This window comes from Dorea sp. AM10-31 (assembly GCF_003435815.1).
Taxonomy (GTDB): Bacteria; Bacillota; Clostridia; order Lachnospirales; family Lachnospiraceae; genus Dorea_D; species Dorea_D hominis.
In genome coordinates this window covers 553,553-611,223 of the sequence record NZ_QTUV01000001.1, presented here as the reverse complement: position 1 = coordinate 611,223, position 57,671 = coordinate 553,553, and the positions used below count along the sequence as shown (strand labels likewise).

Sequence of the window (57,671 nt, the reverse complement as noted above, 5' to 3'; positions counted from 1 at the left end):
GCACAGATCAAAAAGGTTGATAAGATCGTTAAGAAATATGATAAATCAGGAATGGTGATTGGTGAAGCACCACTGATGAAAGACTTACAGGATGTTACAGATACAGACCTTGTAAGAGTAAATGCAATTTCCATTGCAGCCATTTTCATCATTATTATGGTGATTTTCAAATCCATTTCGTTGCCGATCATCCTGGTATCTGTTATTGAATTTGCAATTATGGTAAATATGGCGATTCCTTATTATCAGGGAATCAGTCTTCCGTTCGTTGCCAGCATCGTTATCGGAGCGATCCAGTTAGGAGCAACCGTTGATTACGCGATCCTGATGACAACCCGTTATCAGCGTGAACGACAGCACGGCAAGCAGAAGATGGAAGCAATCAGCATTGCGCACAAGACAAGTATGGAATCTATCATCAGTAGTGGACTGAGTTTCTTCGCAGCAACATTTGGTGTTGCATGTTACTCAAAGGTTGAGATGATCGGATCTATCTGTACACTGTTAGCGCGAGGCGCTATCATCAGTATGGTAGTCGTACTTTTTGTACTGCCGGCAATGTTTATGATTTTTGACAAAGTAATCTGCAAGACATCCATTGGTTTCCTTGATGATAAGAAAATGGTAGGAAATGATGTGTATGCCGCAGAGGCGAAGTAAGGTAGAAAGGAAGTAAGAAGCATGAATAGAAATAGTAAATTGATCAAACGTGGACTCACAACTTCTCTTGCTGTAGGAATGTCGGTTATGGTAGGTGCGATGCCGGTATATGCTGCAAGTTCTGATAAAAAAGATAATGATGACAAATTATATAAAGAAGAAACTGTGTATGTAAATGCAGATGCAGCCGGTAATACAGATGAAATTACTGTATCCAACTGGCTGAAAAATTCCGGTGATGTTTCCGGAAAACTTACAGACAAGAGTACACTGAATGACATTAAGAATGTCAAAGGTGATGAGAAATATACAGCAGACGGTGACAAAATTACATGGAATACAGATGGAAAAGACATTTATTATCAGGGAACAACCGACAAAGAACTTCCGGTATCCGTAAAACTCACTTATTACCTGGATGGCAAAGAGATTCAGCCGAACAAGTTGAAAGGTAAAAGCGGACATCTGAAAATTAAAGTAAACTATGAAAATAAATCCAAGAAGAATGTGGAAGTAAATGGCAAGACAGAAGACATGTATACAGTTTTCGTAATGATGACGGGTATGATTCTTCCAAATGACAACTTCACAAATGTTACGATCGATAACGGAAAAGTTATTTCTGATGGAAACAGAAGTATTGTTGTTGGATTTGGTATGCCGGGATTAAAAGAAAGCTTGAACATTGATGATATCAAAAATGCAGATGATCTTACAATTCCAGAGAGCCTGGAAGTAGAAGCAGATGTAACAGATTTTGAAATGTCATCCACATTTACAGTAGGCTTGAGCGACCTTACAAAGGACTTAGATCTTGATAACATTACAGATATGGATTCCCTTCAGGATGCACTCGACGAACTCGATGATGCAGCACTGGAGCTTGTAAGCGGATCGGACACACTTTCCGATGGAACAAAGACACTTGCAAACGGAGTGGACAGCTACACAGAAGGTGCAGATACGTTAAATGATGCGATCCAGAAATATTTAAGCAAAGACGGAGAATTAAGCGGCAGTGTTACAGAGTATGTAAATGGTGTCAACAAAGTTGTAAAAGGTGTCAATGACTACGCAAAAGGAACAACAACTCTTGCAAATGGAGTTACATCTTATGTAGGTGGCGAGAAGAAGCTTGCCAAAGGAGCAAAACAACTTACAACATTGAGCGATGGCCTTACAAAGATTCAGGGAGCGATCGACAAAATGAAAGCTTCTACAGACGGTAAGGGAGAGGCAAAAGAAGACTTAACGGTTGCTTCCGCACAGCTTGCAGCCGGAACAAAGCAGCTGAAAGAAACGCTTGGAAGCAAAGAAGTACAGACATTACTTACACAGGTTGACGGAATGGTAAAAACCGGTAAGGAGATGATCGCAGAGACAGAAAGCCTGCAGACAGCAATGAATACAGGAATTGCTGCACCGGTACAGCAGATCGGTACAGATCTTGAAAGCTTACAGAAAGAATTAGGTACAATCAATACGCAGCTTGGTAATTTACAGAAAGCCTGCGAAGCAAAAGTTACAGAATTAAATAAATCCATTACAGATTACAATGATGCGGTAGATAAAGCACAGACAGCTTCCGAGAAGAGCAAGAAGCAGATCGACAGCTCTGTTGCAGCATTAGAGAAACAGAAAGAAAATGCAACAGCCGCAGAGAAGAAAGAGCTGAATGAGTCCATCAATGCATTAAAAGATGCGAAAGACGCAACAAAAGATATCGATGCATTAAAGAAACAGGATAAAGTCAGCATTACAATGCCATCTGTAGATCCGACAAACATTCAGAAGATTGCAGCTGATATTCAGAAACAGGGTACAACATTTGAAAACACAGCTATGGCACTTCAGGTACAGCTTCCGGAGATGCAGAAAAAACTGGATGCTATCGCAAAAGGAAAAGATGCGCTTCCACAGGATGATGTGAAAGACCTTACAACAAAGATTGATGCATTGAATGCTGGAATGGAAGGATTAGACAAAGGTATCGTAGCTCTGGCAGGAGGAATCAATGAGTTAGATGGTAAGACTTCTGTCGCTTTCCCGAAAGCACAGCAGGGAATTGCTGCTTTGAACAAAGGATTTTCACAGCTCAGTTCTTATAATGATGCCCTCACAGGCGGTGCATTGAAATTAAAGAAAAATAGCCCGACACTCGTAGCCGGAGTAAGCACACTGCAGAGCGGAACAAACAAGCTTGCAAACGGTCTTAATACACTTGGCTCACAGTTAAGCGAAGGATCTGCAAAGCTTTCTTCTAACAGCGATGAGCTTCGCTCAGGAGCTGATAAGTTAAGCTCAGGAGCAGAGGAGCTTGCAAACGGAGCAGATAAATTCCAGAAAGAAGGAACAGGCAAGTTAAAGAGCACATTCGAGGATGAACTCGGTGATGTTCTGGATCGTTTCGATGCACTGACTTCTGACAAGTGTGCTTACAAGACATACAGCGGAAGAGACAAATCTATGGATGGAGCAGTAAAATTCGTCATCGAGACAGACGAGATCAAATAATCGCTACAGGAAATATATTTTATAGCAAAGACAATTCACTAATAATTGTATCATCTTATAAAGAGACAGAGAGCTTTGACCACAGTTCTCTGTCTCATTTTAATTACCATAGCTTATCGCAGTATCCGAAAAGGGATTAGGTTTAAATGGTGGCATAATTATAACAAGCAAAAACTGAAAAAGAAAGGATATTATAGGATAATAATTAAATAATATATGTAAAATCAAAGATAAAAATAGGAATTAGCGGTCAGCACTATTTTGAAAAGATTGAAAAATAAAGTCGATTCGGATACAATAAAAGAAAAAGGAAGGGGGAACCCGTATGATCTCAGACGAGGAGGCATATTGGCAATATCTGGATGGCATAGAACAAGGTGCCGACATTCTGGTAGACAGATACGGGGATGCGCTTACCTATTACATCCATGGATATATCCATGATATACATGAATCAGAAGATTTGATGATTGAAGCATTTTCTAAGATTTTTGCAAAGGAGCGTCCGATTAAGGGGAATGGAAGTTTTAGGGCTTATTTATATAAGACAGCAAGGAATCTGACAATCCGGCATAACCAGAAGCATAAACTGTGGTTTTTGCATCTGGATGATCTGACTTTTGATCTGCCGAGTGAGGAACTGGTAGATACAAAACTTCGACAGACGGAGAGAGAACGTCAGCTTTATGAAGCGATGGCAAAGTTAAAAACAGAGTATCGGGAAGCATTGTATCTTGTGAGTCTGGAAGGAATGAGTTACCGGGAAGCAGGAAAGATTCTCGGAAAGAGCGAACAGCAGATTACGAATCTGGTACATAGAGGCAAAAAAAGTCTGAAAATCATTCTGGAACAGGAGGGATTTGTATATGCGGACGAATAAAGAGCGTCAGCAGTTGATTCATAAAAGAACACAGGAGATTAAGATAGAAGAGCGTAAGAAAAGACAGTATATGATCAGTGGAATAAGTATTGCCGCATGTCTGATCGCTGTAGTCGGTCTGGGAATGTATCTTCCGAGTGTTATGAAGCAGAACGCTGCAGGTAAGATGAATTACAGTCCCGGAATGGCAAGCATGTTCGGACAGTATGATGCGCTCGGATATATATGTATGGGAATACTGGCATTTGCACTTGGTGTGTGTGTGACAGTGTTGTTATATCGGATGAAACGTGCAGAGGAGCATCGGCAGGAGAAGAAACAATATGAAAAGAGTGCGGAACAGGCGAAAAAGGATGAAGAGTAGAAGCAGGGAGCATACAGATGAATTTTGAGTTGATTGACAATTTTATGCAGGTCGGTGTAATGCTTGTGGCGGCAGTGGCAGATATTATTTTCTGGTTCCGGCAAAAAGACCGGATCTATATTATTCTGGCGCTGGAACATGGTTGTTTTATGATGGGGACTTTGTATTATGTGTTATACCTCTTCATTCGCGGTGACGTTCCGCAGATTTTTTATGTAGCAGAGATTTCATGGATTTCCAGCTATCTCTTTCTGCATACTTATCAGATTGTGCGCAGAGACGGGGAAAAATCCCGTTTTGCGCCTGTCCCTGCAGTCTGCGCGGCTGTGATTTTTATAGTCGCAATGAGAAGTGAGATATTCGGTCCGGCAATTCTGTCTACAGGAGCATTTGCAGTGACAGTCGGAGCAATCACGTATATAGCGGTATTTCATATGCAGTATGGAGACGACATCCGGTTGACAGATGTGTGGCCGCTGATCTGTGTGATCCTTCAGCTTGTTCTATACATAAGCTCGCATTTTTTCAATGATTATACAAAATTTAATCTGTATTTCCTGATTGATTTTGTACTGACTTTTTCAGTCGCCGGTCTGCTGCCGTGTACAGTTTCGGAGGTGAAGAAACATGATGTACATTGAAAATATTTTCATCTGTATTGCAGTACCGATGTTGTTGTCACTTCTGTTTATACCGGGTGAGGCGAGAAAATATACGTTTTTTGTTACAACCGGAATGGGGATGTGTATGCTGTCGGCATATGTGAACAGCTTTTTTATGAATTATTATGGAGCAGATGCAGTACAGGCGGCAATTGAGATTACGCCGGTCTGCGAAGAAGTGATGAAATTATTTCCGCTTCTGTTTTACATTCTGATTTTTGAACCGAAGAAAGAAGAAATACCAAGAACCGCGATTGCGCTTGCGGTTGGATTTGCAACATTTGAAAATATATGCTATCTGACAGAGAACGGAGCAGCAGATTTTGAGATCCTTGTAGTCCGTGGATTTGCTTCCGGTGCGTTGCATATCCTGTGTGGGATTCTTATGGGATTCGGGATTACTTATATTTTCCGGAGACGTACTCTTGCAATAACCGGAATGGTCGGACTTCTTGGAGCGTGCAGTGTATTTCATGCAATTTATAATCTTCTTGTTTCTGCAGAAGGGAACTGGAGAGCATTTGGATATCTGTTCCCGACAGTCATGATACTTGGGCTGTTTGCCGGATGGAAGAGCATAATAAAATTAAAAGAAGAAAAAAATTCTTTCACTTAGGAAAAATAAGTGAAAGGATTTTTTTTATTGTGTCTTTCGTATAGATAGAGAGTGAAAAAAGTATATAAAATCGAGAAAGGAGGTCGGAAAATGGATCAGAAGGAGATCAGAAAATGTAAGATCCGTCGCCGGAGTCTGTTTTTGCGCTGCCGGTATGACAGGCGGATTATTTCAGGATTAATAGCGATAGCTATTGTACTGGCTGTATGTATGGGGAGGATGTTTCGTATGACACACATATCTGGAGTTGCGACGGTAGCATCCGGCTACGGATCTGTTCTCCTGCGCAACGGAGCAGATATTTATGTACTGATCGGTCTTGTTGCTTTTGTGGCAGGTGTGGTTGTCACCGTTATCTGTATGCGGTTTCGGAAAAAGAAGGCAAACAATATTTACAGTGAATAAATAATCAATATAAATACAAGAGGTGCAGAGGATGAATTACAGAAAAAGAAAAATGTTGGCAGGGACCCTCGCAGTAGTACTGGCTATGTCGTCTGTACTCGGATTATCCGTTCCTTTGCCGGTGAAAGCGGCGTCTGACGCCAGTGTGACATATCGGTATAAAAACAATGCGGAAAGCGGCCCGGTAAAAGACCGGACAGGGATTCGTTCGGTGAATATAGATAACAAGATATATTATGATATCCATGATGGAGATCCGGAAAAGCGCTTGAATCTGGCAGATCAGAAGGCTTTATTTAAAGCGGTTCTGCAAAGTGGAAAAGATATGGATGGTGGCACAGATAGTGTGATCAGTCAGTGGTCGTCTCTTGCAGAGCAGATTTATGGAACGCATAGTAAAGTTGCGGCAAGAGTAAATGCAAACGGCGGATTTGAGAATAATTTTACTACAGAAAATACACGGAACAAAGCAGGATATGCAGATATTTCCGATGCGCTTGCACAGCCGGAAGAACATGTGAATGGAACAAAAGGAAAGGATTATACAAAGTGGAGTGGGCTTTCCTGTACGACCAGTCTGAAAGAGGTACGACAACTTGCTGCAGATGAAATCGCAGATGCGATTCATCATAAGATCAAAGGAAGTGATGTGCTACAAGAGACCGAGAGTGCAGAAAATACATTAAAACAGTTAAATGATGATACCGGACGGGATGTAGTATTTTCGCTTGTTACGTGTGTGGACCGCGCAGGCAGAACATTTAAGTATAACTATAATACATTTGGAATTGCATTTTATGATTTTAAGTTAGCGGTGCTTGCCGGAGACGGACTGGAATATATTACAAAAGCACAGGAGTATGAGTCGCTGCAGCAAGCGGCAGAAAATAATGCCGGCGGGGTATCTATTCAAACAAGTAGTAAGAAAGATCCGGAACTCAGTTATTATAAAAATGAATCAACAAAGGCAAAAAATGTGGGAATGGAGTTAAAACAATCTCATTCGCTTACAACGTCCAACACTTTAGAGGCAGGAAAGAAGTATTCTTACAGTGAGATGATCAACCCGGATATCGGACTTTCAACGGGGATTCCGCTTTTGGGCGAGATAGAAAAAAAGTCGGGACTGGAAGTTACATGCGGAGAGGCATTGCCTACCGCTTATTCCGGGGAGAAGGAGTATAGTCTGTTAAAGGAAAATAAAGTTTCCACCAATATAACGCTTCCGGCACAGACAGCAGCCGGAGTAGAATCTTCAGGCGTTGCAACGAATGTAAAATTAGGTTATGACTGTCCCGTGGCAGTGACATTTAAAACAGCAATTTTCTCGTTATCGGGCGTGGTGTATGATGATAACGATAAAGTGCAGATGTTCCATACATCTGGATATCGGCAGGGGCATTTCAGTACGATTTTTGGAACAGATTCAGAAAAAGGCGGCACGACAGCGATGGATAATCTGTATAATCGTGCAGTAAAATATGTAAACACACAAAATTACGAAGAGACTTATGGACAGACTGTTGGCTGGTCTGAGAAAAGAAATGATGAAAGACCGGCAGATAAAGTAAATAGCCTGGACTGGACAGGAATCTTAAACGGAACGATCAACGAGGATGAGGTCGGAACAGAGACGGCAGCAGTACGTGTGAACAGGATCCTTGTAAGTGACGACGGAGAAATCCAGAGTACATTTGAAGTAGAGGATCTGGAAGAAGAACGTCCGGTTTCTTATGAGACTGAGATGACAGCAAGCGGTATATATAAACTTAGAAATAAGACGTATTACTTATATGATAAAGTTGTGAAGGACAGCAACGGAGAAGAAGTTGAAAATGAATGGAGTTATGATGAAAATTCCGGAGTATACAGCAAATGGATACAGCCGATCGGAAAGGCAGACAAAGAAGCACTAGAGGCTGCAGGAATAGAGAATTATATGCTCCAATTGATTAACAGTGTGAATTTTTATTATACAGAAGATACCTCTATCTATGGAACACAGAGTACGGATGATAGTAAAAATATCGCGAAGAAGGCGAAAGAGAATGTCTCTTCCGGTACAATGACTCAGTCAGCAGGCAGTGAAAAAGTAACATTGAAAGATAAGGTAGCATGGCTGTCGTCCCATTGTCCGATGGCAGTAACCGGTGGTGTGCTCCGTTATGATGCAAATAGTACGCATTCGGATGTCAAAGGGCTCATCCCACTGTATCCTCTTAAAAAAGTGGTTGTTACAAATGGTGTGAAGACGTTGAACATGCGAAGTGGAGATCAATTTGCACTGGAAAAGATTACAGTAAAAGGAACAAATAAAAATGGCGTAGATTACTATGGATTTAATCAAGCCCATGGGCACTGGGCTCTTACAGACAGTAAAGGCAAAGAGCTGAAAAAAAGTAAAGTGGCATCTATAGAAAAAAATAAAGTGACAGAGAAAAAAGTATTGAAGGCAGGTAGTCTTAACAGTGATAAAAAAGAAACAGTTTACTTAAAATATATTATTGATGAAGACAAATATAAAAGTCTGAACAGTACTGTAACTGTGAAAAATTCAGAACTCGACGCCACAGCCATGATCAAAGTAAATGTAACAGGAAAGCGGAACATACGCAAAGGTGATGTTATTACGAAAGGGATATATCGTTATAGGGTGACAAATTCGAAAACAGACGGAACAGGAAAAGTGGAAGTTATCGGATTTGCCAAAAAATGCAGCAGTAAAAATGTGTCGATTCCAAAGAGCATTTCATGGAATTCGGTCAAATATAATGTAACAGCGATTGGAAAGCGTGCGTTTGAAGCAGATAAGAAAATCAAAACGATTGTACTTCCGGATTCTATCGAAAAAGTTGGATACAAAGCATTTTACAGGTGTTCGAATCTTAAGAAACTTACAGTTGGAAAGAATGTAACAAAAATGTTTGCACATGCGTTTTGTCAGAATAAGAAGTTGAAAAAGATTGTATTTAAAGGAACAAAACGGATGAGGTTGGAGAAGCCACATGTATTTATTAATGTGAAGAATGCAAAAGTATATGTGCCAAGGAGCAGATATACAACGTACAAAAAGCTGTTATGCGCTTACGGACTTAGGAAATGCAAGTTCGTAAAGCAATAACATAGAATGCCTTCTTGGCAGACTCTCTTTATATACCTTACGGGAAAATGGTGTCGGGATTTCCGGCACCATTTTTCTTTGCTGATCATATGCGGATATAGCGGTGAGAGAGATTTTATGTTAGAATCAAGAAAATACAAATGATTGCCGAGCATATGCGTTCGTGTAAATCATTGAGAATTTTATATATGTCATATTAAGCAAACAGAGAATTTGTAAAGAATGAAATCTGAGATAATTATAGGAAAATAATAACAGGAGAGACATGGAATGGTAAAAATAGATCTGATTACCGGATTTTTAGGCTCCGGGAAGACAACATTTATAAAAAAATATGCAGAGTATCTGATCGGACAGGGGATGAATATCGGGATTCTGGAAAATGATTATGGAGCTGTCAACGTTGATATGATGCTGCTTCAGGATCTGATGGGAGAAAAATGTGAACTGGAGATGGTTTCCGGTGGCTGCGATAAAGAGACGCACCGCAGACGGTTCCGCACAAAGTTAATTTCCATGGGAATGTGTGGATATGACCGGGTGATCGTGGAACCGTCGGGCATCTATGATGTAGATGAATTCTTTGATGTTTTGCGGGACGATCCCCTGGATCGTTGGTATGAGATCGGAAGTGTTATTGCAGTGGCAGATGCGACTCTGGAAGAACATTTATCAGCAGAAGCAGATTATCTGCTTGCGTCGGAGGTTTCCAGTGCCGGCTGTGTCATTTTAAGCAAGACAGATCTGGCGAATGAAGAAGATAAGAGAAATACGATCGCACATCTGAACCATGCGCTTGCCGGTATTGGGTGTAAGAGAGTGCTGGAGGGAGAAGAGATACTGGAAAAGACAGCGGACAGTATGACAGATGCGGACTTTGAGCGGATCATGGCAGTGGGATATAAACAGGCAAGTTACCGTAAGATGGATGCAACGGAAGAAGATTTCACGTCTTTGTATTTTCTGGAACTTCATAAAAATGTGCAGGAACTGGGTGAAGCTGCCAGACAGATTTTGGCAGATCCGGCATGCGGACATGTCTTCCGCATCAAAGGATTTGCAAAAGAAGACGGTTGGAAACAGATTAATGCAACGAGAGACCATATGCTGACAGCGGATGTCGCGGAAGGGCAGGAAGTGCTTATTGTGATCGGTGAGAATCTTCAGAAAGAAAGGATCGAAACATATTTGTTGTAAAGAAATTTTGTTTATATTTTGGAAAAAGCTGTATAATATAGATAGTATCGGAAATGAGGGAACGGCATTTCCGGACAAATATTTTAAGAGACGGAGGGTTTTAAAATGGGAAACAAATATGCAGGAACACAGACAGAAAAGAACTTGATGGAAGCATTTTCAGGTGAGTCACAGGCGAGAAATAAATACACATATTTCGCATCGAAAGCAAAGAAAGAAGGCTTTGAGCAGATTTCTTCCCTGTTTTTAAAAACAGCAGATAACGAAAAAGAACATGCAAAAATGTGGTTCAAAGAATTAGAAGGAATCGGAAATACAGCAGAGAATCTGGCAGCGGCTGCAGAAGGAGAAAACTACGAGTGGACAGATATGTATGATGGATTTGCCAAGACTGCAGAAGCAGAAGGATTTCCGGAGCTGGCTGAGAAATTCCGCATGGTTGCAGCGATCGAGAAGGCACATGAAGAGCGCTACCGTGCACTGCTTCATAATGTGGAAGCACAGGAAGTATTTGCAAAGAGCGAAGTAAAAGTATGGGAGTGTCGCAACTGTGGCCACATCGTAGTTGGCGAAAAGGCACCGGAAGTCTGTCCGGTATGTGCACATCCACAGGCATATTTTGAAGTACATGCAGAAAATTACTAAGATTCGATGAAGCAGAAAGAATAATCAAGAGAAAATTACTGAGATAAAAGGAGGATATCCCGTTGACAATTAAAGAAATAGCAAAACTGGCAGGCGTATCAAGTGCGGCCGTATCCAGATATCTGAACGGAGGCTATGTCAGTGAAGAGAAAAAAGAACAGATACGCAGTGTGATAGAAAAGACGGGATATCAGCCTTCTGCGCAGGCGAGAATCCTACGGACGAAAAAAGCAAGTCTTGTGGGGGTTGTCGTTCCAAAGATTAATTCGGAGTCGATCAGCCGTGCTACGGCAGGAATTGAGAAGATTTTATCAGAACGGAATTACCAGATGCTCCTCGCAGGAACAGACAATACGCCGTCAAAAGAAGTATCCTATATGCGTTTATTCGAGAATTATCCGGTGGATGGTATTATTCTTATAGGAACGGTGATCACAGCAGAACACCGGCGCTTTTTTAAAGAAGCACGAGTTCCGGTTGTTGTAGTCGGACAGTATACGAAGTATGCTAACTGTATTTATCATGACGACTATGGTGCCGGAAAGGCAATGGGGCATGCAGTTGCGTTAAGAAGCCGGGAACGGATCGGATACATCGGAGTAACGAGAGAAGATAAGTCGGCCGGAGCTGCGAGAGAAGACGGATTCATGGCAGGCATGAAAGCGGCAGGCAGGGAACCTGAAAGTGTGTACCGGAGGACGGCAAAATTTACAACGGAATCCGGATATGAGGAGAGTGTGAAATTATTAAAAGAAAAACATGATATCGATATCATATCATGCGCGACAGATACGATTGCTGCAGGAGCGATCCAGGCAGTGAAAAGTGTCTGCCCGGATAAAGAGATCCTTGTGACAGGGTTTGGTGATAACCAGTTGCTGAAAGCGGTTACAGGAGGAATTCCAACGGTGCATTTCGGCTATATGACAAGTGGCATAAGAGGTGCGGAACTGTTGCTTGACCGGATTGAACAGGATGAAAATGTATCCGTGGAAATGAAACTGGGATTCCGCCTGATCGGCCTGGATGAGCTGCCGGACGATAAGGAGTAGCTGTCAGGGGCAGGTTTTAAGGAAGGACTGGTTGCCAGAGACAGGTTTTATAGGTAGAAGTGTACAAAATTGAACCAGAAATATCAGTAAAAATGCCATCTTTACAAATGGCATTTTTTTTCTTATCATAAAACCATGAAATATGAAAACGATTTCACATTATAGGAATGAATGAGGAAGGAGAGCAAGAGATGGATTACAATAAGACGGCAAAAGAAATCTTAGAACATGTTGGCGGAAGTAAGAATATTGCATCTGCCGCACATTGTGCAACAAGACTTCGGCTTGTAATTGCCGATAACAGTAAGACGAACAAGGAAGCACTGGAGAATGTAGAAGGAGTAAAGGGGGTGTTTGAGGCATCCGGACAGCTTCAGATTATTCTCGGCACGGGAACCGTGAACAAAGTTTTTGATGAATTTATCAAAATTGCCGGGATTACTGCAAGCACAAAAGAAGAAGCAAAACAGGCAGCGACAGACAAGCAGAGCTGGTTTATGCGTGCGATTAAGTTATTAGGTGATATTTTCGTACCGATCATTCCTGCGATCGTAGCGAGTGGTTTCCTTATGGGAATCATGAACTCACTTGATTTTATGAACAGCAATGGCTTTCTGCATATTGATACACACAGTTCTATTTATGTATTTGCTAATTTATTCAGCAATATCGCTTATACATTTCTGCAGATCCTGATTGCGTTTTCGGCTGCGAAGGCATTTGGCGCCAATCAGTATCTTGGAGCGGTCATCGGTATGATCATGATCCATCCGTCTCTGCAGAATGCATATACAGTGGCAACAGAAGGTGTCAAGCAGACACAGAGCGTATTTGGTGGACTGTTCCATATTGATATGGTCGGCTATCAGGGACATGTCATTCCGGTAATTATTGCGGTATGGATCTTGTCCGTACTGGAGAAGAAGCTGCATAAGATAGTTCCGGAAATATTGGATCTCTTCGTGACGCCGCTTGTCAGTGTATTTGTGACCGGTTATTTAACACTTTCTATTGTAGGCCCGGTTTTCGTATGGGCAGAAAATGCAGTACTTGGACTCATCCAGTGGATGCTGACACTTCCTCTCGGACTTGGAAGTCTGCTCATGGGAAGTCTGTATGCACCGACAGTTGTTACCGGTATTCATCAGATGTATACCGCAATCGATATCGGACAGCTTGCAAAATATGGCGTAACTTACTGGCTTCCACTTGCAAGTGCAGCAAACGTTGCACAGGGTGCCGCAGCACTTGCAGTTGGTGTAAAATCCAAAGATAAGAAAATTAAATCTCTTGCACTTCCATCTTCACTTAGTGCGTTTATGGGAATTACAGAACCAGCGATTTTCGGTGTCAACTTAAGATTTTTCAAACCATTTATCGCAGGATGTATCGGTGGAGGATGTGGCGCTTTATATGCATCACTTGCACATCTTGGTGCGAAAGGAACAGGAGTGACCGGTATTTTCGGAATCCTGCTTTGCCTCAACCAGCCATTACAGTATCTGATAGAAATGATCATTTCTGTCGGTGTGGCATTTGTGATCTCATTTGTGATCTATACAGATAAGAAAGCGGAGACACAGACAACTGGTAATATAGAAGCAACAGCGATTGAAAATGCAGGCATAGCAGCAGACACAGCAAAAGCAGAAGACTCGATGGAAACAGAAAATTCAACAAACCAAGAAGTATCAGAAAATGCTGTGGATTCAGTTGCAGAAGAAGTATTATACAGTCCGGTAAAAGGAAGAGTAGTTCCACTTTCTGAAGTGGCAGACGAAACATTTGCAGGAGAGTTACTGGGAACAACGATTGCAGTAGAACCGGAGGATGGGAAAGTGACAGCACCGTGTGACGGCGAGATCACCAATATTTTTGAAACCGGACATGCTGTGTGCTTAACAACAAAAACCGGTGGTGAACTTCTGATTCATATTGGAATCGACACAGTGAAGATGGACGGAACCGGTTTTGTGAAAAAGGTTGCAGACGGAGATCAGGTAAAGACAGGAGACGTGCTGGTTGAAGTTGATCTGGATGCTGTGAAAGAAGCTGGCCATCCGGCAACGACAATGATGATCCTGACGAATGCAGATGATTTCAGCGAAGTTGAAAAAGCAGAACCGGGAGAAGTTACTTCTACAGATGAAGTATGCAGACTGGTTAAATAATAATTGAATGATTCGCAATCAGAGATAAAAGCGATCAGATTCAGACATAGATAAGATGGAGATAAACGTAGATGAACGCATTAACAAGAGATCTTATAAAATTAACAGATATCGCAGAAACACAGGGGGCTGAAAAGGAAGAAAAGCTTTTATTCCGGGAACATTTCCACCTGATGCCGCCAGTGGGCTGGCTTAATGATCCGAACGGACTCTGCCAGTTTGAAGGTGTGTACCATGCATTTTTCCAGTATTCGCCATTTGACGCAGAAGGCGGCGTGAAGATGTGGGGACATTACATAAGTGACAATATGTTGGACTGGAAATATCAGGGAGTTGCCTTGTATCCGGATCAGCCGTTCGACTGTCATGGAGTGTATTCTGGAAGTGCGCTTGTGGAAGACGGAAAAATGTATCTCTATTACACAGGTAATGTGAAACTGGAAGATGGTGAGTATGACTATATCCGAACCGGAAGAGAAGGAAATACAGTACTTGTATCAAGCGAGGACGGAATCCATTTCGGACATAAAAAGCAATTGATGAGAAATACAGATTATCCGGATGATCTGACCTGTCATGTGCGTGATCCAAAAGTCTGGAAAGAGCAGGACACTTACTATATGGTGCAGGGAGCGCGTACGAAAGAAGATGTAGGGCAGATACTCATTTTTACATCTAAAGATAAAGTAAACTGGAAGTTTAAGAGCAGAATTGAATCGAAGGAACCATTTGGATATATGTGGGAATGCCCGGATTATTTTACGATTGGAGATAAGAAAATCCTGTCTGCTTCTGTACAAGGCTTAGAAGGCGGTATTTGGGAAGAACGTAACGTATATCAGTCCGGATATTTTGAAGTAGAGGGAGATATTTTATCTTCTTATAAACTTGGAGAATATAAACTCTGGGATTATGGATTTGATTATTACGCACCGCAGAGTTTTGAGACAGAAGATGGAAGACGGATTCACATCAGCTGGATGGGAATGCCGGACTGCGAAGCGTATACAAACCTGACAATCGCAGATGGATGGCAGCATTGTTTTACTCTGCCGAGAGAGATTTATGTGAAAGATGGAAAAATCTGTCAAAGACCGGTCAGAGAGCTGGATTACAAAGAAACGATTACAAAGACTGCAGAAAATAAACTGCAGGCAGATTCCTGCAAGGCATATGATCTGAAAATAGATAAAATCCAGAACAACCAGTTCTGTATTGCATTGGCTGAAGAATTGCTTCTGGAATATACAGATGGCAGATTCAGGATGCGTTTTACAGACAATAGAAAGACTTGCGTTTCTGCCGGAAGAGACTGTCGGTATGTAGAAACTGATGAAGTGACGAATATCCGTGTTATTGCGGATGTCTCTTCCGTAGAAGTATTTGTAAATGACGGAGAATATGTATTTTCAACGAGATATTACCCGGATAAGTACAGCATTAATGTACAGGCAGAAGGAGCAGACATCTGTCTTGCAGAAATAAAATAAGGACGCTGGGCGAAAGCTTTCAACGATGACAGAGTTGAAAAGGAGCCACTGATAACAGATGAAAAGTTATCGGTGGCTTCTTTTGGGATATTTTCAGTTACCTGTTGTAAGCATATGACAGACGGAAAAATCCGAATGAAGATAAGCATCCTGAACAATAATGGAGCTTTCTGGAATATAAATATTAAGATTTCTTGAATGCTTTCTTAAGATACTTTGAGGTGTATTGTTTTCGCTTTTTTGATACAGTATTCTAAGTTCGTAAATGAAAATACAATCCCGAACAAAGAGCGAGGAGGAGAAGCGATGAAAAAGAGCAACGCATTCGTGAAGAGGCTTATGGCAGCAACAATGGCAGCAGCATTGTGCGCGACTATGACGGAGCTTCCGGTGGCAGCACAGGCAGGACAGAATGAAAAAGGCATAGAGAGTAACGCGGGTAATGATGCGGCAGATGGCACAGTGTCTGATGCGGATACAGAATCGAAAGATGCATTTGACATACAGAATATTTCAGGTCTTTACAATGAGCAGAAGATTACTTTGTCTAATCCGGAACAGGTAAAAGCCGCGTACAGCAGGGCAGCAGAAGGACTTCTTGTGTCCGGCAATTCGACGGATGTGGCAGACAACACATTTACATTTGCGGATGAATTTGATTTCTCTGGCGGAACGATCGGAAGAGTGGATGTTGATGCATTGTCAGTAAAAGGAACAAAAGCAAAACTGGAATTTTATCTGGATGACAACACAACTCCATTTGCAGAAGTAAGACCTGCAGAGCAGAAACGTGCAAAAAAATGGTACACCAAAATCGAGACAACAAGTGTATCCGAGCAGAAAATTACCGGAAAGCATAAAGTATCGTTTAAGATTGTTCCGGGTGAAAATGAGACAACAACCGGAATGGCACTGCGTGCGATTACATTTACGAAAAGTACGGTCCCGACCATATATTTTAATATCGATGAGACAAAAGGAAGCATTGATTCGATGAATGGCGACCAGCAGCATGATACAGAGTGCTACGGTGATATGAAGGTGGAGATCCCGAATGGATACACCTGCGAATATGCCAACGATAAAGGAAAGACGAACAATCTGAAGACTGAAACCTATTCAATGGAATATATCCGCGGACGTGGAAATTCCACATGGGGCACCGGGAAGAATCCATACAAGATCAAGCTGGATAAAAAAGCAAATCTGTTTAATATGGGTAAAAACAAGCACTGGGTTCTGTTAGCTGATTATTATGATCCGAGCCATATCCGTAATAAGATTACATACTGGATGGGCAAAAAACTTGGCATGGCTTACACACCGGAGTGTGTATATGTTGATGTTGTCATGAATGGACAATATTATGGAAGTTATCTGCTCTCTGAACAGGTACGCGTCGGAAACTCCCGTGTAGATATCGATGATCTGGAGGCAGATGACGAATCCAAAGCTGCAACAGATGAGCCGACGATCACAGGCGGATATCTGCTTTCAATGTCTCCATACAAAGATGAAGATGGAAAGATTATTCATACAAAACAAGGCACAGATTATCTGATCGAAAGACCTTCTTTCGAAGATTATGAAAATGAAGCGCAGTATAATTATATTTCTAAATATGTGCAGGATACAGAAGATGCGATATATGGAAAAGATTTCAAAAAGGACGGAAAATCTTACGCAGAATATATGGATGTCGCTGCAGCGATTGATTATTACTGGATGCAGGAATTCAGTATGAACGGTGATGCGTTTGGCAGTACAAGTACTTATTTATACAAACCACGGAATGGCAAATTATTCTGGGGACCGCTCTGGGATTTCGATTATGTAGCGTGGGGAAATAATGAATACAATGAATATAACTGTGAAGGCTGGGCAATGAAGGAGAATGTCTGGTTTGGACGGTTATTTAGGGATAAAGATTTTGCTGATAAAATGATCGCGCGTTGGACAGAGATCCGAAAAGTGATGGAAGAAGCCAGCAAAGACGGCGGTCAGATCGATCAGTATGCAGAAAAAATCCGCAATTCTATGAAATATAATGCTTATCAGTATGGCGACAACTATGATGTAGACGAAAAAGATAAAACTTTCCAGCAGAGTGTGGATCAGCTTAAAGGCTGGATTCAGGCGCGTATCAAATGGGTGAATGAAAATATAAATACCTTACAGACAAAATACCACCAGGTAAAATTCATGGATGGTAAAAAAGTTCTTTCCATACAGAATGTAGCAGATGGAGACAGTGCTGAGTTTCCTAAAACGGGAACAAAGAAAGGCTACGTTTTCAGTGGCTGGTACGCAAACGACGACGGAGAGACGTACCGCGTAGATAAGAAAATGGAAATTTACAATGATATGACAATCACAGCCAAATGGACACGTGCTGATAGAATAAAACCAGTCTCTAAGATTATACTTGGCTATGATAAGATCACACAAACGTATCAACAGACAGATTCAGATCATACAGATGATGATGAGACAGATACATTCTCTATTCCATATTATGTAATCGGAGGAAACGGTGAGAACGAGGAGCTTGTATGGAAGTGCTCTAATTCAAAAGTCGGTAAGATTTCCGGGGATGGCGAGATACAGATTCTTGGTGTTGGAGATACGGTAGTTACAGCATCTACAAAAAACGGTAAAGTAAAAGCAAGCTGTAAAGTACATATTATAGAGCCGGTTGATGATGAGATATATTGTAACGGATTTGATTTGAACAAAACGGATGTGAAAATGAAAAAAGGTGGATATACGGTATTAAATGCAATTCCATATCCGGATGATATTACAGAGAGCTTTGACGTAGAATATTATTGTGACGATCCGGCAGTAGAGCTGGAAACATTTGGAAATAAATGTATCGTAAAAGGTGTTAGGGACGGTGAGGCACAGATTACAGTTGTTTCTACTATACAGGAGAGCGGAACGGTTATCCGGGTTTGTAAAGTGAAGGTTGGAACTGCTACTCAGAAACAGGTGAAGCCGGGAATGAAAGTGGTATCCGGAGGAATCGCATACAAAGTCAGCAGCGTTACTGTAAAAGGCGGAACTGTGAAAGCAATCGGAATTTCAAATGCGAAGAAAACAAGCCTTAAGATTCCGTCAGCGATCAAGATCGCAAAGAAAAAATACACAGTTACAGCAGTAGCATCAAAAGCATTTAAATCCAACAAAAAACTGAAATCCGTTGTATTTGGTGCAAATGTGAAGTGGGTTGGAGATAAAGCTTTTTATGGTTGTAAGAATCTGAAAACTGTACAGTTTAAAGCCGGAAAAGCAAAATTCGGGAAACAGGCATTTGCCAAAACGGATTCCAAAATGAAGCTGAAAGCGAAAAAAGCAGATCAGAAAACCTATCAGAAGCGCCTGAAAAAAGCAGGAGCGAAAAATGTGACTGTTGTGAAATAAAATGTGACTAAGATGGAAACTACGTTGTAGATAGTCTATTTATATGATACTATGCATATAGATAAGATGTTGGTGGTGTGAAAGTGTAAGGCACGGAACATCCCGGCATCTTATTTTTATATAATGGGATATCCCATTATATAAAAAAGCTTTCGGCAGGATGCGCACTGCGGCGTACAATGATGATGTCGCAAGCGGTCTACGTTCCACTGCGGTCGTTGCTAAACGAGCGTCACAGGCGCTCAGCAACGCCGCAGGCGCCAGAATGTGCCAAGGCACATTCTATGTTCTACATTTTATTTATAACAACAGGGAAATGACACGAAAGGAGGCATACTATGAATGTGAGAAAGTAGGATATGTGTTTACAATGTTTGCGGTCAGTCTGCTGGCAATTTGCTTTTTCAGTATAAAAGCAAACGCCATGGAGATTAGTGAAAATGGGAAATATTCACTGGTTTTGTCAGTTCCGTGGGATGACTGGGATGCAGATATTGACGGAGAATACGAAAAACTCATCCGGTTTAATGTTGATCCGGGAGAAACAACCGTAGACATCACGGAGCTTACAAAAGGAATTACAGCATTTAACGGAAAGAACGTCTTTGAAGGCTGGAGAGAAAGTGACGGATCGGAGCTTGTAAAAAATATAAGTATAGATAAGTTTACGAAGTCAGGGGACATTAGTGGTGATGAAGAATATGAGAACGGATATACGCTTGTGGCGAAGTTCTCAGATCAGGAGCTTAAAGACACCGGAACCTATTATATTACACTGGATGGTTTTGCAGGTACGTTACAAGGAAAAAAGAAACTGCGACTTACTTATGACGCTGATCAGTTCAGTACGCTTGATCTGTCAGAATTTCAACCGGAGAGAAAAGAATGTAATTTTGTCGGCTGGGACTATAATGGAGAAGTGATTTCTTCTGTAGACAAATCGGTATTTAAGGATTCGGATGCCGTTAATATTACTGCTTTATATAAGAGTACAGAACCGCTGGATGAGGAATCCTATATACTTAATTTCGACGCCAATGGCGGAACTCTCGATGGGGAGAAAGTAAAGAAATGTAATTACCTTGGCGGCGCCGACAGCGGAACAAGTATGGCAATCTTTCCATATATTCCTGAAAGAGCAGGATATAAATTTATCGGATGGAATTCTAAGAAAGATGGAAGCGGAAATAATTATAAATACATATATTGGAGAGCATGGTCTGCCTGGAATGATGAGGAGTCCGAGTTTGAGCGGGACGGTCTGATCGAAGATAAGAACATGTACCGGAATCTCACATTGTATGCAAAATGGGAGAAGCTTCCGGAGACAGAGAAAAAAGTTGGAAAAGTCAGTCTTGCAAAAGCATCCTATACTTATGATGGAAAAGTAAAGAAACCATCTGTAATTGCAAAAGATAAGAACGGTAAGAAGATTGCAAATTCTTATTATAGCGTATCTTATCCATCCGGATGTAAGAAAGTCGGAAACTACAAGGTGAAGATTACGTTCAGGAAACCATACAGCGGAAGTTTTACAAAAACATTTACGATCATTCCAAAAGGAACATCTGTGAAATCTTTAAATGCAACAAAGAAAAAGCTGACTGTAAAATGGGCAAAGCAGACGAAGGAGACGACCGGTTATCAGATCCAGTATACAACGGATGCGAAGTTTAAGAAGAGCATCAAGACGAAAACGATTTCAAAGAACAAGATAACAAGCGCATCACTTGGTAATCTGAAATCAAAGAAGAAATATTATGTGCGTATCCGTACATATAAAAAAGCCGGAAATGCAAAATACTATTCTGCATGGTCAAAAATTAAGAAAGCGGTTGTGAAATAGTTGGAATATTGAAAGAGTGATGCCAGCGGTGGATAACTTCCTGCTCAGGCACTATCATAAAAAATGCTGTCTCGTTATGATATATTCAGAAAATTGGGAACATATCATTGTGAGGCAGCATTTATGCGTGTTGCTATTAGTTAGATTAAGCCATAGTGGCTCAAGGTCTTATTACGTTAGATGGCTCTTGTGTACTCTTTCAGCCATTCACGCTCATCGTCGTTCAGGTGCGGAGCAACAATCTCATAAACTTTCTTATGGTAGTCATTGAGCTGTTCTCTTTCCTGATCTGTCAGCATCTCAGGGATGATGGCATCCAGATCGATTGGAACGTAAGTGATTGGTTCAAAATATAAGAATTGACCATATTCGTTCTTCTCGCCTTCTCTTACAAGCAGTTCATTTTCAGTACGGACACCGTGGCTTCCTTCAATGTAAATACCCGGCTCGTCTGTGATTACAAGACCTGCCATCAGAGGTGCATGCTCTTTTTCACGGATTGCACAGCGGAATCCGCAGGATGCTTCGTGGATGTTCATTAGGTATCCGACATCATGTCCGGTTCCGTGGTTGAAGTTGATACCACGTCTCCAAGCAGGCATTCTTGCCAGAACATCCAGATTGTAACCGGTTGTTCCTTCCAGGAATACGGCATGTGCCAGATTGAAGTTACACTGAAGAACAGTTGTAAAATCTTCTTTCATACGTTGTGTCAGTTCACCAAATGCGAAAGTACGGCTGATATCTGTAGATCCTTCTAAATATCCGCCACCTGTATCTGTCAGGAATAATCCGTTCTCAGTAAGCGGGATATCTGTTTCCTGAGTCGGCTCATAATGCACGATCGCACCATGTTCGCCGGATGCGCAGATCGGCTCAAAACTCTGCCACAGATAACCTTCCTGCTCTTTACGGAAAGTTTCCAGTTTGGCAGCAGCGCTTAACTCTGTGATTTCAATCTTACCAATGTTAGTTTTCAGCCAGTACATGAACTTCGTCATGGCTACGGCATCTTTTTTATGTGCATTAATGATATTTTTGATCTCGACATCATTTTTCTTTGCTTTCATAGCAATTGTCGGATTTACCTGCTGTACAACTTTTGCTCCGTCCGGAATGTTGTTGAACAATGCATAGTTTAATCTGTTTGGATCAACAAGAACAGTAGAATCAGCGCTTAAGTTCTTGATATCCTCATAAATTGCATTGTACGGATGCAGTGTAATGTTATTCTTTGCAAGAGCCGCTTTCATATCATCATTCAGCTTGCGCTCGTCAATGTAAAGCTTCATCTCATCCATTGTTACAATGGCATAAGAAAGAAGCAGCGGGAAGAAATCTACGTCATCTCCACGCAGGTTTGTGATCCAGCATACATCATCAAGAGCTGCGATGATATGCACATCAGCGCCGGCTTTTTTCATAGCCTTGCGAACACGAGCAAGTTTGCTTTCTGTGCTCTCACCGGTGTATTCTTCGCCAAGAGCAAATGCCGGTTTTTCAGAAAGTGCCGGACGGTCTGTCCACACCTTATCTACCAGATCTTCAGAATAGTTGATCTTACCATTTTTAGCTGCAACGGCTGCTTCTAGTGCAGTACCTTCTTCGATAGCGATAACACGTCCGTCGAAGCCAAGTGTTCCATTCTCCGGAAGTACCGAAGCGATAAATTCTTCTTCTGTCGGTACACCAGGCTCGCCCATTTTATAAAGCTTCACACCTGTGCCGTCTAACTGCTGCTCAGCCTGCAGGAAATATCTTCCGTCAGTCCACAGACCAGCCTGATCTTTTGTGAAAATGGCAGTTCCGGCAGAGCCAGTGAAACCTGTCATGTATTCCCTTACTTTAAAATGATCGCCCACATATTCGCTCTGGTGAAAATCATCGGTTGGAATCATGTAAACGTCGTAACCACGTTCTTCCATTAATTTACGAAGAGCGGAGATTCTTTCTGGTATTGTCATAATAAAAACCTCCTTCATTTTTCTTATATAGAAATACCTTCCAAACAAAGATTGTAGCACAATCGTTAATAAATGAACAGGAAGAATATTGTCAAATTTTTGTGATCGCGTTAAGTTATATAAAAAATTCCATCCGCTACATATCTAATGCTTGTATAAATGGTAAGGATCTTTTCAAAAATGAAGATTACACATTAAGCTATGCAAAGGTAAGAAATATTACTCTGGAGGTTTTTATGACCTTTGGATAGTTGTATGAATGAGAGATATCCTTTATACTTATTGTAGATAATATACTAGGGGAGTAGAAGCAATCAACAGAAAGGAGACGCGTATGAAAAAGAAACATTGGAAACAACATGTAACTACAGTTATACTTTCTGCAACATTGTTCCTTGTATTGATATTCATGTCAGGAAAATTGGGGATGGTTGCATATGCATCAGACAAAATAAGTGGAGAAGTTGGAACATTAAAATGGTATTTGGAAGAACAAAAGGATGTAGTCGATGAAAAGGAACAGGTGGAGACTGCGCTTGTGATTTCCGGGAAAGGAGAGATTCCAGATTATAAAAATCCGGAAGACAGACCGTGGAATGGAATTGCGGATCAGATTGAGAAAGTGGAAATCAAATCAGTGAAAGGAAAGGATAATATAACAAAGATTGGAGCAAGAGCTTTTGAAAATTTGCCAAATTTAAGTCGGGTATGGATTCCATCATCTGTAAGAATAATTGAAAAATATGCATTTAAAAACTGCCCGAAACTGGATTTTGTAACCATCATGTCTTCTACGGGTGTGGATGAAGAAGCTTTTGATCCGGACGTAATACAGGATGTCATTTGCGATCATATGTATATGGGAAGAGTTTATGTTGCGGATGATATTGTAATGGCTACACTGAAAAAGGATGGAAAATGTAGTTATGAAATTTATTGCAGTGGTTGTGGAGATTACGTAGACAGTGCAGGAGATCAGAAAATTCCGTTTATAAAATCCATATATTTACAAAAGAAAAATTATGTGTATACCGGTAAAAAGATTACACCGGAAGTTATCGTAAAAGACAGAAAGAGAAAAGTACTTGAGAAAGACAGCGACTATAAATTAAAATATTCTGCAGGAAGACAGTATGTTGGTACTTATACGGTAAAAGTGAATGGATATAATAAGTACAGATTCACGAAGAAACTGTCCTTTATCATTAAGCCGCAAGGTACAAAGATTGTGAAAATATCTGCCGGAAAGAAAGCATTTACAGTGAAAGTGCAGAAACAAAGTATACAGACAACAGGGTATGAGATTGCATATAGCACAAATAAGAATTTCGCAAAAGGCACGGAGAAGAAACTGGTGATACCGAGTAATAAGACAACAAAAAAGAAAATTACCGGATTAAAAAAAGGCAGAAAATATTATGTGAAAGCCTGTACTTATAAAACAGTCAAAGGGAAAAAATATCATTCCAGATGGAGTGAAGTGAAAACTGTGAGAGTAAAATAACACTGCGAAATAATCAGCCGGGATCATAATAGCAGGGACTTTTCAAAAAAATATAACAGAAGAAAGGATTAACTATGATATACGCAAGTCACCTGATCGCAGATAATGAGATGCAAGAAATAATAGAACAGACAGGAATGGGCGTGGAGAGTATCGATTTTTCCATTGCAGATGTTCTGGATCACTGGGAAGAACATTTGCCGGAATATAAAGAGAGGCTTCACGTAATGGGAGCCGCACATCTTACGCTGCATGGTCCGTTTCTGGATCTGAATCCGGCGGCGTATGACAGCCAGATCCGTCAGGTGACAAGACTTCGCTTCGATCAGTCCTATGAAGCAGCAAGAGAACTGGGAGTAGAAAAGATTATATATCATAGTTGTTATTATCCACAGGTTTATTTTCTGGAAGGATGGGCAGAGCGTGTTGCAGAATTTATGAACCAGTTTCTGGAAGGACGTTCAGACATAGAAGTTGCATTGGAAAATGTATTAGATCCAAAATGGGAGTCGTTAAAAGCGGTTGCAGATCAGGTAGAGGCAGATAATTTTGGCTTGTGTCTGGATATCGGACATGCTAACTGCTATTCAGCCCAGCCGGTAGAAGAATGGGCACAGGGATTAAATCCTTATCTTACGCACATCCATGTACATGATAATCATGGTGATAGAGATGCGCATCTTGCACTCGGAGACGGTAATCTGAAGTGGGAGAAAATTCAGGAGATATTTATGCAGGAAGAAAAAAGGCGCAGAGAAACCGGCTGCCAGAAAGAGCTGACATATACAATCGAATGTGCGAAGAAAGAGTGGATTTTGCAATCCTGGGAAAAACTCTCATGTATGTAAAAATATTTATCGATTTTTAAAAAGGGGGATGTGAAAAAACTCAATCGAGTTTTTTCACATCCCCTTTCGATTGCCATAATTCAATAAAGACTTTGTGCCGTAGATATAAGTTTGCGGAAAACAGACCGTTTTCCCACTTGCTTGAAAGCATTGCAGTATGCCGGGTTTCATGTGGCAAGAACGAGGAAAAATAGAAATTCATATTTTTTGAGTAGAATATCAAATGTTCATATTTCCTTTCGAATGTTAAACTTTAGTCACATTAAAGATAAGTGCATGTAAAGAAAAGCACAAGAAGGAGATAAAGGGAATGGAGAACAACAACAGTAAAAGTAGTGTAGTTTACCAGGGTAAGATTCCTGGAAGAGTAAAATACTCCTTTGCGTTTGGGGCATTGGGTAAGGATTTGATTTATGGAATGATCGCAACATTTTCCATGATCTATTTTACAGATATTATTAAAGTAGCACCGGCATTCATCGGAACTATGTTTTTTGTAGCAAAGATCTGGGATGCGTTTAACGACTTATTCATGGGAATGATCGTTGATAACACAAGAAGCCGTTTCGGTAAATTCGTACCGTGGCTTGTAATCGGAACTCTGATCAATGCATTCGTATTTGTAATCGTATTTACAGACTTCCATTTATCAGGTGTAAGCCTTTGCGTATTCGCATCCGTTATTTACGTTCTGTGGGGAATGACTTATACAATCATGGATATTCCATACTGGTCAGTTATTCCGAACCTGACTTCTGATCCGCAGGAACGTGAGAAAGTATCCGTATTACCACGTATTTTCGCAAGTATCGGTCAGTCACTGATCATTGCAGGATTTGGTGTACAGATCATCAAAGGCCTTGGTGGAGATTACACAGGATACCACAGATTTGCATTAATCATTGCAGCAACATTTATCTTTACAATGGCAGTATGTGTACTGAATCTTCCAAAGATCCAGCATAATGTCGATAAGAAAGATAAGATGAAATTCAAAGATATTTTCACAGTCATTAAGAAAAATGACCAGTTAAGATGGGCAGTTCTCCTGATTCTCTTATATAACGTAGCAATTCAGGCTATCATGGGAGTTGCAACATACTATTTCAGTTATGTATGTAACGATGCAGGAATGTTATCTGCATTTATGATCAGTGCATCTGTTGCCGAGGTAGTAGGTCTTCTGATCTTCCCGAAAGTTACAAAAATTTTATCCAGAAAGAAAGCATTCTTAATGGCATGTGTACTTCCGCCGATCGGATTAATTCTTCTGTTAGTTGTTGGCTTTGTATGCCCGACAAATATTCCACTGACTGCAATTGCAGGTGTGATCGTTAAGACAGGAACTGGTCTGGAACTTGGATGTGCAACTGTATTCCTTGCTGACGTCGTAGATTATGGCGAGTATGTGCTCGGAAACAGAAATGAAGGAGTTGTATTCTCCCTGCAGACATTGATCGTTAAGCTGACGGCTGCATTTACATCACTGGCAATTGGATTTGTTCTGGAGCTTACAGGATATGTTCCGAATGCTGTTCAGTCATTTGCAACACAGAATTCCATCCGTATTTTAATGTGTGTTGTACCGACTATTGGAGTTATTCTTGCATATGTTGTATTTAAGAGTAAATACAAATTAAGTGATGAATTTATGAAAAAAGTCGTAGCAAAGATCACTGGTTCTGCGGTTGAAGAATAGATAAAATAATCATAGTGAACAAATAAGACAAGTCGATTTTAGAGGGATAAAATCGGCTTGTCTTGTGTTATAATATGAGGAAAAGCCATTGGTTATATAAGATGAATATGAGGAGTGTGACAATGAGGACATTTCAAATTATTTTAGCAGATGATGAACAGCAGATCCTTCATGGAATGGAAAGAGGTATTGACTGGGAGGGACTTGGATTTTCAGTTGCGGGAACGGCACAGAACGGAAAAGAAGCGCTGGAACTCATGGAAGAATATCACCCGGATCTGGTGATCAGTGATATCAAGATGCCGTTTATGGATGGTCTGGAACTGGCGAAGAACATACATGAAAATTACATGAATACGAAGATCATTCTATTTTCCGGATGGGATGATTTTGAATATGCCCGCCTTGCAATTAGCTATGGCGTGTCGGAATATATTATGAAGCCGATCAACTATGATGAGATGCGAAAGCTTCTGACAGATATGCATGAAGAACTGGACAGGGAATACGATGAGAAAATAAACCGCGCCCGGCTGGAACATGCCTATGCAGAGAGTCTCCCACTTTTAAGGCAGCAGTTTTTCACCCGTCTTGTTACCGAGCCAATGGATGTAGAAGAGCGGGAACAACAGATCAAAAGTTTAAAGCTTGATTTTTCAGATTTTGTTTATTCAGTAGTAGCAGTCAAAGTGCAAAAAGGCGAGGAAAAGGATATCTTAAGTGAACTGTCGATCAAAGAGACATTAAAGGAAGCGCTGGAAAAGATTGCAAATGTGTATGAATTTGGTATGAGTGATAAAGAAATATTTATCCTTGGCAGTAACAAAAAACACGATATCGGGAAAATCACCCGGACGATCGACGAGACGGCTGTGCTGATCGAGCGTATTTTTGGCAGCAGGATTTCCTGTGGGATCAGTGGAAATGCAGAACGCTTGAAAGACATGCCGGTGTTATACGAACAGGCGGTGGAGGCGCTGGATTATAACCTCGTCCTTCCGGAAGAAAGTTATACTTATTACAATGATATTATGCCTCTTCAGGAAGTGGAAGATGACTGGAACACACAGGTAGAAATGATTGGAAAAAGCATTACACACTGTTCGGAAGAAGAACTGAAAAATCAGGTGGAAGAATTACTTGCATGGCTGCATAAGGGGCATTATAACCTGAATGAATATCAGATTGTCATTCTGGAGATATCCTTTTCATTTGCAAGATTTTATAAGAAATATCAAATCACATCCGATACAGAATTTGCCGGTTCCAAGAAGATGGCAGTGAAGATCCTTTCCTTAAGTACAGGAGAAGAACTGGAGCACTGGCTGATGAATTACTGTCAGCTCATCCGTTCGCTGATTCAGAAAAAGCAGATAGATAATAATGTAATTCTGGCGGAAAATGCGAGAAAGATTGTAGAAGAGAATTTCCAGAATCCGGATCTCAGCGTAGAATCCGTATGCGACGAATTGCATGTCAGCACATCCTATTTTTCAAAAATATTTAAGCAGGAGACGGGCGGCACATTTTTGAATTATTTGATCAGTCGCAGAATGGACGAAGCGAAGAAACTGCTTTTGCAGACGGATTATAAGAGCCATGCGATCGGTGCAATGGTAGGTTATCCGGAGCCGAATTATTTCAGCTATGTATTTAAGAAAAACTGCGGTATGTCACCGGTGAAGTACAGGAAACTGGAAGGAGCGGAACATGAAAAATAGAAAAATAAGCATCCGACTTGTATTTCCGGTTGTGATGTCGGCATCTATTGCAGTTTGTATTATTAGTTGCATGCTGTTATTTTCCTATTATTTTTCTACATATTTTCAGAAAGATGCGATTGAGAAAACAGGAAAACAAAAAAATGCACTGGCACAGAGCCTGGAAAAAGAAATTGACAACATGAATGATCTGACAAATTCTATATATTATCAGGAGATCAAGGAATATGATGTGAGTGGCAGATTGTTCAGCGAAGAAATGCAGCAGCGTATCAACCGGGAAACAGACACGATTTATGCGGCAGCATTGTATGATGCGAACGGCAGAGATTTATGGCATTCTGAGAATCTGGAAAATATGCAGAAAGAAGAGATTCGCGAAACGACATGGTTCCGTCAGGCGAAAGAAAACATAGAGACGATAAATTATGGACAGAAGAAATTACTGCTGAATGGAGAGTCCTGCTATATTTACGAAATCAGCCGCTATGTAGAATATATCGATCATGGAAGTATGAAATCAGGAGTTCTTCTGCTGGATTATTATACGGATTCGATGGATTCTGTTTTGCAGCATTATAAAAATCAGAAGTCCGCATATTGTTATCTTTTAGATGCAGATAACCAATTATTATATCACCCATTTGAAAAACAGATTGTTTCCGGCCTTTATGAGGAGAAGACGATAAAGGTGGCACTTGCGAGTAAAAATTACAAAATATACAGGGCAGACGGAGAAAGATGGATGCTCATGCGGCAGCAGATCGGTTATACCGGCTGGAATGTTGTGCTTGTAAGTTCCATGTCCAGTCTGGATCTGGAAAACCGGAATCTCTATTCCGTGGCATGGTTTACACTTTTGCTCGTTGGTGTGATTCTGATCTTCCTTGATATTCTGCTTTTTCGCAGTTTTACGAATCCGGTTTACCGTCTGCTTCGGACGATGCAGGAATTTGGAAAAGGAAATTATGAAGTAAAAGCAGAAGAAGAAGGAATCGGTGAGCTGAAAAATTTAAGTGCACATTTCAATATTATGGCAGATAAATTACAGAAGCAGATGGAAGAAATCCGTGAGAATGAAAGAGAGAAGCAGAAGATGGAGAAGAAGCTTCTGCAGTCCCAGATCAACCCGCATTTCTTATATAATACATTAGATTCGATCATCTGGATGATCCGCAGTGAAGAATATGAAGGCGCCGGCGAGATGGTTTCATTGCTTGCAAAATTTTTCCGGACTTCCTTAAGCCAGGGAAAAGATATGATCCCTCTGGAAAAGGAATTGGAGCATGCGACCAGCTATCTCGCAATCCAGAATATCCGCTTCAAGGATAAATTTGAATTTAAAGTAAAAGCAGATCCGGCGTTATTGAAATACCTTTGTCCGAAGTTATCGATACAGCCACTTCTGGAAAATGCAATCTATCACGGAATGGAAGGCATGTATGAGGACGGCGAGATTGAGATCCACATTTATGACAAGGACGGAAATATAGGAATAGATGTAGCAGACAATGGTCTTGGAATGACGCAGGAAAAAATAGATTATATTATGCACAATAAAGTGGTATCCAGCAAGCGTGGATCCGGAATCGGTGTGCGGAATGTAAATGAGCGGATCCAGCTGATCTATGGTGAGGAATATGGAATCACGATCACGAGTGAGCTGGACGAAGGAACAACTGCGACAATTACAATTCCGAAGATGGAGGAAACGGATGAGACAGAGTAGAAAAAAACATGCAGTTCTGATACTGCTGCTTCTGCTTATCGCACTGGTATCAACCGGGCTTATGACGAAGCACAGCAAAATAGAAAAAAGAAGCAGAATGACAGTTGTTTTTCCCAAAAATGAACCGGAAGATCTGTCGGCATTACAGGATGGAATCCGCGATTATGCATACGATCATCAGGTGAAATTAGATGTCTGGTACAAAGAACAGATGTCAGCAGAAGAACTGAAAAAGCTGATAAAAGAAGAAAAGAAAAATAATTCAAAAGGTGTCGTGCTTGTCTATCCGGAAAACTATCTGGAGAAACAAGCAGATGGCTATGTTTATAAGGATGTTCTTGCTGTGACAGATAGAATGCAAAAAGAATTTAAGTATTACGCTTCCTTTGCAGAGAGTAAAGAAAAAGCGTACCGGCTTCCGGTAAAGACATCGGTTCTGGAGCAGGTAAAAAACGGGAAGAAAAAGGAGATCCTGCTGGAAAATACATATAAACTCGGATACGAAAGCATGAAGATGAAAACGATCACTCTGAAGCCGGTAAAGCTTGACAGAGAGACGATGGAAAGCGGTAAATATGATGCATTATTTGCCGGATAAGGAGCAAAAATGAAATCAAAAATGGATAAATACAATCTGATACTAGTGGGACTTTTCATGTTCCTGGTCATTCTTACTATCCTATGGAAAATGCCGCAAAAGGAAGACCGGTACGTGCATGTAGGAATTGCTGCGTATGATCTGGATGATACTTTTATGGAGAGTTATATAAAGGATCTGCAGGATAAGATGGAACAGATGAAAATAGAAGGAAAGAAAGTTTCCTACGAGATTTACGACGCAAAAGGAAGCAGCCGGAAGCAGGAAAAGCAGCTACAGCGCATGTATGCACAGAAGTATGATGTAATTCTTGTCAATCTGGTAGAGCCGTCTTCTGCGGCAAGCATGATCAATGATGCGGAAGATGCAGACATTCCGGTCATATTATTTAACCGTGAAGCAGATGATAAGGATCTGAAAATTGTAAAAAAAGTCTGGTATGTAGGAACAGATGCAAAAGCAGCCGGAGCCATGCAGGGAGAAATGTTAAAGAAAATCTGGGAGGAACAGAAAGGAAAGATTGACCGGAACAAAAACGGAAAATTGGACTATGTGCTTGTAGAAGGAGAGGAAACACATTTTGATGCCATTCGCCGGACAAATGGATTTCTTGAGTCGAGCGAAGATATGCCTATGAATCAGAGAGCAAATCTGTCAGCGGACTGGAAGAGAGAACTGGCGACAACAAAATTTGCAAAACTGGATAAAGAAATAATTAACAACGCGGAAGCTGTTATATGCAACAATGATGATATGGCACTGGGCGTCTACGATTATTATAAAAAACATCATTCGCAGATGCCGGTAATCCTTGGAATTAACAATAGCCCGGAAATGAATCGGAAGATCATGACAGGAGAGATCTACGGTACGGTTGACAACAAGATGGAAGACCAGGTTGGACATATTTGTCAGCTGATGAAGGCGATTTTAAAAGAGAATACTAAAAAATATAAGAAAGTCTGGTACAGCACACCTCATGCAATCACGAGGACGAGCTGCAGAGAATAAAAGGCTTAAGATTATAAGCTGAAAGTAAGTATAAAAATAAGCATGAAAAAAGGACCATGCAGTCCGCAGGTCCTTTTTTAGTGACGGTACATTGCTGCGAGATATAAATAATTAGCACCATAGAAATCCATAACCTCGTGCAAGTAATTTTTAATTCTTTTCATCATATCGATTCACTCCTTTCTCTTGATTACATGGTCATTATAAGATGAAAATACAGATAATGCTTGCCAAATCGGACAAAAAAGTAGACAAATATTGCATTTCAAATATCAAAGTGATAACCTTGGATACAGAGTAAAGCAAAGCAGAAAATAAAAGAGGCGGACAAGAGATTATGCATTTACAATATAAAAATACAAAACAGAATATCCAGGCAGTGCAGAAGAGGGCACGTCACGTTGCGCCGCATCTTCACAATACGCTGGAGCTTGTTTATGTGACGGAAGGAACGCTGGAGCTGGGTGTCGGACAGGAGCTTTATCATCTGGAAACAGGAGACATGGGAATTATATTTCCGGATATCATCCACCATTATCAGGTATTTGGCGCAGATGCACATAAAATTTATCTTGTAAATATAGCGGCAGGAAGTATCGGATCCTTCGGTGAAGAGTTACAGAAATATGCACCTGTCATGCCAGTGATCAAAAGGAGCGAACTGGGAGAAGAGGTTATTCATGCGCTGTACCGTATGATGCTGACGCAGGAAAGGGAGTTCACGATTCTGCAAGCGTATTTACAGATCGTGCTTGCAAGATGTGTACCGCTTCTTGATCTGGATGAAAAATCCAAGGTTGGAAGTGATGATCTGATCTATCAGACAGTAGCATATATTTCCGGACATTTCAGGGAAAATATAACGTTGGATAAGATGGCACAGGATCTGTGCGTAAGTAAATATGCGATTTCCCGTGTGTTTTCGGGAACATTTCACAGCAATTTTAATCAGTATGTAAATGATGCGAGAATCCGCTATGCATGTTCGCGACTGGAAAATACCCGGGATTCAATCATAGAAATCTGCCTGGACAGCGGATTTGAAAGCCAGCGGACGTTTAACCGTGCATTCAAAGAGCGTTACCGGATGTCACCGAGCGAATACCGGAAAAAATGGAGAGAACATTCCGGTGTTATCAGTTTGTAAAAATGAAAAGAACATCCAGTTATTTTGTGTTTGTAAAAAGAGGACGTTATTATGGAAGATTCTTATGTATTGCAATTATTAAAACCAAAATTTAAAGATTTTCATTTAAGTTTTTGTGGCTATGCAGAATGTGAACCTCTGCATAGCTATGGACCGGCCTCCAGGCCTAATTATATATTACATTATGTAATGAAGGGGAAAGGCATCTATCAGGTGGGGGAAAACAAGTATCATCTGTCAGAAGGACAGGCATTTTTAATTGAACCGGAAAGTCTGACGTTTTATCAGGCAGACAAGGAAGAACCGTGGGCATATCTATGGGTCGGATTTGGGGGGACAGAAGCTTCCAGATTCGTGCGGGATTTGGGACTAAACGGGCGACAGCTGACCTGTGAATGTGAATATGGAGATGAATTAAAAGAAATCGTTTTTGAAATGCTTCGTCATACCCAGTCAACAGCAGAAAATCTGTATTATCTCCAGGGAAAGTTGTACCAGTTTTTTTCGGTGCTGGCACGAGGCATTGAGATTAAAGAATATGCAGATAATACAAAAGAAAGCATGCATGTACAGGAAGCGATTGATTATATTAAAAATTCTTATTCGCAAGGTATCACAGTTGCAGATATAGCAGAATATCTGGCATTAAACCGAAGTTATTTATATACAATTTTTATGAACAGCCTTGGAATTTCGCCAAAAGATTTTCTGACAGAATTTCGGATCTCAAGAGGAAAAGAACAGCTCGTACTTACGGAACAGTCGATTGAAGACATTGCAGTTTCCTGTGGGTATCGCAATTCGCTGGCATTTGGAAAAGTATTCAAACAGAAAATAGGAATGACGCCAAGTGTATATCGAAACAGTAACCGTAAGAAGGCGAGAACAAGACTGATTTCTGCACAAAATGAATTGGAAGAATATCAAAAACATAAAACGATTTATGTAAAAGATATTGAGAAAAACAAAGAAAGTAATAGATAAAATGTTCTGAAAGACATCATATACCTAACATTTGGGATATTATTCTTAACAAAATGGTATAACGGATGTCTTTTTTTTCGCGTTATACTTGCATTATGGAAAAAAGGAACAAGTGCACAAGATTCCTCACTCAGATAACAAATAAATAAAGGAATATTAGAGGAGGAGAATTATGGCGACTCAAAAAGAAAATCAGAGAAATTCGCAGTATAAATACGCATCTACGAGAGAAAAATTATGTTTTGGTATTGGAGCTATTGGAAAAGATGCCATCTGTAATCTGGTAGGAGCATTTTTAATGCTTTATTTTACAGATACTTTGTATCTGGCACCGGCATTCGTCGGAGTACTGTTTTTTGTAGCAAGAATCTGGGATGCGATCAATGATCCGATGATGGGAATGATCGTAGATAATACACATACTCGGTTTGGTAAATTTAGAATCTGGCTGGTGATCGGAACTTTAGTGAATTCTGTTGTATTTGTTTTACTGTTCCATAGCTTTCATTTATCAGGAACTGCCTTGTATGTATATGTATCTGTAATGTATATTTTATACGGAATGACTTATACCATTATGGATGTTCCATATTGGTCATGGCTTCCAAACTTGACCAATGATCCGCATGAACGTGAAAAAGTATCTGTCATTCCGAGATTTTTTGCAAGTCTTGCAGGATTCTCAGTAGCAACATTTGGTCTTTATATTATTAATCATCTGAATAAGCTCGCAGGAGAAAGTAATCTTTATGCAGAAAAAGGATACACTTTATTTGCTATTATTATCGCAGTCGTATTTATCATTACGATCGGTATTACAGTATTCAATGTAAAAGAAGAATCTACAGTTGGTGCATCAGCAGAAAAAACAAGTTTGAAACAGGCATTTCACGTAATTGTGAAAAATGATCAGCTGCTTGCTTTTATAGGTTTGCTTCTGACATTTAATCTTTGTACACAGATTGCAAAAAGTTTTGCTGTTTATTATTTCAAATGCGTTTGTCATGATGAATATTTGTATTCTATTTTTGGATTTGCGATCATCGCTGAAATGGCCGGACTTGTATTTTTCCCGAAAATTGCCAGCAAGATCAGCCGTGAAAAAGTGTATGCATTTGCATGTGGACTTCCGATTGCGGGTTTCATCCTTCTTGGAATAGCAGGATATGTTGCTCCGCAGAGCAAGGTATTGGTTGTAATCTGCTGTGCACTGCTGTTCTTTGGTTCAGGACTTTCACTTGGTGTAACAACTTGCTGTATGGCAGATGTAATTGATTATGGAGAAGTAAAATTCGGAGTACGTAATGAAAGTGTAACTTGTTCTGCACAGACATTTCTTATGAAGGCAGCAACAGCTGCTGCAGGTGGATTAACCGGAATCGGACTTCAGATTGTAGGATACAATGCAAAAGCAACAGCTCAAAGTGCAGGAACCGTATTAGGAATCCGCGTATTGATGATTATCATTCCGATTATTCTCGCAATTGTTAGTTTTGGTATTTACAAAAAATATTATATTTTAAAAGGTGAGAAGATGGAAGAAGTTACAAGAAAAGTAAACGAAATGCATGCCAGAAAGCAGGATGCATAATTTAAATATAAAAATAAAAGAGGTAGTTTATGAGAAAAATTATTTTCCATAAGGAAACAAAAACATTTCATTTATATAATGACAAAATCAGCTATATTTTATGCGTATTAGATAATGGGCATTTAGGACAACTGTATTTTGGTAAACGAATTCATGATAAGGCAGATTTCTCCTATTTGGTGGAAAAATGTGGACGACCAATGACATCTTATATTTATGAGTGGGATCGTAGTTTCTCGTTGGAACATATCAGACAGGAATATCCGGTTTATGGGACAACAGATTACAGACATCCGGCAATAGAGTTATTGCAGGAAAATGGAAGCAGAATCAGTGAATTTCAGTATGATGGATATGAGATCTCATCCGGGAAACCGAAACTTTCCGGACTTCCGGCAACTTACACAGAAGCAGAAGAAGAAGCACAGACACTGCGTGTTTTCCTGAAAGATTCTTTGACAGGTGCTCAGTTGGAGTTGTTGTATACTATTTTTGAACAATACAGTGCAATAGCAAGAAGTGCACGTTTAAAAAATAGTGGAAATCAGAATTTACATATATTAAATATGATGAGCTTAAGTCTGGATCTTCCGGACAAGGATTATATATGGATGCAGTTATCCGGTGCATGGTCAAGAGAGCGTTATGTGAAAAACAGAGTTTTAGAACAGGGAATTACAGCAATCGATAGTATGCGTGGAAATTCCTCTCATGAGCATAATCCATTTATGGTATTGAAACGAGAGAATACAGATGAAAATGTAGGAGAAGCCATTGGTGTTAGCCTTATATACAGTGGAAATTTTCGGATACAGGCAGAAGTGGATACCCATGATGTTACAAGAATTACAGCAGGTATTAATCCGACAGGATTTGATTGGAAATTAGAACCTATGGAGAGTTTTCAGACACCTGAAGCAATGCTTGTATGTAGTGATCAGGGACTGAATGGAATGAGTCAGACTTTTCAGAAATTATATGCCAAAAGGCTGGCAAGAGGATATTGGAGAGACCGGACCAGACCAATTTTGAATAATAATTGGGAAGCAACTTATTTTGACTTTACGGAAGATCGGCTTGTTGAGATTGCCGGAAAAGCTAAAGAATGCGGAGTTGAATTATTTGTACTGGATGACGGATGGTTTGGCGCAAGAAGAAATGACAGAGCCGGTCTTGGTGACTGGGTAGCAAATCCGGATCTTTTACCAAATGGGATAAAAGGTTTATCTGAAAGAATTGAGAATCTGGGGATGAAATTCGGTCTCTGGTTTGAACCGGAAATGGTAAACAAAGATTCAGATTTATATCGTACACATCCGGACTGGATCATTCAGACCCCGGGAAGAAATACTTCTCATGGAAGATATCAGTATGTACTGGATTTTTCAAGAAAAGAAGTTGTGGATTGCATTTATAATATGATGGAAAAATTATTGTCAGAAGCTAAGATATCTTATATCAAATGGGATATGAATCGCAGCATTACAGAGTGTTACAGTGTAAAACTTCCGGCAGACAGGCAGGGAGAGATATTTCACCGTTATATTTTAGGCGTATATGATTTATATGAACGTCTGACAATGGCATTTCCGGAAGTATTATTTGAATCCTGCGCGAGTGGTGGCGGAAGGTTTGATCCTGGCATGTTATATTATGCTCCGCAGGGATGGACAAGCGACGATTCAGATGCAATTGAACGTCTGAAGATTCAATATGGGACTTCTATGTGTTATCCACTCAGCAGTATGGGAAGTCATGTATCGGTTGTTCCGAATCATCAGGTATTTCGTAATACTCCGTTACATACCCGTGCGAATGTTGCATATTTTGGAACCTTTGGATATGAGCTGGATCTGAATAAATTAACAGAGGAAGAAATCAAAGAAGTAAAAGAACAGATTGTATTTATGAAAGAATACAGAGAGGTGTTGCAGTTCGGAACATTTTACAGATTGAAGAGTCCGTTTGATGGAAATGAAACTGTCTGGATGGTGACCAATGAAGATCGTACACTTGCGATTGTAGGTTATTACCGTGTGTTAAATGGAGTTAATCAACCGTATAGTCGTGTCCGTTTACAGGGACTGAATCCGGATATGCTTTATGAAAATGTCTGGAATCATACAGAAAATTATGGAGATGAGCTGATGAACTTTGGACTTATCACTTCTGATGTAACAGCAGGAGAAGTGCCGGGAGATGCTGTCCCGTGTACGGATTTTGAATCAAGAATATATATGTTAAAAGGGAAAAAGGAGTAGGAGGAAAGAAGAACAATGAAAATAACAAAACGGACTGGGATGATGATTTTAGGAATCTTGTTTATTGGTCTGTGTGTGTCTTTCCTTCGTTTGTCCGGGTTTGGCGTAGATCCTTTCAGTGCAATGAATCTTGGAATCAGTGGATTTATCGGCTGGAGTTTTGGAACATGGCAGTTATTGATGAATGCAGTGATTCTTGTAATAGTATTTTTCCAGGCAAGGCATTGCATTGGTGCAGGAACTATCATTAATATGATTTTTGTTGGATATATCGCAGATTTTGTTTGTTGGCTGGTACAGGATGTAGTACAGATAGAGATGTCTCTTCCGCTTCGTATAATTGCGCTTGTACTCGCCCAGTTAATGGCATCAATGGGAGTTGCATTATATATGGTTGCGGATATGGGAATTGCACCATATGACAGTGTGGCAATCATTATTGAAAAGCTGACACATCAGAAAATCCCATTTCATAAAGCAAGAGTACTTTCAGATGTGGTTGTAGTAATTGTTGGAATTGCATTTGCAAGCGCATCAGAAGCAGGAATCTGGGCTGTTGCAGGAATTGGTACAGTGATTAATGCATGTTTCAACGGACCCTTGATTCAGTTTTTTAAAACAAAACTTGAAAAAATGTAAAGATTCCTGTAAAGAAATGTAATAAAAATTTATACCCCCGCAATAAAAAGGAAAAAGAATTGAATTTAAAAGGTTCTTCTATGATCGAATAAAAATCATAGGAGAACTTTTTTTGTAAAAACAGGATTGCGAGGCAGAAAGGCTACGTTTATAATAAAGAATAGAGAATATAAGGGGAAAAAGACAGATGGCAGAAGAGTTAAAAACGAGAAGAATAAACCGGGAGGATATGCTGGAGCTGACGCGTCGCATGACAATAAGCCGTAACTGTTTTTCGAGAGTTGTAGGAGCGTATTTTGATGAAGAAGGATATGTGGATGGTACATTTAATATTCATTTCTTGAAATTATCAAAAGTGGATCAGGGAAAAAATTTGAAGCTTGCAAAGGCAATCCCGTTTGCAGATACAAACAGGCAATTAAAAGAATATGTATTTCCGGAGACGGCAAAAAAGTCGGGAAGTATTTGGCAGCTTCTGATGGCATTGAAAGAGTGTGAACTCAAAAATGACGGACTTCTGGAAACATTTTACGAAATCCTGGGAGAGAAGCTTAACCAAAACAGGGAATATGGATTTTATCTGTTTTATGGCTGCTATGATGTGCCGAGAAAAGGCAACGACAAGACAGAACAGTGGGAATCCGAAGAAGTATATCCGTTCCTGACAGGTGTATTTGCGCCGGTCAGTGGAGATTACGAGATGGACGAGCCGCAGTTTGGCTTTTTATTTCCGGCATTTTCGGACCGGAGTGGAGATCCCGGAGCGATTGCATGGTATGAGAAGAATGCAGGCAGACCACATGAGGAATTCTTACAGCTGTTGCAATTAATGTGATTACAGAGTTTGCGCTTGATTCTGACAGAAGATAGAAAATCAGCAAAAGACAGAAGTATTATTTAAAGGGGGATAAAAGATGTATTATGTACCTGATGGCACACAGATGTGTGGCTATTATGAATGTGAAGAGTGTGGGAATCGTTTCTTATCACTTACGGTAAGACCACAGATGGTCTGTCCGGCATGCGGTGAGCAGCCGGATATGGAGATCGGCCCGGATGAGCCGATGCCTGTAATAGAAGAAACGGCAAAATTATTACAGGTAATCCAGGGCGAAGATGAAGTAGAGAAAATGGATACTTTGATTTCCCTTGCAGTAACAGGCGGAAATGAAGAGTGGATATAACGAGCATAAAATACAGCAAAATCCTGATAGTTTGCACCCGGTAACGCTTAAATAAAAAAGAGGAAAGTAAAAAAACGCATTGTAGCAAGTTTAATCGCTGCAATGCGTTTTTTATAATATTCGGAAAAGCCACCAGTGACAGTATCACGGGTTACAGTTTTTACACGGCTCATACCCCGAATTGATGAGCTCAGAGCGTTTCCCGGTATATGTTTTCTTATTCTTATCTTTCATCATCTTCACGCTCCGGCAGTCCGGTTTGTGAAATTTGTTCGTGTTCTCATTAATGATGTAAGTTCCTTTTGCGGAACTCTGTCCGGAACGGCGTGAATCTTTCGCAGAGCTGTCGCCAGTCTCATAATCAATCTTGATTCCCGGCTGTACGTTATACACATATACGCAGTAGGAAATGCCTTTGCCTTTGTCCTCAACAGATTCCGCTTCCATCAGTACACCGTCAGCCAGTAAGTTTTCATCCGTATATATCGGCGTTACCCGGTACAGAACGTGGTTGTTTGTCTCTTTTACATAGTCAGCAACCATATTTTCAAAAGGCAGCATGCCATCTACATTCAGATAGCGCGTTCCGGTCATGAGATTACTTTCGTTCGCATTTTCTGCGGTGAGCTGATAACCGATCAGATGACAGCGGTTGTAGAGGTATTTGCCGTCTACGTTGTTGTACTTCACTGTGTGCCAGCCGGAAGGTTTGACCATACCGATCCGTCCGCGCTTTTCCGTTGGCATGGTTGCTTTGCAGACATTGGCATAAGCAGTGCGGCAGCGGCCGAGCGCATCTAATTTGCTGTACTTTTCAAAGACTTTTTTCGTCAGGTCCGACTTCTTAAAAAATGGTACATTGTTATGAACCTTGATATAAGGCGAACCAGAGTACTTCGGTATCTTAGAAGTACTTACAGCCGAAGTTTTTGCCTTAGAAGCGGCAGCCTTTGTCTTGCCTGCGGTATCAGAACCGGCAGTATTACCGGAATCCGCCTGTGCAGATGTATCATCCGAATTGTCTTCGGCATTCGTATTTTGATCTTCAGATGAAGCAGATTCCTGCGTAGTCGTTTCTTTAGAAGACGAAGACTGTGAACTGTCCCCGGCATCCGCACAGCCACCGAGCACCAGCACACCGGCAAGTATAATATTTGCAAGTAATAACTTTAATTTTTTCATCTTGTCCATATCTCTCTCGTTATCTTATCGTGTGAAAATCCCTTGAACTCCTTCTGGTCTGCCAGAGTCCAGCCGTGCAGATCAATGTCAAAATAATAATCAGCCGGGTAAACACGATTCCAGTGATACAGAACAATCTCATCCAGTCTCGATTCATCAATCAAATATTGTCCGTTTTCAATAAAACAATAGTCGTTGTCATCTGCCTGGATCAGAAAATTATTTGCAACCTGGATCCGGGATGTATCGTCCGTTTCAAACTGTTCAAGACTGTATTCATTCATCCAGATCCGTTCCGGCATCGTATAGGCAAGAATGTCATGACGCACTTCGCGGTCCTTCGACTGACGACGCCGGTTGAACATCATGCCATTGTTGTCATCAACGCAAATAATAAGTTTCATGTAAGCTCCCCTTTCCCTTACTAATGGTAGTGGTTTTATTATACCACAGATGACGAAACTATGTTCGTATAAATTTTACCAGAAATGAATCGTTTAAAATTAAAAGTTGCACTTGTGCTTGCCGGAAGAAGTCACAACTATGAATCCGAGCGAGTGGCATTTACAGCCGCCAATAAATTACATCAGAAATTCCGGGAGCATCATAAATCCATGTGTTGCCGAGTGCATTCTTGAATTTATTGACAAGATATCAGAAAATGTATAGGACGGAACCGGCTTAAACGATTGTACCGGGATGCATTTCGATATTATTTCCTGAGAATATCTACAGTATGAGATCCGGCACCGACAAGCTCCGGACGTTCACATATGGTCAGATGATAACGGATAAATGCTTCAAATGTGGCTTCGTCCATTGCATTTAATACCGGACGCATATAATCCGAAGGACCGTCGGCTGAAATGACCTTAATCCGTTTCAGACCGGCGGCTTTATTATAGGCATCCATATCTTCAAGCCGTACATAATCATAGAGATCTTCCGCTTCCGGCTGTACACGGAAATCTTTGCTGATCTTGCCATTTTCCAGACATTCGAGAATGTGATTCTGCCTGAACCCGTAAGTCAGGATACTGTATTCATTCATGCAGTATGCAACAAGCATGACACCATCATCTTTCAGAACACGTTTCGCTTCTTTCAAAGCTTGTACTTTCTCTTCTGTCGTGAGCAGATGATACATCGGCCCAAAGACAAGCACCATGTCAAATTCATTGTCCGGGAACCGTGAAAGCTTCAGGGCATTTCCCTGATAAGCTTTGACGGTACTGTTTTTCTGCTTTAAAATCCCAAGATTGTATTTTACAAGCTCGACAGCCGTAACATCGTAGCCTTCTTCGGCGAGTGCGACACTGTAACGTCCGGTTCCTGCGCCGACATCCAATATTTTCGCATGAGGATCATCCGGCAAATAGGCATGGATATATTTCATGGAAGTTGTAAATTCTACCTGCCCGTGCCGGCTATTCAGACGCTTCTCTTCATTAAATTTATTATAGTATTTTTCTAATTCTGTCATCATAGTAAATAAGGCTCCTTCATAAGTCGCTGAGTTCGTTTAAAAGTATAGCATATTCTGAGGATTTTGAGAGGAAATCACAGAATTTTTACCATTTTCAGGGGAGATTTGAAAAGTTAGATTCGGTATGGTATGCTAGAAAGGTAAAAGATAGAGAACAAGTAAGAATAAAGGAGGAATCTATCACTATGATAAATTGGAAGAACACAGATACCCTGGCTTCTTATCAGGAGCTTGCAAATGTAAAACGTGTGAATCTTGCAGAAGCAATGTCCGGTGAGCAGGGAGCAGAGCGTGTGAAAAATTACAGCGTTTCTATGACAGAGGGACTTAATTATAATTATGCTGCAAAAGAAGTAGATGATACTGTGATCGATGCACTTGCCAAACTGGCAGATGAAGCACAGCTTGTTGATAAATTCGAAGCACTTTACAACGGAGAAGTAATTAATACAGGAGAGAACCGTCTTGTACTTCATCATCTGACACGTGGACAGCTTGGAGATAAAGTAGTGGCAGACGGTGTAGATAAACGAGCATTCTATGTAGAACAGCAGGAGAAGATTGCTGATTTTGCAAACAAAGTACATGCAGGAGAGATTGTAAACGGAGCCGGCGAGAAATTTACAACTGTCGTACAGATCGGTATCGGCGGAAGTGATCTAGGACCACGCGCAATGTATCTGGCACTTGAAAACTGGGCAAAGAAAAACGGTCTGTTTAAAATGGAAGCTAAATTTATCAGTAACGTAGACCCGGATGATGCGGCAGCAGTTCTTAATTCCATTGATGTTGCACATTCTATTTTCGTACTGGTATCCAAGTCCGGAACAACATTAGAGACCCTGACCAATGAATCTTTTGTAAAAGATGCATTAAAGAACGCAGGGCTGGATGCAAGTAAGCATATGATCGCTGTAACAAGCGAGACATCACCGCTTGCAAAGAGTGATGATTACCTTGCAGCATTCTTCATGGATGACTATATCGGAGGACGTTATTCTTCTACATCGGCAGTTGGTGGAGCTGTACTTTCACTGGCATTCGGACCGGAAGTATTTGCACAGTTTCTGGAAGGAGCAGCGGCAGCAGACAAATCTGCAATGAACAAAGATGTGCGTAAGAATGCGGCACTTCTGGATGCTATGATCGGAGTATATGAGAGAAACATCCTTGGTTATCCGGCAACAGCAGTACTGCCTTATTCACAGGCTTTAAGCCGTTTTCCGGCACATTTACAGCAGCTGGATATGGAATCCAATGGTAAATCTGTAAACCGTTTCGGAGAGCCGGTAGATTACGTGACAGGACCGGTGATCTTCGGTGAGCCTGGAACAAACGGACAGCATTCTTTCTACCAGCTTCTGCACCAGGGAACAGATATTGTACCGCTTCAGTTTATCGGATTCAAGAACAGCCAGATTGGCACAGATGTTGTGATTCAGGACAGCACAAGCCAGCAGAAATTATGTGCAAACGTTGCAGCACAGATTGTCGCATTTGCATGTGGTAAATCTGACGAAAACCGCAATAAGAACTTCGAAGGCGGACGTCCGTCAAGCATTATCATCGGAGAGAAGCTTGATCCGAAGACATTAGGTGCGCTGCTTGCTCATTATGAGAATAAAGTAATGTTCCAGGGATTTGTATGGAACCTTAACAGTTTTGACCAGGAAGGCGTACAGCTCGGAAAAGTCCTCGCAAAACGTGTACTTGCACACGAGACAGACGGAGCACTGAAAGTATTCAGCGATCTGTTGAATATTTAATATACGAAACAGTTTAAAAAAGGGGTAGTCCGAATAAGGATGCCCTTTTTTAGATATGTGTAAAATTGGATGTAGTAGCCAGATTATGAATAATGATCATGGCATCATAATAAAAGAAAAAATCCCCACAGCTTGTACCGATTTATTAACAGAATGGATACAGGCTGTGGGGTATTATCGTTATAGAAGTGTTATTAATAAATTATGGCAACTATATTATAAAGTTGTATCATTAAATGACCCAATAGTATTTAGCGCACACAGATATAAACCATATAAGCTGCATACATCAGAAGCATAAGGATACCTTCTTTGCGGTTGATCTGCTGCCTGGTCCATGCAAATGCAAGAACGATCACGCTCATAATAATGAGCAGGATAATGTCGATGACATTTTCCATCAGGAATGAGATCGGGCTGATCACAGTTGCAATTCCGAGTACGAATAAAATATTGAAAATATCTGATCCGATGACATTGCCAAGTGCCATATCAACTTCGCCTTTTTTAGCGGCGACCAGTGAGGTGACAAGTTCTGGAAGACTGGTTCCCATAGCTACGATCGTAAGTCCGATTAGTGTCTGGCTGAGTCCCATGCTGGAAGCAATGGACGATGCACCGTCAACAACGAAATCTCCGCCAAATTTGATTGCGATCATGCCTCCGATAATAAAGACAAGACTCTTCCATGTTGGCAGGATTGCAATATTTTCTTCTACAAATTCAGCCTGTTCTATCTGGCCTGACTGTGCCGGATCCGAGAGAACTGCTGCACGGGCTTTCTTTGCAGACTGGATCATCCAGAGCAGATAGCCGACAAAAAGAACCAGGAAGATAATTCCGTCAATGTGTCCGAGTGTCATGCCGATATAGCCGAGTACAAGCATCAGTGCCGCACAGATGATAGAGAGCGGAAATTCCTTCTTCAGTGTATCCTGGCGGATCGTCAGAGGAGAAAATAATGCGCAGGCGCCACAGACAACCATCAGATTGAAAATGTTCGATCCGATGACATTGCTGACGGCAAGGCTGTTATTATTGGCAAGTGACGCAGTCACGCTGACTGCACATTCCGGAAGACTGGTTCCCATAGCAACGATCGTCATACCGATGAGCATGGCAGGAACATGGAATTTCTTAGCGACAGAAGAACTTCCTTCGACAAAAAAATCCGCTCCTTTGATAAGTAACACAAATCCAATCACGAGAATCAGAATAGCTTTTAATAATTCCATTTTACGAAATCCTTTCTGAAATTTTTGAATAAATAATGTATTTTATATTTATATAATGATACCCAAATTTGGAAGCCTGAATCCACATGAGATTGCTCATGAGCGGATGAAAGACTTGCTGGACATTACATCTATTCTATTACATACAGTGCTAAAATGCAACAAAATTAGAAACCCCTATTTTTAACAGTTATGTTACTAAAATGAGGTAGAAAAGCCATATATTCTATGGTATCATAAACAAAATATATTTTCCTTAGAAAGAGAGAATCATTATGCAGGTAGATGAATTTGAAATATCAAAACCAATCGATCTTAAGAAGCTGTTCCGTCTGCTTGCGTAGCTTCTTGAATGGGACATAATAAGCGCAGAAAATAACAATAAAAATATCCCCATTGTGTGTGGTGCCACAATGGGGATATTTTCTATATTTTGTTGTTAAAATAAGGGGGCTTTTTTATACGCTCGGCTCAAGCGCTTCCTCAGATTCAACAGCTTCTGTAGTTTCTGCGATAATTTCTTTTACAAGTATTCCTTTCTTTTCGCGGATGTGTTTGAAAACTGTTCCGCCTATAAATCCTGCAAGTAAACCGCCTGCTGCTGCAAATGCAAGAGAGATTACAACAGTTCCCGGCGCATTAAATGCAAACGGTGCAAGAAGTCCAGGAATTGGAGAAGCTGTACCAGGCGCATTATTCACAATGTGGAATACCGCCGCTGAGATACCTGCAAGTCCGCCGCCAAAGAAATTCGAACAATAAATAGGAATTGGATTGGCAGTTACGATCGGGGCCTGTGTTAAAGGCTCTAACATAACGCCGATTACGTTACCTCTGTTACCAAGTTTCAATTTGTGGAATATCATACCGTTTGTGAAAGAACCACCAAAGCATGCAACTGCGGCAATACCCATTGGAAGTCCTGTCAGCCCTAACATGGCTGTCAGTGCCATAGAACTTAACGGTGATGTACAGATCATTTTCATAATACCACCGAGCAAGAATCCCATAACGATCGGGGACTGATCGGTTGCTGCTGAAATTGTAAGACCGATTCGTGATAATAAGATGTTCACACCCGGTTCTACACTTACAACGATAATACGTGCGATTGGAGCGACTGCAAGAGCACCAACGATTACGTTCACACCTTCCGGAAGTTTCTTTTCAATAATCGGTGCAACAAATCCTACGATATATCCTGCGATAAATCCAGGAAGAATTCCGTAACCTGCAACGGCTACACCGGCTACTACTCCGTATAACGGGTTAGCTCCCATACAGATTGGAACCATGATTGCCGCTGCAACACCACCCATGCTTCCAGATGTGGTTCCAACCTGTTTTAAAAATGAAATACCAAACAAATCTCCGCTGATATAGCTGTGAATTGCCTCAACAAGGAATGTTGCAACGGCTGCATCTGCCATACCTGACATTGCAAGCGATCCCTTCGGCATCTTAAGACTGAACAGTGAAAATACTGCTAATGTTGCGACTAATAAAGCTACACCTGATAAAACTGTTACCATACGTTACACCTCTCAACTTTCTTTGATTTAAAAATTCTATAAGTCCGTCCGTTTATTGATAGGTATAATATATATGCACGGTTACAAAAAGTTTCAATAGGTGACAATATGCATACAAATAAGCGCGATTATTGCAAATCATTGTGCATTTTGACAACGAAAAGCGAGAGAAGTCAGAAAATGACGAATCTTCAAATTACCATGTCTGACAGATTTTTGACGAATACAATCCATTTCTTTCCGCACCTGTTCAAAATTGTAAAGTGTACTGGAATAATCAACGAAGATCTCGTTTGAGTAATCATCCAGACCGAGATGTGCCAGATTGACAAGACCGTTAAATGCAGTACGGCGGATACGCTGCTCCATGGACTTCGGATTATCACAGAATTTACTGCACAGTTCGCTGACAGTCATTGTATCCACGCTTTCCGGGTGCATACACATGTATTTGACGATCGTAATAATATCTTTGCTACCGGTATCGCCTATAATTCCGAGACGTGTAAGGATCGTGCGTAGATTTGCTTCAATCTGCTGCTCATTTGCTGACTTGGAAACAGAGGATTTGTTTGTGTCAGGGGTAAAAATATTATGCATCTGCTGAACCATCCGTTTCATGGAAAGACCGTCGCTGACTTTGCGGATGATGGATTCCACTTCTACGCTGTTGATTGGCTTCTGGATGAAAAATTCTACACCGGCTTCATAGGCAGAAGCAATCATATCCTTGGAAGCAACCTGTGACAGCATAATATAGGCTGCGTCCGGAAGAATTTTTTTCGCTTGCTTGATGAAAGAAATGCCGTCCATCTCCGGCATAAGGAAATCGACAAGAACGATGTCCGGGCGCATAACAGGCAGATCTGCCAGTGCCTCTGCTGCGTTTTCCGCACTTCCGCAACAGACACCGAGTCCACGCGTATTTACGATCAGTTTTAAAATGTTTGTAATGTTTTTATCGTCATCTATAAAATAAAAAGACATCATGATTTGATCACCTCAATTTGATTCTTTGGTATGCTTACTGTAAAAGTTGTATTTCCCGGCACGGATGCCAGTTCGATTGAACCGCCGAGACGTTTTTCGACAAGATCTTTCACAAGACCAAGACCGATTCCACGGCTTACTTCCCCGGTTTCAAAATTAATTTTGGTTGAGAAACCGGTATTAAAAATCTCATCTTTGTATTCAACCGGGATTCCCGGACCGTCATCTGTAATTTTGAAAATGACAGCTTCATCCTGGGAAAATATGGAAATTATAAGAGTTACGGTCTGTTCCTGTGCGGCTTCCAGTGCATTGATGAGAAGATTCCGGAAAATGGATAACAGCTCATAATGTTTGGAAGTATAAAAATTTGTTTTGCAGATAAATTTAAAATTCAGTGTCTTATCCATGGAATCAGCAAGTGTAAACATGGAAGTCTTAAGCAGTGTGAAAATCTCTTCCAGATACATGCCGTCCTGTTCGACTTCCTCGTTCAGTGCTTCGGAAATTCCACGCATGATCAGAAGGTATTCTTTCTTGATCTCGTGGATATCTCTTGCAGTTGCCAGAGCGGAAGTAGATAATTCTGCCGGAACATCGGCCTCCGTCAGCTCCTGATATAATTTGTAAGAATGATTCATTGTCTCTTCAATAAGCAAAGTATTTTTCTGCATCCAGACCATTTCCCCATTCAGTTTGGAAATGAGAAGAACGAGGCGCTGATAACGTTCTTCATGTTCCTTTTGCAAAAGGAGCATCCGGTATTTTGCAAAAAGTGTCAGAATCAGCCAGACCACACAGGAGCGGAAAAAAGCTGTCAGGAAAATACCTGTCTGCAGGCGGATATGAAATGCGGAAATATCCAGACGTACAAGCAGTTCCAGAAAGTTTGCCACATAGTCAATTACGGTCAGAATGAGTAGTGTGTGATTTCGGTTCGGATATTCTGAAAATGCAGTTGTGTCCACATCTTTTCGCTGCGTCAGTCTTCTGAAAAAGCTTTTGCCGGAAGATTTCCATGATGTTATATTTTTAACATATATATATAGAAGAAATCCGTAGCAAAGATAGAATGTCATTTCAGGAAAATACCGGGAAATCGGTGCTGTGGTATCTGTTACGATCCATGCAAGCAGCATACGGAGTGAACAGACGCCGACTGCTGAAAGCACTGTCACCGGAATCAGTGGAAAATCCTGGATCAGAAATGTCATGGTAGACAAAAAAATCACAGCAACAGATAGCTGAAAGTTCCGGGTGAACAAGCTGATGCTTAGCTGTGAGAGAATAATAATGACTGCACTGTAAAAACATGATTTCTTTATCGGTATGTTCATTGTAAATTATCCTCAGTGAAAAAATTCTGTTCGCATATCGTGGCGGGTTCCAAAGTTTGTCATCCATATATGAGCAAGCTCATATGGATTTAGACTTTTGAACCCTAGTATCATATCTAGTGTATCTGACAAAATGACGAAAATCAATAGTTATACTATGATTATTTTTGTTATATTTATAATAACATAACAAAATATTTTTTGACAAATATTAGAGGATTATTGTAAACTATAAACAGTTTCCAAAAGACTGCATTACGGATTGGTATGGTAATTGCAGAGGGGTAACAAATCTAATAAGAAAGAAGGAACAACAAATGACAGTACCAGAGAGACTCGAAGCACTTCGCAAACGGATGGAGGAGAAGAAGATTGATGTTTATGTAGTGCCAACCGCTGATTTCCATCAAAGTGAATATGTTGGGGAACATTTCAAGGCGAGAAAGTTCATCACAGGATTTTCTGGTTCCGCAGGGACAGCAGTCATCACAAAGACAGAGGCAAGACTGTGGACGGACGGACGTTATTTCATCCAGGCTGCAAAGCAGTTGGAAGAATCTACAGTAGAGCTGATGAAGATGGGAGAACCGGGTGTGCCGGAGATGAATGATTACATCGAGAAAGTGTTACAGGCAGGGGAAACACTTGGATTTGACGGAAGAGTAGTATCTGTCGGAGAAGGTCAGGGCTATGCGGACATTGCAGCAAAGAAAGACGCACATGTGAATTACCAGGAAGATCTGATCGATGAGATCTGGAGTGACCGCCCGGCAATGTCAGAAGAACCGGCATTTGATCTGGATGTGAAATATGCAGGAGAGACGGTTGCTGACAAACTTGCAAGAATCCGTAAAGAGATGAAGGATGCAGGAGCGAATACACATGTAATGACAACACTGGATGATATCTGTTGGATGCTCAATATCCGTGGAAATGATATTGATTTCTTCCCGATGGTATTATCTTATGCGATCGTTACAATAGATGGCGTAGAGCTGTATATTGATGAACGTAAACTGGATGATGCGTTGAAAGCAAAGCTGGCAGCAGATGGTGTGAAACTTTATCCGTACAATGACATTTATGAAGATGTGAAAAAGTTTACAGAAGATACAGTTGTGATGGTTGATCCAGGTAAACTGAACTATGCAATTTTCAATAATATTCCGGAAAATGTGAAAACAATTGAGCAGAGAAATCCGGCAATTCTTATGAAAGCAATGAAGAACCCGGTAGAGATCAAAAACATCCGCAAAGCCCAGATCAAAGACAGTGTAGCTCATGTCAGATTTATGAAATGGCTGAAAGAGAATGTCGGAAAGATGAAGATCACAGAGATGAGTGCGTCAGACAAGCTGGATGAGTTCCGTGCAGAGATGGGCAATTTCATCCGCCCGAGCTTTGAGCCAATCTCTTCCTTTGGAGAGCATGGAGCAATTGTGCATTATACATCATCTCCGGAGACAGACGTTGAGCTGAAAGAGGGACAGCTGTTCTTAACAGATACAGGCGCCGGATTTTATGAAGGATCTACAGATGTAACAAGAACTTATGCATTAGGCGAAGTGCCGCAGATCATGAAAGACCATTTTACATTGGTTGCGATCAGTAACTTGCAGCTTGGCAATGCGAAATTCTTAGAGGGATCTACAGGTATGGTTCTGGATATCCTTGCAAGAAAGCCTTTCTGGGACAGAGATTTGAACTTCAATCACGGAACAGGACATGGAGTTGGTTATCTGCTTAATATCCACGAAGGACCGACTGGATTCCGCTGGAAATACCGCCCGGGCGAGACTGAGCCGCTTGCAGAAGGCATGATCATCACAGATGAGCCGGGAATCTATATTGAAGGGTCCCACGGTATCCGTCTGGAAAACGAACTTCTGACAAAGAAAGGAACTCTGAACGAATATGGACAGTTCATGTATTTTGAAGCGATTACACTGATTCCGATGGACTTAGATGCCATCAACCCGGATATCATGACAGCAGAAGACAAGAAGCTGCTCAATGATTATCATGCGAGAGTATACGAAGTGATTTCGCCATATCTGAATGACGAAGAGAAAGCATGGCTTGAGAAATACACAAGAGCAATTTAACAGAGATAGAGAACTTCATGGCTGGCGCTTCCCGTTTCCGGTGGCGCCGGCTTTATTGCTATATATTTTTAGAAAAATTGAAAAAATCACAAAAAAACACCTCAAAAAAAGTGTATATTTGGTTAATCTGTTTGTTATAGAAGAGCTATAATAAGACCGTAACAAGGAAACCTACTTAACACACCTCTTTGTATTGTAAAGCAAAGTCGAAGGATGCTAAGCATATCAGATTTTTGGAGGAAAAGATAAATGAATACTTTAAAAGCTGAAAAAAGAAGCATGGACATCAAGGCAAAGAAATTAAGAAGAGAAGGATTTGTTACGGGCAATGTATTTGGCCGCGAGATGAAAGAATCTGTTCCGGTAAAAATGGACAAAAAAGAAGTAGAAAGCCTTCTGAAGAAGAACAATAAAGGAAGTCAGGTTATGCTTGATGTTGACGGAACAAAACATAACGTACTGATTAAGGATATTCAGTTTGATCCGATTAAAAAACAGATCAACGAAGTAGATTTTCAGGCATTGGTAAGCAACGAAGCAGTTCACTCTGTAGCTGAGATCGTATTAGTTGATGCCGAGAAAGTAACAACAGGCGTATTGGAAGAACATCTGGAAGAAGTAGCATTTAAGGCATTACCGAAAGACCTTGTAGATAAGATTGAAGTCAATGTAGGCGATATGCATGCAGGTGATACAATCAAAGTAAAAGATCTGGATATTGCCAAGAATCCGGAGATTACATTATCTACGGATCCGGAAGCACTGATCGTAAGTGTAACAGAAGTTCATGCATCAGCAGATGATGAAGAAGCTGAAGACGGAGAAACAGCAGAAGCATAATATAAAATGCCTGGATAGAAAATTTGAGATTGTAAAAAATAAGAAGCACATTCTGACGCGAGAGTTGGAATGTGCTTCTTGTTAAATGCTCAAATTTGTGAGCGTTTATTTCACCGTAAGTATCTTGGAAAAGCTGACTTTTGTACCGGTTTTCAATTTAGCAGTAATCTTCACCTTACCGGTTTTGGAGCCTTTCTTCACAATTCCGTTCTTATTGACAGTAGCGATATCTTTATTGCTGCTGGTCCAGGTAAAGCTGGATGGATTAAGAATTGGGCGTGCATACATGTATGGACTGTTGTAGTCGGTATACAGCAAGAAGCTAAAAGCATATCTCCCTGGAAAAGAAAAGCCAAAAAGGGATACCTCAACAAGCCAAGAGCATATCCCCAGGGCAAAGAAAAGCAACAAGGAAGCTGGACTCCACGGATACACAATATATCCGCGGAGCCCAGCTCCCTTATTTTTTATATATGCATGAAAATTCATCCTCGGCGGGAGAAGCGAAAAGCAATTCTACTTAAGGAAATACTTCAGGCGTATCCCTACCGCAAAAATTCATTAATAACATGTAGCACGCCATCATCGTCGTTGGACTTGGTGATGTAATCGGCGCGTTCGCGTACGAGCGGCTGTGCGTTCGCCATGGCAACGCCAAGGCCGGCGGTCTCGATCATCGTAATGTCGTTGTAGCCGTCGCCGCAGCAGATCATCTGATCTGAAGTAAGACCGATGCTGGATAACAGCTTCAGGAGAGAATGTGCCTTATCCACCTGCGGAGGCATGATCTCCAGGAAGAACGGATCGGAGCAGTAGATGTAGAGGTAAGAACGGAAATAATCCGTCACTTCCTTCTGCGCCTTTGCAATGATCTCCGGTTCTCCTGTTACAAGAAACTTGTTCGCCGGTTCTTTAATACTTGTCGCAAAATCATCCGTCTCGATGATCGGCATGTGATTGATCCGGGATTCCAGCTCGGTATATTTGTTCGGCTTAATTCCGGAGAGGATATTATCTGCTGTATAAGACAAAATATCCAGCCCGTCATATTTTCTTAAAATCTGCAGAAGAGGCTCTACAATATCTCCCGGAAGAGTCTTATTATAGATCGCCTGCATACTTCTGCAATCGGTAATTCTGGCACCGTTAAAAGAGAGAATATAGCTTCCGTAGTCTTCCAGATGTAGTTGTTTCGCGAGTGGAAGAACTCCCTTGGTCGGACGTCCGCTGGCAAGCACGACTTTCTTGCCCTGCTCCTGAATATCGATCAGAGCTTCCAGAGTAGGTCTGGAAATCTCTTTCTTCGAGTTGGTCAGCGTACCGTCGAGGTCCAGTGCTAATATCTGATATTCCATGGAATCTACACTCCTACAATGCTTCCAGAGCCTCTACCAGTTCAGGAAAATGCATTCCATGAGAAGCTTTGACAAGGACATTGTCTCCCTCTTTCATAATATTTTTCATCTCTGCAAGGAAATCCGCTTTTGTTTCAAACCAGTGTACTTCTGTACCGTCTACGGAAGCACCGTTTGCAATCTCTTTCGCAAGATCTCCGATCGCGCATACAACATCTACACCTTTTTCAGCGGCATATGCGCCTGTCTCGTGGTGCAGTTCTTTTTCATTTGCACCAAGTTCACCCATATTTCCAAGGACAGCAACTTTACGTCCGATCGCCATATCGAGAACATCAATGGATGCCTTTGTAGAAATCGGATTTGCATTGTAGCAGTCATCTAAGATCGTCAGCTTATCGGTAATGATGATGTGGTTTCTTCCCGGAATAGACGGGAGATTCTCGATACCGGCTTTGATTTCTTCATTTGTCAGATCAAGGCTGTATCCGACAGCGGCACCTGCCAGCGCATTGGATACCATGTGGATACCCGGAAGCGGAACAACGCAGTCAAAAGAAGTTCCGTTTGGCATGTGGAGCGTGCATGAAGTTCCTTTAAGTCCGAGCGGTTTAATATCTGTTGCGCGGAAATCACTGTTGTCACCGGTTCCGAAGAATACAGGCTCTACACCTTTGATCGGACCGGATTCACGTAAAATATCATCATCTCCGTTGAAAATGATGGTTCCGCCATTTTTCATATCCTGGATCATCTGGGATTTCTCCTGGAAGATACCTTCTCTTGTCTTGAAAAATTCCAAGTGGGCAACACCGATGTTCGTGATCACACATACATCCGGACTTGCAACAGAAGAAAGTCTGCGCATCTCGCCGAAGTGGTTGACTCCCATTTCCAGAATAGCAACCTGGTTCTCCTCGTTCATTTCAAAAATTGTGATCGGAAGTCCCCATTCGTTATTGAAATTTCCTAATGTCTTATGAACATTGTATTTCTGGGAAAGTACAGATGCGATCATCTCTTTTGTACTTGTCTTTCCGACACTTCCTGTAATTCCGACAACCTTTACATCGAAAGAATCACGGTACAGTTTCGCAATGTCTAAAAGTGCCTGACCGGTTGATTCTACCAGAATATACGGGTAATCGGTTTCGCCCAGATCTTCATGGGAAACGACACACATTGCGCCCTTCTCGATTGTATCCGGGATAAATTTATGTGCATTTACATTTTCCCCGTCAATAGCGACAAAAAGGTAATCTTTCTCGACTTTACGACTGTCGATCACGACACCTGCTACTTCCTGGGAAAGTTTGGATGTATCGCCGTGATAAGTTCCTTTACAGGCCTTGGTGATATTTTCCAAAGTAAGGTTTTTCATAGAATAAATTCCTCCTTATTGGTAGCGTGCTTTGATTGATTCATCAATGATCTGCTCGCACAGATCACCATATTCCAAACCGGCAGCCTTCGCAGCCTTCGGAATCAGACTCGCCGGAGTCATACCCGGAAGTCCGTTCATTTCCAGACAATAGAACTTACCGTCTGTATCGTCAACGATAAAGTCAGCGCGTGCATACACATCCATGCGTAAAGTGCGGAATGCTTTCTCTGCCATGCGCTTCATTTTCTTCTGTGTCTTCTCATCGAGAGAGACCGGAGGGCAGATTTCCTGTGCACCGCCTGCCTGGTATTTGTTCTCGTAGTTGAACACACCGTCTTTAGGAATGATCTCTACGATCGGAAGTGCTTTGCCGGCGAGAATACCACAGGCAAATTCTCTTCCTTTGATATAAGGTTCAATTACAACTTCTTCTTCCTGATGGACATCAAAAGACTGATGGATCGCATCAAGATATTCTTCTTCGGTGTGAACGATAAATACACCGATGCTGGAACCGCCGGAGCATGGTTTGATAACCAGTGGAAGATAATATCCCAGCTCGTCAAGCGGGGTATCCTTTGTCTGGCGGTTCAGGGAAGTTCCTCGCGGAGTTGCTACACGACTCATTTTAAAGATCTGTTTGGCAACTAGTTTATTCATAGAAAGGGAACAACCCAGAGAATTCGGACCGGTATAACGGATGCCGAGGATATCAAAAGTAGCCTGCAACTTTCCGTTCTCACCGACAGAACCGTGCAGAGCCATAAAAGTAATATCTGCAATACGGCACAGCTCGATGACGTTCGGTCCAAGATAGCAGTCGGACTGATCAGGTCGGGACTTTTTCAAAGCATCGAGATCCGGCATCGTTGTTTTGATACCTTCTGCAATACCAAGTCCGGCGTCCGGAAGATCGAAGACTTCGTCCAGTTTATCCGCATCATAAGGTAGTCCAAAATAAACGTCCAGCAGATAAGCCTGATGCCCACTTTCGCGTAGTGTTTTACAGATTCCTGCTCCGGAAATAAGTGATACATCGCGTTCAGGACTGAGTCCTCCGGCTAATACTATAATTTTCATAAAATAAATTCTCCTTACTTAGTCAGATATGCTCATCTGATCAAGCAGCGATTTTTTTACATCGTATAATTTCTGTGATAAATCCACATGGATACGATGTGGGTAGAAGAGACGTTTGGTCTCATCCCAGAGTGTATCCTTCTCTTGCTTGCAGTAAGCTGCAATCTCCATAACAGAAGGAGAGTTGTAGACACATTCACCATTTATGAAGACCGGAACGAGGATCTCACGCATTGTGTATGTGCCACCCGGAAGCCTGGTCTTCTTCCATGTCTCGATTGGATCAAATAATAACAGATCTTCATTGGTGTCATATTCTTCGCCGGCAAAACAGATCAGATCAGCTTTGAGTTTTCCTGTTTCTTTATCATAGATACGATAAATGGTTTTGTTACCAGGATTTGTGATTTTTTCTGTATTTTCAGAAATCTTAATCTTCGGAATAAATTCTCCGTCCTGATTCTTTATGGCAGCCAGCTTATATACACCGCCGAAAGACGGGCAGTCCTTGGAAGTGATTAGATTTGTACCGACACCCCAGGAATCGATGGCTGCTTTTTGCATCTTCAGATCGTGGAGAAGGAACTCATCCAGATCATTGGATGCGCAGATGGTTGCATCTTCGAATCCGGCAGCATCCAACATCTTGCGTGCTTCTTTAGAAAGGTATGCAAGGTCGCCACTGTCAAGACGGATTCCGTATTTTTTGAGGGGATGACCAGACTCTTTAAATTCCCGGAATACACGAATCGCATTCGGTACACCGGATTTGAGAGTATCATACGTATCGACAAGTAATGTGCAGTTATCCGGATACATTTTCGCATAGTTCTTAAATGCAGTATATTCATCCTTGAAGCTCATGATCCAGCTATGTGCATGTGTACCCATGACCGGAACATCAAAAAGCTGTCCTGCAAGAACATTGGATGTGCCGACGCAGCCGCCGATCATAGCAGCTCTCGCACCATAAAGTCCGGCATCCGGTCCTTGTGCACGTCTCAGACCAAATTCCATAATACCGTCGCCGTCTGCCGCAAAGACAATTCGGGAAGTCTTCGTAGCGATCAGTGACTGATGATTGATGATGTTCAGGATCGCAGTCTCTACAAGCTGTGCCTCCATGATCGGAGCGATCACTTTTAACAGTGGCTCTTTTGGAAATACAACGGTTCCTTCCGGAATTGCATAGATATCACCACTGAAATGAAAACCGCTTAAGTAGTGCAGAAAATCCTCACTGAAAATGTGCAGACTTCTTAAGTAGTCCACATCCTCGTAAGTAAAATTCAGGTTCTTCACATAATCGATCACCTGCTCTAATCCGGCACATACAGAATATCCGTTGCCGCAAGGATTCTGGCGGAAGAAAACGTCGAAAATAACGGTTTCGTTCTGTTTCTCCTCATAGTATCCCTGCATCATTGTCAGCTCATAAAAGTCCGTCAATAAC

General features: G+C 41.1%; 45 protein-coding genes (2 of these 45 running past the window's edge). 32 read left to right on the top strand and 13 right to left on the bottom strand.

What is annotated here, in order from left to right:
• The 15 genes from DW125_RS03020 to DW125_RS02950 all read left to right on the top strand — a co-directional run.
• On the top strand, window positions 1-660 hold the 3' end of the coding sequence (locus tag DW125_RS03020) for an efflux RND transporter permease subunit (protein ID WP_117537077.1). Its footprint begins 1,449 nt before the window's first position; the window shows 660 of its 2,109 coding nt (coding positions 1,450-2,109); its start codon lies off the left edge, out of view; it ends in the stop codon at window positions 658-660.
• Window positions 661-681: 21 nt separating this feature from the next.
• Window positions 682-3,174: a hypothetical protein gene (locus DW125_RS03015; protein ID WP_117537076.1), complete on the top strand. Its 2,493-nt coding sequence runs from the start codon at window positions 682-684 to the stop codon at window positions 3,172-3,174.
• Between the two features lie 325 nt (window positions 3,175-3,499).
• Window positions 3,500-4,054 (top strand): RNA polymerase sigma factor, encoded by a 555-nt coding sequence (locus tag DW125_RS03010; protein ID WP_117537075.1) that lies wholly within the window; start codon window positions 3,500-3,502, stop codon window positions 4,052-4,054.
• Window positions 4,041-4,418 carry a DUF4179 domain-containing protein gene (locus tag DW125_RS03005; RefSeq protein ID WP_117537074.1) on the top strand — a complete coding sequence of 126 codons (378 nt, stop codon included), beginning with the start codon at window positions 4,041-4,043 and terminating at the stop codon, window positions 4,416-4,418. Before DW125_RS03010 ends, DW125_RS03005 begins: the two co-directional genes overlap by 14 nt.
• Window positions 4,419-4,435: 17 nt before the next feature.
• Complete coding sequence (locus DW125_RS03000; RefSeq protein WP_117537073.1) at window positions 4,436-5,059, top strand: hypothetical protein; 624 nt, start codon at window positions 4,436-4,438, stop codon at window positions 5,057-5,059.
• The gene (locus tag DW125_RS02995; RefSeq protein WP_021860058.1) at window positions 5,046-5,696 is read left to right on the top strand and encodes a PrsW family glutamic-type intramembrane protease; all 651 of its coding nucleotides are present in this window, start codon (window positions 5,046-5,048) and stop codon (window positions 5,694-5,696) included. The genes DW125_RS03000 and DW125_RS02995 overlap by 14 nt, the downstream gene beginning before the upstream one ends.
• Before the next feature lie 90 nt (window positions 5,697-5,786).
• The gene (locus DW125_RS02990; protein WP_117537072.1) at window positions 5,787-6,101 is read left to right on the top strand and encodes a hypothetical protein; all 315 of its coding nucleotides are present in this window, start codon (window positions 5,787-5,789) and stop codon (window positions 6,099-6,101) included.
• Window positions 6,102-6,132: 31 nt separating this feature from the next.
• Entirely contained in the window at window positions 6,133-9,222 is a 3,090-nt protein-coding gene (locus DW125_RS02985) for a leucine-rich repeat domain-containing protein (protein WP_117537071.1), read from the top strand.
• A gap of 270 nt (window positions 9,223-9,492) precedes the next feature.
• The gene (locus DW125_RS02980) at window positions 9,493-10,419 is read left to right on the top strand and encodes a GTP-binding protein (RefSeq protein WP_117537070.1); all 927 of its coding nucleotides are present in this window, start codon (window positions 9,493-9,495) and stop codon (window positions 10,417-10,419) included.
• 105 nt (window positions 10,420-10,524) lie between these two features.
• The gene (gene rbr / locus DW125_RS02975; RefSeq protein WP_021860063.1) at window positions 10,525-11,064 is read left to right on the top strand and encodes a rubrerythrin; all 540 of its coding nucleotides are present in this window, start codon (window positions 10,525-10,527) and stop codon (window positions 11,062-11,064) included.
• A 62-nt stretch (window positions 11,065-11,126) separates the two neighbouring features.
• Entirely contained in the window at window positions 11,127-12,116 is a 990-nt protein-coding gene (locus tag DW125_RS02970) for a LacI family DNA-binding transcriptional regulator (RefSeq protein WP_117537069.1), read from the top strand.
• A 191-nt stretch (window positions 12,117-12,307) separates the two neighbouring features.
• On the top strand, window positions 12,308-14,287 hold the full coding sequence (locus DW125_RS02965; RefSeq protein WP_117537068.1) for a PTS beta-glucoside transporter subunit IIBCA: 1,980 nt from the start codon (window positions 12,308-12,310) through the stop codon (window positions 14,285-14,287).
• A gap of 71 nt (window positions 14,288-14,358) precedes the next feature.
• Complete coding sequence (locus tag DW125_RS02960; protein WP_117537067.1) at window positions 14,359-15,777, top strand: glycoside hydrolase family 32 protein; 1,419 nt, start codon at window positions 14,359-14,361, stop codon at window positions 15,775-15,777.
• A 306-nt stretch (window positions 15,778-16,083) separates the two neighbouring features.
• On the top strand, window positions 16,084-19,200 hold the full coding sequence (locus DW125_RS02955) for a CotH kinase family protein (protein WP_117537066.1): 3,117 nt from the start codon (window positions 16,084-16,086) through the stop codon (window positions 19,198-19,200).
• A gap of 316 nt (window positions 19,201-19,516) precedes the next feature.
• The gene (locus tag DW125_RS02950; protein ID WP_158549880.1) at window positions 19,517-21,046 is read left to right on the top strand and encodes a fibronectin type III domain-containing protein; all 1,530 of its coding nucleotides are present in this window, start codon (window positions 19,517-19,519) and stop codon (window positions 21,044-21,046) included.
• 176 nt (window positions 21,047-21,222) lie between these two features.
• Here DW125_RS02950 and DW125_RS02945 read toward each other — a convergent pair whose 3' ends face one another.
• On the bottom strand, window positions 21,223-23,010 hold the full coding sequence (locus DW125_RS02945; protein ID WP_117537064.1) for an aminopeptidase P family N-terminal domain-containing protein: 1,788 nt from the start codon (window positions 23,008-23,010) through the stop codon (window positions 21,223-21,225).
• Between the two features lie 334 nt (window positions 23,011-23,344).
• On the opposite strand from DW125_RS02945, the gene DW125_RS02940 reads away from it, so the two are divergent.
• The 14 genes from DW125_RS02940 to DW125_RS02875 all read left to right on the top strand — a co-directional run bounded on the left by DW125_RS02940 (window position 23,345) and on the right by DW125_RS02875 (window position 39,926).
• On the top strand, window positions 23,345-24,514 hold the full coding sequence (locus DW125_RS02940) for a leucine-rich repeat protein (protein ID WP_021860066.1): 1,170 nt from the start codon (window positions 23,345-23,347) through the stop codon (window positions 24,512-24,514).
• A gap of 74 nt (window positions 24,515-24,588) precedes the next feature.
• Window positions 24,589-25,362 (top strand): sugar phosphate isomerase/epimerase family protein, encoded by a 774-nt coding sequence (locus DW125_RS02935; protein WP_117537063.1) that lies wholly within the window; start codon window positions 24,589-24,591, stop codon window positions 25,360-25,362.
• A gap of 310 nt (window positions 25,363-25,672) precedes the next feature.
• Window positions 25,673-27,061, top strand: a complete 1,389-nt coding sequence (gene melB, locus DW125_RS02930; RefSeq protein WP_117537062.1) for a melibiose:sodium transporter MelB — start codon at window positions 25,673-25,675, stop codon at window positions 27,059-27,061.
• A gap of 122 nt (window positions 27,062-27,183) precedes the next feature.
• Window positions 27,184-28,782 (top strand): response regulator, encoded by a 1,599-nt coding sequence (locus tag DW125_RS02925; RefSeq protein ID WP_117537061.1) that lies wholly within the window; start codon window positions 27,184-27,186, stop codon window positions 28,780-28,782.
• A complete protein-coding gene (locus DW125_RS02920; RefSeq protein WP_117537060.1) occupies window positions 28,772-30,511 on the top strand; it encodes a cache domain-containing sensor histidine kinase in 1,740 nt (579 codons plus the stop codon). Before DW125_RS02925 ends, DW125_RS02920 begins: the two co-directional genes overlap by 11 nt.
• Window positions 30,498-31,109: a hypothetical protein gene (locus DW125_RS02915; protein ID WP_117537059.1), complete on the top strand. Its 612-nt coding sequence runs from the start codon at window positions 30,498-30,500 to the stop codon at window positions 31,107-31,109. The genes DW125_RS02920 and DW125_RS02915 overlap by 14 nt, the downstream gene beginning before the upstream one ends.
• A 9-nt stretch (window positions 31,110-31,118) precedes the next feature.
• Window positions 31,119-32,120 carry a galactose ABC transporter substrate-binding protein gene (locus DW125_RS02910; RefSeq protein WP_117537058.1) on the top strand — a complete coding sequence of 334 codons (1,002 nt, stop codon included), beginning with the start codon at window positions 31,119-31,121 and terminating at the stop codon, window positions 32,118-32,120.
• 337 nt (window positions 32,121-32,457) lie between these two features.
• Complete coding sequence (locus tag DW125_RS02905) at window positions 32,458-33,267, top strand: helix-turn-helix transcriptional regulator (protein WP_117537057.1); 810 nt, start codon at window positions 32,458-32,460, stop codon at window positions 33,265-33,267.
• A gap of 51 nt (window positions 33,268-33,318) precedes the next feature.
• Window positions 33,319-34,251 (top strand): AraC family transcriptional regulator, encoded by a 933-nt coding sequence (locus tag DW125_RS02900; protein ID WP_021860075.1) that lies wholly within the window; start codon window positions 33,319-33,321, stop codon window positions 34,249-34,251.
• Between the two features lie 172 nt (window positions 34,252-34,423).
• The gene (gene melB / locus DW125_RS02895) at window positions 34,424-35,842 is read left to right on the top strand and encodes a melibiose:sodium transporter MelB (RefSeq protein WP_021860076.1); all 1,419 of its coding nucleotides are present in this window, start codon (window positions 34,424-34,426) and stop codon (window positions 35,840-35,842) included.
• Between the two features lie 29 nt (window positions 35,843-35,871).
• Window positions 35,872-38,103: an alpha-galactosidase gene (locus DW125_RS02890; protein ID WP_117537056.1), complete on the top strand. Its 2,232-nt coding sequence runs from the start codon at window positions 35,872-35,874 to the stop codon at window positions 38,101-38,103.
• A 15-nt stretch (window positions 38,104-38,118) separates the two neighbouring features.
• The gene (locus tag DW125_RS02885; RefSeq protein ID WP_117537055.1) at window positions 38,119-38,742 is read left to right on the top strand and encodes a YczE/YyaS/YitT family protein; all 624 of its coding nucleotides are present in this window, start codon (window positions 38,119-38,121) and stop codon (window positions 38,740-38,742) included.
• A 187-nt stretch (window positions 38,743-38,929) separates the two neighbouring features.
• Window positions 38,930-39,577 (top strand): DUF4317 family protein, encoded by a 648-nt coding sequence (locus DW125_RS02880; protein WP_117537054.1) that lies wholly within the window; start codon window positions 38,930-38,932, stop codon window positions 39,575-39,577.
• Window positions 39,578-39,656: 79 nt separating this feature from the next.
• The gene (locus DW125_RS02875) at window positions 39,657-39,926 is read left to right on the top strand and encodes a hypothetical protein (RefSeq protein WP_117537053.1); all 270 of its coding nucleotides are present in this window, start codon (window positions 39,657-39,659) and stop codon (window positions 39,924-39,926) included.
• Window positions 39,927-40,070: 144 nt separating this feature from the next.
• Here the strand turns inward: DW125_RS02875 and DW125_RS02870 are convergent, their stop codons facing one another.
• The 3 genes from DW125_RS02870 to DW125_RS02860 form a co-directional block, all read right to left on the bottom strand.
• Window positions 40,071-41,108 carry a DNA/RNA non-specific endonuclease gene (locus DW125_RS02870; RefSeq protein WP_117537123.1) on the bottom strand — a complete coding sequence of 346 codons (1,038 nt, stop codon included), beginning with the start codon at window positions 41,106-41,108 and terminating at the stop codon, window positions 40,071-40,073.
• Entirely contained in the window at window positions 41,105-41,512 is a 408-nt protein-coding gene (locus DW125_RS02865; RefSeq protein ID WP_117537052.1) for a ribonuclease Z, read from the bottom strand. Before DW125_RS02865 ends, DW125_RS02870 begins: the two co-directional genes overlap by 4 nt.
• A 308-nt stretch (window positions 41,513-41,820) precedes the next feature.
• Window positions 41,821-42,594, bottom strand: coding sequence for a class I SAM-dependent methyltransferase (locus DW125_RS02860; RefSeq protein ID WP_117537051.1), 774 nt, complete (start codon window positions 42,592-42,594; stop codon window positions 41,821-41,823).
• Between the two features lie 185 nt (window positions 42,595-42,779).
• Here DW125_RS02860 and DW125_RS02855 point away from each other — a divergent pair, with 185 nt between their 5' ends.
• Window positions 42,780-44,360 carry a glucose-6-phosphate isomerase gene (locus tag DW125_RS02855; RefSeq protein ID WP_117537050.1) on the top strand — a complete coding sequence of 527 codons (1,581 nt, stop codon included), beginning with the start codon at window positions 42,780-42,782 and terminating at the stop codon, window positions 44,358-44,360.
• Between the two features lie 251 nt (window positions 44,361-44,611).
• Here the strand turns inward: DW125_RS02855 and DW125_RS02850 are convergent, their stop codons facing one another.
• The 4 genes from DW125_RS02850 to DW125_RS02835 all read right to left on the bottom strand — a co-directional run bounded on the left by DW125_RS02850 (window position 44,612) and on the right by DW125_RS02835 (window position 49,454).
• A complete protein-coding gene (locus tag DW125_RS02850; RefSeq protein ID WP_117537049.1) occupies window positions 44,612-45,595 on the bottom strand; it encodes a calcium/sodium antiporter in 984 nt (327 codons plus the stop codon).
• 458 nt (window positions 45,596-46,053) lie between these two features.
• A complete protein-coding gene (locus DW125_RS02845; protein WP_021859656.1) occupies window positions 46,054-47,127 on the bottom strand; it encodes a PTS sugar transporter subunit IIC in 1,074 nt (357 codons plus the stop codon).
• Window positions 47,128-47,265: 138 nt separating this feature from the next.
• On the bottom strand, window positions 47,266-48,117 hold the full coding sequence (locus DW125_RS02840) for a response regulator (RefSeq protein WP_117537048.1): 852 nt from the start codon (window positions 48,115-48,117) through the stop codon (window positions 47,266-47,268).
• The gene (locus DW125_RS02835) at window positions 48,114-49,454 is read right to left on the bottom strand and encodes an ATP-binding protein (RefSeq protein WP_117537047.1); all 1,341 of its coding nucleotides are present in this window, start codon (window positions 49,452-49,454) and stop codon (window positions 48,114-48,116) included. The genes DW125_RS02840 and DW125_RS02835 overlap by 4 nt, the downstream gene beginning before the upstream one ends.
• Window positions 49,455-49,771: 317 nt before the next feature.
• Between DW125_RS02835 and DW125_RS02830 the strand changes: the two genes are divergently transcribed.
• Together DW125_RS02830 and DW125_RS02825 are read left to right on the top strand one after the other, a co-directional pair.
• Window positions 49,772-51,559, top strand: a complete 1,788-nt coding sequence (locus DW125_RS02830) for an aminopeptidase P family N-terminal domain-containing protein (RefSeq protein ID WP_117537046.1) — start codon at window positions 49,772-49,774, stop codon at window positions 51,557-51,559.
• Between the two features lie 249 nt (window positions 51,560-51,808).
• Window positions 51,809-52,399, top strand: a complete 591-nt coding sequence (locus DW125_RS02825; protein ID WP_021859660.1) for a 50S ribosomal protein L25 — start codon at window positions 51,809-51,811, stop codon at window positions 52,397-52,399.
• 105 nt (window positions 52,400-52,504) lie between these two features.
• Here the strand turns inward: DW125_RS02825 and DW125_RS13970 are convergent, their stop codons facing one another.
• The 5 genes from DW125_RS13970 to DW125_RS02800 all read right to left on the bottom strand — a co-directional run.
• Complete coding sequence (locus DW125_RS13970) at window positions 52,505-52,687, bottom strand: Ig-like domain-containing protein (RefSeq protein WP_158549879.1); 183 nt, start codon at window positions 52,685-52,687, stop codon at window positions 52,505-52,507.
• Window positions 52,688-52,944: 257 nt separating this feature from the next.
• A complete protein-coding gene (locus DW125_RS02815; RefSeq protein ID WP_117537044.1) occupies window positions 52,945-53,754 on the bottom strand; it encodes a Cof-type HAD-IIB family hydrolase in 810 nt (269 codons plus the stop codon).
• A 13-nt stretch (window positions 53,755-53,767) separates the two neighbouring features.
• The gene (locus tag DW125_RS02810) at window positions 53,768-55,135 is read right to left on the bottom strand and encodes a UDP-N-acetylmuramoyl-tripeptide--D-alanyl-D-alanine ligase (protein WP_021859669.1); all 1,368 of its coding nucleotides are present in this window, start codon (window positions 55,133-55,135) and stop codon (window positions 53,768-53,770) included.
• Between the two features lie 15 nt (window positions 55,136-55,150).
• On the bottom strand, window positions 55,151-56,218 hold the full coding sequence (locus DW125_RS02805) for a D-alanine--D-alanine ligase family protein (protein ID WP_117537043.1): 1,068 nt from the start codon (window positions 56,216-56,218) through the stop codon (window positions 55,151-55,153).
• Window positions 56,219-56,236: 18 nt separating this feature from the next.
• Window positions 56,237-57,671, bottom strand: the 3' portion of a protein-coding gene (locus tag DW125_RS02800; protein ID WP_021859671.1) for a nicotinate phosphoribosyltransferase. The gene runs 20 nt beyond the window's last position; only the last 1,435 of its 1,455 coding nucleotides appear in the window; its start codon lies off the right edge, out of view; it ends in the stop codon at window positions 56,237-56,239.

Bases quoted from the DNA above. Each gene is read 5' to 3' on its own strand.
- DW125_RS03015 (WP_117537076.1), top strand. From the start codon at position 682: ATGAATAGAAATAGTAAATTGATCAAACGTGGACTCACAACTTCTCTT.
- DW125_RS03010 (WP_117537075.1), top strand. From the start codon at position 3,500: ATGATCTCAGACGAGGAGGCATATTGGCAATATCTGGATGGCATAGAA.
- DW125_RS03005 (WP_117537074.1), top strand. From the start codon at position 4,041: ATGCGGACGAATAAAGAGCGTCAGCAGTTGATTCATAAAAGAACACAG.
- DW125_RS03000 (WP_117537073.1), top strand. From the start codon at position 4,436: ATGAATTTTGAGTTGATTGACAATTTTATGCAGGTCGGTGTAATGCTT.
- DW125_RS02995 (WP_021860058.1), top strand. From the start codon at position 5,046: ATGATGTACATTGAAAATATTTTCATCTGTATTGCAGTACCGATGTTG.
- DW125_RS02990 (WP_117537072.1), top strand. From the start codon at position 5,787: ATGGATCAGAAGGAGATCAGAAAATGTAAGATCCGTCGCCGGAGTCTG.
- DW125_RS02985 (WP_117537071.1), top strand. From the start codon at position 6,133: ATGAATTACAGAAAAAGAAAAATGTTGGCAGGGACCCTCGCAGTAGTA.
- DW125_RS02980 (WP_117537070.1), top strand. From the start codon at position 9,493: ATGGTAAAAATAGATCTGATTACCGGATTTTTAGGCTCCGGGAAGACA.
- rbr (WP_021860063.1), top strand. From the start codon at position 10,525: ATGGGAAACAAATATGCAGGAACACAGACAGAAAAGAACTTGATGGAA.
- DW125_RS02965 (WP_117537068.1), top strand. From the start codon at position 12,308: ATGGATTACAATAAGACGGCAAAAGAAATCTTAGAACATGTTGGCGGA.
- DW125_RS02960 (WP_117537067.1), top strand. From the start codon at position 14,359: ATGAACGCATTAACAAGAGATCTTATAAAATTAACAGATATCGCAGAA.
- DW125_RS02955 (WP_117537066.1), top strand. From the start codon at position 16,084: ATGAAAAAGAGCAACGCATTCGTGAAGAGGCTTATGGCAGCAACAATG.
- DW125_RS02950 (WP_158549880.1), top strand. From the start codon at position 19,517: ATGACACGAAAGGAGGCATACTATGAATGTGAGAAAGTAGGATATGTG.
- DW125_RS02945 (WP_117537064.1), bottom strand. From the start codon at position 23,010: ATGACAATACCAGAAAGAATCTCCGCTCTTCGTAAATTAATGGAAGAA.
- DW125_RS02940 (WP_021860066.1), top strand. From the start codon at position 23,345: ATGAAAAAGAAACATTGGAAACAACATGTAACTACAGTTATACTTTCT.
- DW125_RS02935 (WP_117537063.1), top strand. From the start codon at position 24,589: ATGATATACGCAAGTCACCTGATCGCAGATAATGAGATGCAAGAAATA.
- melB (WP_117537062.1), top strand. From the start codon at position 25,673: ATGGAGAACAACAACAGTAAAAGTAGTGTAGTTTACCAGGGTAAGATT.
- DW125_RS02925 (WP_117537061.1), top strand. From the start codon at position 27,184: ATGAGGACATTTCAAATTATTTTAGCAGATGATGAACAGCAGATCCTT.
- DW125_RS02920 (WP_117537060.1), top strand. From the start codon at position 28,772: ATGAAAAATAGAAAAATAAGCATCCGACTTGTATTTCCGGTTGTGATG.
- DW125_RS02915 (WP_117537059.1), top strand. From the start codon at position 30,498: ATGAGACAGAGTAGAAAAAAACATGCAGTTCTGATACTGCTGCTTCTG.
- DW125_RS02910 (WP_117537058.1), top strand. From the start codon at position 31,119: ATGAAATCAAAAATGGATAAATACAATCTGATACTAGTGGGACTTTTC.
- DW125_RS02905 (WP_117537057.1), top strand. From the start codon at position 32,458: ATGCATTTACAATATAAAAATACAAAACAGAATATCCAGGCAGTGCAG.
- DW125_RS02900 (WP_021860075.1), top strand. From the start codon at position 33,319: ATGGAAGATTCTTATGTATTGCAATTATTAAAACCAAAATTTAAAGAT.
- melB (WP_021860076.1), top strand. From the start codon at position 34,424: ATGGCGACTCAAAAAGAAAATCAGAGAAATTCGCAGTATAAATACGCA.
- DW125_RS02890 (WP_117537056.1), top strand. From the start codon at position 35,872: ATGAGAAAAATTATTTTCCATAAGGAAACAAAAACATTTCATTTATAT.
- DW125_RS02885 (WP_117537055.1), top strand. From the start codon at position 38,119: ATGAAAATAACAAAACGGACTGGGATGATGATTTTAGGAATCTTGTTT.
- DW125_RS02880 (WP_117537054.1), top strand. From the start codon at position 38,930: ATGGCAGAAGAGTTAAAAACGAGAAGAATAAACCGGGAGGATATGCTG.
- DW125_RS02875 (WP_117537053.1), top strand. From the start codon at position 39,657: ATGTATTATGTACCTGATGGCACACAGATGTGTGGCTATTATGAATGT.
- DW125_RS02870 (WP_117537123.1), bottom strand. From the start codon at position 41,108: ATGAAAAAATTAAAGTTATTACTTGCAAATATTATACTTGCCGGTGTG.
- DW125_RS02865 (WP_117537052.1), bottom strand. From the start codon at position 41,512: ATGAAACTTATTATTTGCGTTGATGACAACAATGGCATGATGTTCAAC.
- DW125_RS02860 (WP_117537051.1), bottom strand. From the start codon at position 42,594: ATGATGACAGAATTAGAAAAATACTATAATAAATTTAATGAAGAGAAG.
- DW125_RS02855 (WP_117537050.1), top strand. From the start codon at position 42,780: ATGATAAATTGGAAGAACACAGATACCCTGGCTTCTTATCAGGAGCTT.
- DW125_RS02850 (WP_117537049.1), bottom strand. From the start codon at position 45,595: ATGGAATTATTAAAAGCTATTCTGATTCTCGTGATTGGATTTGTGTTA.
- DW125_RS02845 (WP_021859656.1), bottom strand. From the start codon at position 47,127: ATGGTAACAGTTTTATCAGGTGTAGCTTTATTAGTCGCAACATTAGCA.
- DW125_RS02840 (WP_117537048.1), bottom strand. From the start codon at position 48,117: ATGATGTCTTTTTATTTTATAGATGACGATAAAAACATTACAAACATT.
- DW125_RS02835 (WP_117537047.1), bottom strand. From the start codon at position 49,454: ATGAACATACCGATAAAGAAATCATGTTTTTACAGTGCAGTCATTATT.
- DW125_RS02830 (WP_117537046.1), top strand. From the start codon at position 49,772: ATGACAGTACCAGAGAGACTCGAAGCACTTCGCAAACGGATGGAGGAG.
- DW125_RS02825 (WP_021859660.1), top strand. From the start codon at position 51,809: ATGAATACTTTAAAAGCTGAAAAAAGAAGCATGGACATCAAGGCAAAG.
- DW125_RS13970 (WP_158549879.1), bottom strand. From the start codon at position 52,687: ATGTATGCACGCCCAATTCTTAATCCATCCAGCTTTACCTGGACCAGC.
- DW125_RS02815 (WP_117537044.1), bottom strand. From the start codon at position 53,754: ATGGAATATCAGATATTAGCACTGGACCTCGACGGTACGCTGACCAAC.
- DW125_RS02810 (WP_021859669.1), bottom strand. From the start codon at position 55,135: ATGAAAAACCTTACTTTGGAAAATATCACCAAGGCCTGTAAAGGAACT.
- DW125_RS02805 (WP_117537043.1), bottom strand. From the start codon at position 56,218: ATGAAAATTATAGTATTAGCCGGAGGACTCAGTCCTGAACGCGATGTA.